The organism is Micromonospora sp. NPDC049139, assembly GCF_055586845.1.
Window position 1 is genome coordinate 283279 of sequence record NZ_JBVJHK010000004.1, and the last position, 55974, is coordinate 339252.

Consider the following 55974-nt stretch of genomic DNA (forward strand, 5'->3'; position numbering starts at 1 on the left):
AGCTGGAGTTCGTTGCCGTACGGGTCGACCTCGCCCCGGTGGTCGCGGATCGCGTCCATGCCGGCGACGCCGAGCGCCACGTCGGTGAGCCCGTTGCGCCAGGGCCGGCCCATCGTGTCGGTGATGATCACCGCGACGTCGACGTGGTAGCGGTCGCGCAGGGCGGCGCGCAGCGCCCGGGCCGAGGCGTCCGGGTCCGCCGGGAGCAGCACCAGCCGGGTCTTGTCGACGTTCGAGGCGTCGATCCCGGCCGAGGCCATCACGAAGCCGTGGTGGGTCTGCACGATCCGGGTCGCGCCCCGGGTCGCCACCACCCGCGCCGTCTCGGCGGCCAGCACCTCGTCCCGCGCGGCGAGCCGCTCCGGCCCGTCCGCCGGAACGTCCACCAGCCGCCCCTCCGACTTCGAGACGATCTTGCTGGTCACCACCAGCACGTCGCCGTCGCGCAGCCACGGCGCGGCGTTCGCGATCAGGGCGGCCAGGTCGTCGCCCTCGGACACGTGACCGATGCCCGGCACCGGCAGGATCTCCAGCCTCATGTCAGCTCCAGTGCGGCGCGGACCATGGCCGCCGTCGCCGTCTCGTCGGTCATCAGCAGCGGCACCGCGCGCGCCGTCACCTCCGGCACCACGACGCCGGCGTCCTCCTCGGCGACCAGCCAGCCGTCGAGCAGCCCGCCGGCCGCCCGGCCGCCGTAGAGCCGGCCCACCCCGGCCGCGCTGCACTCGACCCCGAGCACCTCCAGGCAGCGGTCCGCCATGCCGCGCACCGGCGCGCCGCCGATGATCGGCGAGACGCCGACGACCGGGGCGGGGCCGTCGGCGACCGCCTCGCGCAGCCCGGGCACGGCCAGGATCGGGGCGATGCTCACCACGGGGTTGCTCGGCGCGATCAGCACCACGTCGGCCCCGGCGATCGCCGCCACGACGCCGGGCGCCGGCTTCGCCGTCTCCGCGCCGACGAAGACGAACCGGTGGGTGGGGACGTTCCCGCGGTGGCGCACCCACCACTCCTGGAAGTGGATCGCCCGTTGGCCGCCGTCGGGCCCGTCCGCGCCGGACTCGCCCGCGACCGCCGGCCCGCTCACCACCACGTGCGTCTCCAGGCGGTCGTCGGTCGCCGGCAGCAGGCGTACGCCCGGCTGCCAGCGGGTGGCGAGCGCCTCGGTGACCGCGTGGAGCGGGTAGCCGGCGTTGAGCATGGTCGTGCGCACCAGGTGGGTGGCGACGTCCCGGTCGCCGAGCCCGAACCAGGTCGGCTCGGCGCCGTACGCGGCCAGTTCCTGCTTGACCGTCCAGCTCTCGTCGACGCGGCCCCAGCCCCGCTCGGGGTCGGCGCCGCCACCCAGCGTGTACATGACGCTGTCCAGGTCGGGGCAGACCTTGAGCCCGTGCAGGAACAGGTCGTCGCCGACGTTGACCACGGCGGTCACCTCGGCGCCGACCTCGCGGGCGTACGCCCGGACGCCGAGCAGGAAGCGGGCGCCCCCGATGCCGCCCGTCAGAACCACGATGCGCATGCCGAACATCCTCGCGCACGAGCCGCCTCGGATCCGCCGCTGGCCCGGGAGACTAGGCTCACGTCGGCAACTGTCCGCTTTCGCCCCAAGGGGGATCCCGTGACCAGCCCCGCCGAGCCCGCGTCCACCGACGCGACGCAGGCCAGCCAACTGACCAAGCCGCTGCGGGAACTCGCCGCGTTCGTGCTCCTCGGTGCGAACGCCGTGTTCCTCTTCGTCGGTCTGATCCGGTTGCTGACGCCGGCCGAGTACGTACCCTTCGCGGGCCGGGCGGGCAACGCCTTCCCCGCCTTCGTCGGCATCGAGACGGTGGCCCTGCCGCTGCTGGCCGTGCTGCTCGCCACGCACGTGCGCCCTCCGGCGCCGAAGGCGAAACTGATCACCCAGGTCGCCCTCGGCGAGTACGCGGTCAGCGCGCTGTTCGGCGTGCTGACCTTCCTGGTCTGGACGCTCGACCTGCTCTCCGAGGGCGAGGTCCTCGACGCCTTCCTCGGCCTGCTCTCCCGGGTGGCCTGGCTGGGGCTCCTCGCGCTCGCCGCGTTCGTCGTCTTCAAGATCTGGCGCACCCTGTACTACGTCCCGAAGCCGAAGGCCCAGCCCGGCGTGTACGGCCAGCCGCAGCCCGGTTGGCCGCAGCAGCAGGGCGGCTACCCGGCCCCGGGCCAGCCGGTCCCCGGTCAGCCTGGCCAGCCGATCCCCGGTCAGCCGGGCGCCTGGCCGGCCCCCGGCCCGTACGGCGCCCCGTACGGCCAGCAGCCGGCGCCGTTCGGCGGCCCCCAGGCGACCCCGCCGTTCAACCCGGCGCCGCAGCCGGGCCCGCCGGCCGCCACCGCGCCGCAGTCGGCGCCCCCGTTCGGGCCGTCGCCGACCGCCCCGCCGTTCGGGCCGCCGCCCTCGGCCGAACCGACCCAGGCGATCCCGCGCCAGTCCGTCGAGCCCACCCAGTCGATTCCGCGCCCCACCGACGGGGAGCCGGACCTCACCCAGCGCATCAACCCGGGCGACACCCCCGACGCCCCGCGCTGACCGGACGGCACCACCCGAGCGCCCCGCACGACCACGTGCGGGGCGCTCGCGTTTCCCGACGCCCGACGCCCGACGCCCGACGCCCGACGCCCGGCCCCCGGCCCCCGGCCCCCGGCCCCCGGCCCCCGGCACTCGGCCCCCGGCACTCGGCCCCCGGCCCCCGGCACTCGGCACTCGGCCCCCGGCACTCGGCCCCCGGCCCCCGGCACTCGGCACTCGACCCCCGGCCCCCGGTGCCCGGCACTCGGCACCCGGTGCCCGGCCCCCGGCCCCCGACGCCCGGCCCCCGGCCCCCGGCGTCCGGTACTCGGCACCCGGCGTCCGGTGCCCGACACCCGGCCGGGCGGTCGTGTCCGGCGTCCCGCTGGGCGGCCGGTCCGGCGGTGGGGCGAGGGTGCGTGCCCTTGTTCACGGTGTGGGCCGGGCGGGCGGGGTGCGGCCGGCGAGCGCTTAGGCTGGGCGGATGGTTGATCGCACCGAGCCCGGCCCGAGTGACGCGAGCGTGCGGCGGGCGTTGCGTCGGGCGGCGACCGGGCGGGCGCTCGACGTCGACGAGGCCACCGCGCTGCTGAGCGCCCGGGGCGACGCGCTGGACGAGCTGCTCGACGTCGCCGGCGCCGTCCGCGACGCCGGGCTGCGCGAGGCCGGGCGGCCGGGCGTGGTGACGTACTCGAAGAAGGTCTTCATCCCCCTTACCCGGCTGTGCCGGGACCGCTGCCACTACTGCACGTTCGCCACCGTGCCGCACCGGTTGCCGGCGGCGTTCCTCGACCGCGACGAGGTTCTCGCCATCGCGCGGGCGGGCGCGGCCCAGGGCTGCAAGGAGGCCCTGTTCACGCTCGGCGACCGGCCGGAGGAGCGCTGGCCGGCGGCCCGGCAGTGGCTGGACGAGCGCGGCTACGACTCCACCCTGGACTACCTGCGCGCGTGCGCGGTGGCGGTGCTGGAGGAGACCGGGCTGCTGCCGCACCTGAACCCGGGCGTGCTGTCCTGGTCGGAGTTGCAGCGGCTGAAGCCCGTCGCGCCCAGCATGGGGATGATGCTGGAGACCACGGCGACGCGGCTCTGGTCGGAGCCGGGCGGCCCGCACTTCGGCTCGCCGGACAAGGAGCCGGCGGTCCGGCTCCGGGTGCTCGACGACGCGGGCCGGGTCGGGGTGCCGTTCACCACCGGCATCCTGATCGGCATCGGCGAGACCCCCGCCGAGCGGGTCGACGCGATCTTCGCCATCCGGCGTGCCCACCGGGAGTACGGCCACCTCCAGGAGGTGATCGTGCAGAACTTCCGCGCCAAGCCGGACACGGCGATGCGCGGGATGCCCGACGCGGAGCTGCACGACCTGGCCGCCACGGTGGCGGTGGCCCGGGTGCTGCTCGGGCCGAAGGCCCGCATCCAGGCCCCGCCGAACCTCATCGAGGGCGAGTACGACCTGCTGCTGCGGGCCGGCATCGACGACTGGGGCGGGGTCTCCCCGCTGACCCCGGACCACGTCAACCCCGAGCGCCCCTGGCCCCATCTGGACGAGCTGGCCCGGCAGACGGAGAAGTCCGGGTTCACCCTGCGCGAGCGGCTGACGATCTACCCCGAGTACGTGCGGGCCGGCGACCCGTGGCTCGACCCGCGCCTGCTGCCGCACGTCGGCGCGCTGGCCGACCCGGCGACGGGGCTGGCCGTGGAGGAGGCGCGGCCGGTGGGCCGCCCCTGGCAGGAGCCCGACGAGACGTACGGCGGCCGGACCGACCTGCACGCCACCATCGACACCACCGGGCGCACCGGCGACCGGCGCGGCGACTTCGACCACGTCTACGGCGACTGGTCGGAGGTGGCCGGCAAGGTCACCGCCGGGGGCGGGGGCGGGACCGACCGCGACCTGCGGGCCGGGCTGCGGCTGGCCGCCGACGACCCGGCGGCGCTGCTCGACCCGCGGCACGCCGACGCCGCGCTGGCGCTGTTCGCCGCCGACGGGCCGGCGCTCGACGAGCTGTGCCGGCTCGCCGACGACGCCCGCCGGGCGGCCGTCGGCGACGACGTGACATACGTGGTCAACCGCAACATCAACTTCAGCAACGTCTGCTACGTGGGCTGCCGATTCTGCGCCTTCGCCCAGCGGGAGCGGGACGCCGACGCGTACCGGCTCTCGGTGGAGCAGGTCGCCGACCGGGCCGAGGAGGCGTGGGCGGCCGGCGCCAGCGAGGTCTGCCTCCAGGGCGGCATCGACCCGAAGCTGCCGGTGACCGTCTACGCCGACCTGGTCCGGGCGATCAAGGCGCGGGTGCCGGGGATGCACGTGCACGCGTTCTCCCCGATGGAGATCGTCACCGCCGCCGCGAAGGCCGGCGTGTCCGTGCGGGAGTGGCTGACCGGGCTGCGTGACGCCGGGCTGGACACCATCCCGGGCACCGCCGCCGAGATCCTCGACGACGACGTGCGCTGGGTGCTCACGAAGGGCAAGCTGCCGGCCGCCGCCTGGGTCGAGGTGGTCGGCACGGCCCACGAGCTGGGCATCCGGTCCAGCTCCACCATGATGTACGGCCACGTCGACCACCCCGCGCAGTGGCTCGCGCACTTCCGGGTGCTGGCCGGGTTGCAGGACCGCACCGGCGGCTTCACCGAGTTCGTGGCGCTGCCGTTCGTACACACCAACGCCCCGATCTACCTGGCCGGCATCGCCCGTCCCGGGCCGACCTGGCGGGAGAACCGGGTGGTGCACGCGATGGCCCGGCTGCTGTTGCACGGCCGGATCGACAACATCCAGTGCTCCTGGGTGAAGCTCGGCGACGAGGGCACGGCGGCGATGCTGCGGGGCGGCTGCAACGACCTCGGCGGCACGCTGATGGAGGAGACGATCTCCCGGATGGCCGGTTCCGGCAACGGTTCGGCGCGTACCGAGGAGCAGTTGATCGCCATCGCGGCGGCTGCCGGACGCCCGGCCCGTAAGCGCACGACCGCGTACGGCCGCCCCCGGCCGTAGGGTCTTTCCCTGTTGCCGGCCGGGTGCCCGGCCGAGCCTCGATCCATTTCGCACGGTGGCTTCTTCGAGTTCGGCGACGACGTGCGATACGAGATCCATATCGACAACGACGGCGACGGGCGGGCGACGTCACCTACCGGTTCGAATTCACCACCGGGATCACGAATCCGAACGGCTTCTCTGTCGCCGGGGGCTGAGCGCCGCCGACGTGACGGCACCGTTCCTCCCCGACTTCCCGTAGCTGGGTACGGGTTCACCAACCCGCCGGCGTGGTCCTCGGTCCCGGCGGCATCGGCACCCTGATCATCTACCCGGGACGGAGCCCGCACGGCCGGGAGATCGAGGTCGGTCGGGACGACGAGCCGCGTACGCACCCGAAGGGTCCGGGCGGGGCGTTCCACCGTCCACCCGGAGCTGCCCGCCGGCGTCCATACCGTCTGGTGGGACGATCGGCCGCCGGCCGGCCGGGTCGGCGGCACTGTCGGCGTGATCGCCGATTTCACGTGGCCGACCAGCGTGCCTCCGGCCTCCGACTGAGCCGGCCGGCGCCGCCCGCAGCAGCGCCCCGTCCACATTGTGGACGGGATGCGGTCGGTCGTTTCCGGCTCGGCGGGCGGTCGACGCGAACTCGGGTTAACCTTGTCCCCCACCAAGATCAACGATGTGGTGGGTGGTCTCTCGGGGGTCTCCATCGGCCTGTCCGGTCGGGCCGGCGGGGAAGCGCCACGGGAGAAAACTCGGGCAACTCGCCGGAGAGGGCGTTACTCGGCCGGGGTCTGAATCGATAGGGCAGGTTGCGAGGCCGGGCGGCCGGGTGGTCGTCCGGAGTGTTGTCGGGAGGGCGACTCCATTATCAAGTTCGGCTTGACGGCGCACGCATTACACGCGTGTAATTTGAATGGGGTTGTTCGCACGGTACGCAACAAATCGGGACCGGACGGACACGCGCGCCTTTCGCGTGGGGGGTTGCAGCGGCGATGACGCCGGTGCGCGACAAGGAGGCTTTTGATGGACGGCCAGCTTGAGGTGGCCGACCTGCTCGGAAACGCGCCGGAGTGGCAGGAGCGGGCGCTCTGCTCGCAGACCGATCCGGAGGCGTTCTTCCCCGAGAAGGGCGGCTCGACCCGCGAGGCGAAGCGGATCTGCTCGCGCTGCGAGGTCAAGACGGAATGCCTCGAATACGCTCTCGGGCACGACGAGCGGTTCGGGATCTGGGGTGGGCTCTCGGAGCGGGAGCGGCGCAAGCTCAAGCGGCGGGCCGCCTGAGCGTTGCCGGGCCGGGGCGGTGGGGGCCGCCCGGCTCAGGCGCAGTCGAACCGCTCGCCGTTCGCGGCGGCATCCGGCGGGGCGGCTCAGGCGCAGTCGAACCGGTCGCCGTTCGCGGCGGCATCCGGCGGGGCGGCTCAGGCGCAGTCGAACCGGTCGCCGTTCGCGGCGGCATCCGGCGGGGCGGCTCAGGCCAACTCGTCCGGGTCGACCCCGAGCAGGTTGGCCACCTGCTCGATGATCACGTCGTGCACGAGATCGGCGAGATCCTCGCGGTCCATGGCGCGGAACTCCAGCGGCCGGCGGTAGAGCACGATCCGTGGGGGCACCTCCTGCCGGCCGGGCCGGCCGGGCAGCAGCCGGGCGAGCGGCACCTCGCCGTCCTCCAGCACGTCGGAGTCGTAGACGTTCAGGTCCGGCGGGACGTCCTCCACCGCGAACTCGACCCCGGCCAACTCCTTGGCGAACCGCCGTTCCAGGGTCTCGACGGTGTCCAGCACGAGGTCGTCGAAGATCTCCGCCTTCGTCCGCGCCAGCGGCACCGTCGCCGGCACCAGCCGCCCGCGCAGGCCGCGCCCGTGCCGGTCACGGTGGGCGCGCCGGCCGGGGCCGGGGCGGCGGTGTTCCGGGCTCGTCATGAGGGACAGGTTAGCTCCCGCACCGACCTGGCCTGCGGCAGCGCGGCGGGTGTGGCGCGGCGCGGGTCGCGCCGGGCCGAATTGTGATCACCGTGACGGGCGTGTCGCAACGCGAAGCGGTGCGCCGGACCCGGTAATGGAGATACCCTGCCGCCGTGAGGTCACCACGGCGCTGCTCCCGTAACGGCTGCCCCCGGCAAGCGGTCGCCACGCTGACCTATGTCTACAACGAGTCGACAGCCGTGGTGGGGCCGCTGGCCGCCTTCGCCGAGCCGCACACCTACGACCTCTGCGAGCCGCACGCCCGCAGCCTGACCGCGCCCCGCGGTTGGGACGTGGTCCGGCACGAGGGCGAGTTCGAGCCCCCGCCGCCCACCACCGACGACCTGGTCGCGCTCGCCGAGGCCGTCCGCGAGGCCGCCCGCCCGGTGGCCCCCCGCCCACCAGAGGACGACGACAGCCTCAACACGGCCCCCCAGACGGGCCGCCGAGGCCACCTCCGCGTAATCCCCCCCACCCACTAACCCCACCCACCCCGCCTCCGCGCGCCCCCGCCCCCGCGCGTTGATCATGAAGTTGTTGGCATGCGCTTCGGCGTGTCGCGGCAACAACCTCATGATCAACGGGCTCGTGGGTGGGTGGGGGGGCGAGTGGGGTGGTGGGTTAGTGGGTTAGGAGGCGGGTGAAGAGGGTGGCGCGGCGGGAGGGGCGGTTCGTGCGGTTCTCCGCCGCGTCGGCGGAGAACATCAGCCGCAGGCCCGCGTTCACGGCCAGCCAGCGCAGTGGCTCCGGCTCCCATTTCGGGGAGCGGTGGTTCACCCAGGGCAGGGCGGTCAGGTCCGTCCGCTCGCCCCGGATCAGGTCGGCCAGGGTCCGGCCGGCGAGGTTGCTGGTGCCCACGCCGTCGCCGACGTAGCCGCCGGCCCAGGCCAGCCCGTCGGCCCGGTCGAGACCGACCGAGGCCGCCCAGTCCCGGGCCACCCCGAGCGGGCCGCCCCAGGTGTGGGTCACCGGCACGTCCGGGCCGAGCACCGGGAACAGTTCGCCGAGCGTACGGCGCAGTGCCGCGAAGACTGCCGGCTCCCGGTCGTGGGCGGGGGAGACCCGGGAACCGAAGTGGTAGGGCGCGCCCCGGCCGCCGAAGGCGAGTCGGCCGTCGGCGGTGCGCTGGCCGTAGACGATGACGTGCCGGTGGTCGGAGAAGGTCTCCCGCTCGGCGAGGCCGATCCGCGCCCAGGTCGCGGCGGGCAGCGGCGCGGTCGCGACCATCAGCGAGTAGACCGGCGCGACGGTGCGGCGCTGCCCCGGCAGGCCGGGCGTGTAGCCCTCGGTGGCCCGTACCACCACCGGCGCGCGCACCGTGCCGGCCGGGGTCACCGCCGCACGGGGCCGGATCCGGGTCACCCGCGTGCCCTCGTGGATCGTCACCCCTCGGCGCTCCACCGCCAGGGCCAGGCCCCGCACCAGCCGGGCCGGGTGCACCGCCGCGCAGTGCGGGGTGTACGTGCCGCCGCGTACCCCCTCGGCGGCGCAGCGGGCGGTGGCCTCGTCGGCGTCGAGCAGCGCCAGGTCCTCCGGCCCGAGCCCGTACGCCCGTGCCTCCGCGACGGCTGCGCGCGCCCGGTCGAGCTGGGGGGCGGTGCGGGCGAGCATCACCGTCCCGCCGTACGCCCAGTCGCAGTCGATGCCCTCGGCCGCGACGACCCGGCCGACCTCGGCGACGGTGGCGTGCAGGGCGCGCTGCATGGCGATCGCGGCGTCCCGCCCGTGCCGGCGGGCCAGCGCGGGCAGCGAGGTGGGGAACAGTGCCGAGCACCAGCCCCCGTTGCGGCCGGACGCGCCGTAGCCGGCGACCTGTGCCTCCAGCACGGTGATCCGCAGCGCCGGGTCGGCGACGGCGAGGTAGTACGCCGTCCAGAGCCCGGTGTAGCCGGCCCCGACGATCACCACGTCCGCGTCGGCGTCGCCGGTCAGCGGCGGGCGCGGGGTCAGCGGCTCGTCCACGGTGGACAGCCAGTACGACAGGTCCTGGTAGCGCATCGGCCGCTCCGGGTGCGGAAACGGCCGGGTCGACCACACGCCGCGGGGCGCGCGGCCGGCCCGGCCGGGTGGACGAGGGTTACAGGCGCGCCCACGCCTCGGTGAGCACGGCGCGCAGGATCTGCTCGATCTCGTCGAACTGCTGCTGCTCGGCGATCAGCGGCGGCGCGAGCTGTACGACGGGGTCGCCCCGGTCGTCGGCGCGACAGTAGAGCCCGGCGGAGAACAGCGCGGTGGAGAGGAAGCCGCGCAGCAGCCGCTCGGACTCGGCCTCGTCGAAGGTCGCCCGGGTGGTCTTGTCCTTGACCAGCTCGATGCCGTAGAAGTAGCCGTCGCCGCGTACGTCGCCGACGATCGGCAGGTCGTACAGCTTCTCCAGGGTGGCGCGGAAGGCCGCCTCGTTGGCCCGGACGTGCCCGACCAGGTCCTCGCGGGCGAAGACCTCCAGGTTGGCCAGGGCCACCGCGCAGGAGACGGGGTGGCCGCCGAAGGTCACGCCGTGGGCGAACATGCCGGTCTCGGTCAGGAACGGCTCCATCAGCCGGTCACTGGCGATCATCGCGCCGAGGGGGGCGTAGCCGGACGTGATGCCCTTGGCGGTGGTGATGATGTCGGGCTGGTAGCCGTACCGGACGGCGCCGAAGTATTCGCCGAGCCGGCCCCAGGAGCAGATCACCTCGTCGGAGACGAGCAGCACGTCGTACGCGTCGCAGATCTCCCGGACCCGCTCGAAGTAGCCGGGCGGCGGCGGGAAGCAGCCGCCGGAGTTCTGCACCGGCTCCAGGAACACGGCGGCGACCGTGTCCGGCCCCTCCCGCTCGATGGCCCGGCCGATCTCCTCGGCGGCCCAGCGGCCGAACGCCTCGGGGGAGTCGCCGTGCTCGGGGGCGCGGTAGAAGTTGGTGTTCGGCACCTTGATGCCGCCGGGGACCAGCGGCTCGAAGTCGCTCTTGATGCCGGGCAGGCCGGTGATCGACAGTGCGCCCATCGAGGTGCCGTGGTAGGCGATGTAGCGGCTGACCACCTTGTGCTTGTTCGGCCTGCCGGTGCGCTTGAAGTAGGCGCGGGCGAGCTTCCACGCCGCCTCGACCGCCTCGGAGCCGCCGGTGGTGAAGAAGACCCGGTTCAGGTCTCCGGGGGTGAGCGTGGCGATCCGCTCGGCCAGCTCGACGGCCTTCGGGTGGGCGTACGACCAGAGCGGGAAGTAGGCCAGCTCGCCCGCCTGCTTGGCGGCGGCCTCGGCCAGCTCGGTGCGCCCGTGGCCGGCGTTGACGACGAAGAGCCCCGCGAGGCCGTCCAGGTAGCGGCGGCCCTGGGCATCCCAGACGTACGCGCCCTCGCCGCGCACGATGGTCGGCACCTCGCCGGCGGAGTAGCTCGCCATCCGGGTGAAGTGCATCCAGAGGTGGTCGGTGGCGTTGGCCATGTCAGCCCCATCGGGTCTCGGGCCGGTCAGGGGTGACACCGGCCGCTCTGCCCACGGTTATCCCACAGTCCGGCGGCCAAAAGCAAGTGGGATCGGTGGTGGGTGGCCGATATGGCAACGGAATCAGCGAGTAGCCAGAGCGTGAACGACGGAATCCGTATCGCGAGGTCGTGACGTGAACGGTCGGTGGGTCGCGCCGGACGGGCGCTGTCGAGCTGCCCCGTCGGTGAGACCGCGTCGGGGCGGGTCGCGGTGAGACCGCGTCGAGGGGGGTCGCGGTGAGATCGCGTCGAGGACGTCGCGTTCGGGACACCTTCGGGGCACTTCGGCCGCGCTCGCGGCGCACCTGAGGTGCGCGAAACACATCCCACCGCGACACGCCGGTAGGCGGCGGACGCCGGCACCGAGCGTGGCTATCGTGCGCCGGAGCGTGAACCCGCGTGGAGGGAGGATCCGATGGCCAACGAGGCGCTGCGGGTGGCGATGGCCGCCAAGGGGGAGACCGTCGAGTCGCTCGCGGAGAAGGTGCGCGTCGACCCGAAGACGGCAGGCCGGTGGCTCACGTCGGGCCGGATCCCGCACCCCAGGACCCGGCTGGCGGTGGCCGAGGTGCTCGACCGCGACGCCGCCGAGCTGTGGCCCGAGCCGTTCCGCCGCCGCGACCTGCCCTGGTTCCGCCCCTGGGCCGAGCTGGAACAGGACGCCACCTCGATCCGATCATATGAGCCACTGCTGGTGCCGGGTCTGTTGCAGAGCGAGGGGTACGCCCGCGCGGTGCTGGGGACCGGCGGCCTGCTGTCGGCGGCCGAGGTGGACCAGATCGTGGCCGGCCGGCTGGAGCGCCAAGAAATCCTCTGTCGTGAGGAACCTCCGCAGCTCGTCGTCGTGATCGACGAGGTGGTGCTTCGCCGGCCGGTCGCGGGCCGGGCGGTGATGGCCGAGCAACTGGCCCATCTCGCTGCGATGGCGCAGCGGGAGCACGTGCAGATCCGGGTGATCCCGGCCGAGGGACCGTGGCACACGGGATTGGCCGGGCCGTTCGTGCTGGCCCGACTCCGGGACGGGGTCGAAGTGGCCTATCTGGACAATCAGCTCCGTGGTCAGATGGTGACCGACGGCATCGATGTTGCTAGCCTGGGTCGGAGGTGGGAGAGCGTCACCGGTGAGGCGCTTCCCTGCCGCCGGTCGATCGCACTGATCCGAGAGGTGGCGCAGACATGGACCTGACGGAAGCCCGCTGGCGCACCGCCACCCGCAGCAGCAACAACGGCGGCAACTGTGTCGAGGTGGCCGACAACCTGCCTGGCCGGGTGCTGGTGCGGGACAGCAAGGACCGTGCGGGTGGCGTCCTCGCCTTCTCGCCCGGGGCGTGGCGCACCTTTGTCGGTCGGCTGCGGCAGGGCTGAGATGACCGACGCCTGCTGGCACACCGCCACCCGCAGCACCAACAACGGCGGCGACTGCGTCGAGGTGGCCGACAACCTGCCCGGCCGGGTGCTGGTCCGGGACAGCAAGGACCGTGCCGGCGGCACCCTCAGCTTCGCGCCCGACGCCTGGCGGGCGTTCGTCGCGTCGGTCGGGCGCGGCGGGGGTGCCGGCTGAGGCCGACCGGCGCCTGACGTTGGTCGGCGGCGAGCGGCTTGATCAGGCGGTGCCCCAGGTGTACGTCTGCTTGCGCAGCTTGAGATAGACGAACGCCTCGGTGGCGAGCACGCCCTCGACCGCCCGCAGCCGCTGGAGGATCTCCAGCAGGTGGTCGTCGTTGCGGCAGACCACCTCGGTCAGCAGGTCGAACGAGCCCGCCGTGATCACCACGTAGTCGACCTCGTCCAGCTCGGCGAGGCGGTCGGCCACGGCCTCCAGGTCGCCGTTCGTACGCAGGCCGATCATGGCCTGGCGGGGGAAGCCGAGCTGGAGCGGGTCGGTCACCGCGACGATCTGCATCACCCCGGCGTCGAGCAGCCGCTGCACCCGCTGGCGCACCGCCGCCTCCGACAGCCCGACCGCCTTGCCGATGGTCGCGTACGGTCGGCGGCCGTCCTCCTGGAGCTGTTCGATGATCTGCTTCGCCACGTCGTCGAGCAGTGCGTGGCTGGCACCCTCGCGGACGGTGACCCTGCGTCCGCCGTTGCCGTTGTCGTGCTGCCGGTTCGTCATCGACCGCTCCCCATGTCCGTGCCCGGGCTGAGCCTAGTCCCCCGGGCAGTCTGGCGTATTTCGTCGTGCAGAGCTATTCCGGCAACGGAATCCCTTGTAAGGAAGGTCACCTCATGTCAGGATCAGTCGTCCACCGCACCTGACCCTCCCGTCGGCGCGCCACCCCCGTCCCGCCGCCGACGATGACCCCTAGGAGTCGTCACATGCGTACTCCCTTTCGGCCCCTCACCCGGCGTGGACTCCTGACCGGCACCCTCGGCTCGGCCGCACTGCTCGCCGCCGGTGGCTCGCTGGCCGGCTGCGGCACCAAGGCCGCCACCCAGACGGAGGCCGGCTGCGTCAGCGAGGACCTGTCCGCCACCGAGAAGAAGCTGGCCTTCTCCAACTGGCCGCAGTACATGGACGTGGACGAGAAGGACGAGTCCAAGCGGCCGACCCTCGACGCGTTCGTCGCTCAGAGCGGTATCCAGGTCGCCTACACCGAGGACGTCAACGACAACAACGAGTTCTTCGGCAAGGTGCAGAACCAGCTCGCGGGCTGTCAGGGCACCGGCCGGGACGTCATGGTCCTCACCGACTGGATGGCGGCGCGGATGATCCGCCTCGGCTGGGTCCAGAAGCTCGACAAGTCGAAGCTGCCCAACGTCGAGGCCAACCTGCTGCCGTCGCTGCGCAACCGGTCCTTCGACGCTGAGAACCAGCTCGCCATCCCGTGGCAGTCCGGGCTGGCCGGGCTGGCCTACAACGGCAAGGTGACCAAGGAGATCCGGACGGTCGACGAGCTGCTCACCCGCCCCGACCTCAAGGGCAAGGTGACGGCGCTGTCCGAGATGCGCGACACCATGGGCCTGCTGCTCCAGTCGAACGGCCACGACCCGGCGAACTTCACCGGCCCGCAGTTCGACGACGCGCTCAACAAGCTCAAGAAGGCCGTCGACTCCGGCCAGATCCGCCGGTTCACCGGCAACGACTACGCTCCGGACCTCGCCAAGGGCGACATCGCCGCGTGCATCGGCTGGTCCGGCGACGTCATCCAGCTCGGCTTCGAGGACGACAAGGTCAAGTTCGTGGTGCCCGAGTCGGGCGTGATGCTCTGGTCGGACAACGTCCTCGTGCCGAACAAGGCCACCCACAAGGGCAACGCCGAGCAGATCATCAACTACTACTACGACCCGGCGGTCGCCGCGAAGCTCGCCGCGTTCGTGAACTACATCTGCCCGGTCCAGGGCGCCAAGGCCGAGATGGAGAAGATCGACCCCGAGCTGGCCGCCAACCCGCTGATCTTCCCCGACGACACCATGCTGTCGAAGTCCAAGGTCTTCATGGCGTTGGACGAGAAGCAGGAACGCGAGTACGAGAGCAAGTTCCAGCAGGTCATCGGCGCGTGAGCGGCATGGGCGGGGCGACTGTGGGGCGCGAGACACCGGCCGGCGACCTGCGGCTGGCCAGCCTCACCAAGCGGTTCGGCATCTTCACCGCCGTGGACGACCTCAGCCTGACCATCCCGCAGGGCTCGTTCTTCGCCCTGCTCGGGGCGTCCGGCTGCGGCAAGACCACCACCCTGCGGATGATCGCCGGGCTGGAGGAGCCGACCAGCGGGCAGGTGCTGCTCGGCGACCGGGACATCGCCCGGCTGCGCCCGTACAAGCGGCCGGTGAACACCGTCTTCCAGAGCTACGCGCTCTTCCCGCACCTGAACGTCTTCGAGAACGTGGCCTTCGGGCTGCGCCGGCGCGGCATCCGCTCGGTCGACGACCAGGTCATGGGCATGCTCGCGCTGGTGCAGCTCGACGACTACGGCCACCGTCGTCCCGCCCAGCTCTCCGGCGGGCAGCAGCAGCGGGTCGCCCTGGCCCGCGCCCTGGTCAACCGCCCGCAGGTGCTGCTGCTGGACGAGCCGCTGGGCGCGCTCGACCTGAAGTTGCGCCGGCAGATGCAGATCGAGCTGAAGCGGATCCAGACCGAGGTCGGCATCACGTTCGTGCACGTCACCCACGACCAGGAGGAGGCCATGACGATGGCCGACACGGTCGCGGTGATGAACGCCGGGAGGATCGAGCAGCTCGGCTCACCCGCCGACATCTACGAGTTCCCGGCCACCGCGTTCGTGGCGAACTTCCTCGGCCAGTCCAACCTGCTCGCCGGCGAGGCCGCCGGCCCGGGCGGCGGCGAGGTGGCGGTCTCGGCGCACGGCAACCGCTTCTCGGTGCCCGCCGGCCGGGCCCGGGTCGACCGGGGGCCGGTCCACCTGGGCGTACGCCCGGAGAAGCTGCACCTGGTCGACTCCGTCGACCAGGTCCCCGCCGGGCACCAGCACGTCACCGGGGTGGTCACCGACGCCTCCTACGTCGGGGTCAGCACCCAGTACCTGCTGCGCACCGGCTGGGGCAGTGAGTTGTCGGTCTTCGTGGCCAACAGCGGCGTGACCGGCCCGCTGGCGGTGGGCAGCGAGGCGGTGGCGCACTGGGACCCGCGGCACGCCTTCCTGCTGCCCCGGGCGCCCGGCGAGCACGACCGGACCACGCCGGTCCTGGACGAGCCGGTGGGTGCGTCCTCGTGACAGCCCTCGCGCACATGCCCGGTTCGGGGCGGTCGACGGGGCCCCCGCCGACCCGCCGGTCCGGTCGGCACCGGTTCCTGCCGTACCTCCTCCTGCTGCCCGGCGCGGCGTGGCTGTTCCTCTTCTTCGCGGTGCCGCTGTTCCAGCTCGCCGCCGCCAGCCTCTACGATCCCGCCGGCTCGCTCGCCACCGGGTACACGCTGACCTGGGCGGTCGGCAACTACCCGGACGCGCTCGCGGCGTACTGGCCGCAGTTCACCCGGTCCTTCGTGTACGCCGGCATCGCGCTGGTGCTGGCGCTGCTGATGGGCTACCCGCTGGCGTACGCGATCGCGCAGAAGGCCGGCCGGTGGAAGAACCTGCTGCTGGTCTGCGTGGTCGCGCCGATGTTCACCAGCTTCCTGGTGCGCACGCTGGCCTGGAAGACGATCCTGTCCGACAACGGCTGGGTCGTCGGGCTGCTGCGCGACGTGCACCTGCTCGCCCCCGACGGGCGGCTGCTGGCCACCCCGGTCGCGGTGGTGCTTGGCCTCACGTACAACTTCCTGCCCTTCCTGGTGCTGCCGCTGTACGCGAGCCTGGAGCGGCTGGACCACCGGCTGCTGGAGGCGGCGAGCGACCTCTACGCCAGCCCGCTGCGGGTGTTCCGCCGGGTCACGCTGCCGCTGTCCATGCCGGGCCTGGTCGCCGGCACGCTGCTGTTCTTCATCCCGGCCAGCGGCGACTACATCAACGCCGAGCTGCTCGGCACCCCCAACGAGTACATGATCGGCAACGTCATCGACTCGGCGTTCCTGGTCCGGCTGGACTACCCGCAGGGCGCGGCGCTGTCCTTCCTGCTGATGGCGGCGATCCTCGCGGTCGTCTTCGTCTACCTGCGCCGGGCCGGCACGGAGGAGGTGCTGTGACCGCCCGGGTCCTCCGCTGGCTGGCCGAGCGCTGGGTGATGGGCGTGGCGCTGCTGGTGCTCGGCTACCTCTTCCTGCCGATCGCCGTGGTCGCCGCCCTGTCCTTCAACCGCCCGTCCAGCCGCCTGTCGTACGACTTCCACGAGTTCACCCTCGACAACTGGCGCAACCCGTGCGCCACCTCCGATATGTGCGACGCGGTGGTGCGCAGCGTCCAGATCGGCTTCATCGCCACCGTGGTCGCCACGGTGCTCGGCACCCTGATGGCGTTCGCGCTGGTGCGGCACCGGTTCCGCGGCCGGTCCGGGATCAACGTGCTGATCTTCCTGCCGATGGCCACCCCCGAGCTGGTGATGGGCACCTCGCTGCTCGCCCTCTTCGTCTCCGCCGGGGTGCCGCAGGGCTTCTGGACCATCGTCATCGCGCACGTCATGTTCTGCGTGTCGTTCGTGGTGGTCACCGTCAAGGCGCGGCTGGCCGGGATGGACTCCCGACTGGAGGAGGCCGCGATGGACCTCTACGCCAGCGAGTGGCAGACCTTCCGGCGGATCACCCTGCCGCTGGTGCTGCCCGGCATCGTGGCCGCCGCGCTGCTGGCGTTCTCGCTGTCGTTCGACGACTTCATCGTCACGAACTTCAACGCCGGCACCACCGTCACGTTCCCGATGTACGTCTGGGGCGCCGCCCAGCGGGGCATCCCGCCGCAGGTCAACGTCATCGGCACGGCGATGTTCGTGGTCGCGCTGCTGCTGGTGCTCGCCAGCACCCTGCGCGGCCGGCGGGCGAAGCGGCTGCCATGACGCCCCCGCCCACCGGCCGGGCGCTCGCCGACGCGGCGCCCGTGCCGTACTGGCTGGACCGCCCGGAACGCCCCGACCCGCTGCCGCCGCTGCACGGTGACACCGACACCGACCTGCTGGTCGTCGGCGGCGGCTACAGCGGCCTCTGGGCGGCGCTGCTCGCCAAGCAGGACGATCCCGGCCGGGACGTGCTGCTGGTCGAGGCGGGCACCTGCGGCTGGGCGGCGTCCGGGCGCAACGGCGGGTTCTGCGCCGCCTCGCTCACCCACGGGCTGGCCAACGGCGTCGAGCGCTTCCCCGACGAGATCGACGCGCTGGACCGGCTCGGCCGGGACAACCTGGACGCCATCGCCGACACCGTGGTCGCGTACGGCATCGACTGCGAGTTCGAGCGCACCGGCGAGCTGTCCGTGGCGGTCGAGCCCCACCAGCTCGACGGGCTGGCCGCCGACGTCGACCTGGCCCGCCGGTTCGGCCACCACGTGCGGCTGCTCGACCGCGACGAGGTACGCGCCGAGGTGGACTCGCCGACGTACCTCGGCGGGCTGTGGGACCGCGACCGGGTGGCGATGCTCGACCCGGCGAAGCTGGCCTGGGGCCTGCGCCGCGCCTGCCTCGACCTCGGCGTGCGGATCCACGAGCACACCCGGGTCACCGGGCTGCGCCGCGACGGGGCCGCGCTGCGCGCCACCACCCGCGGTGGACCGTCCGGCGCTCCCGGGGCCGACAACCCGGGACCGGGCGGCCACGGCGCCCCCGGCTCGGTGCGCGCGCGGCGGGTCGTCCTCGCCACCAACGCGTTCCCGCCGCTGCTGCGCCGGCTGCGGGCCTGGCTGGTGCCGGTCTACGACTACGCGCTGACGACCGAGCCGTTGACCGCCGCGCAACGCGAATCGATCGGCTGGCGCAACCGGCAGGGGCTCGCCGACACCGGCAACCAGTTCCACTACTACCGGCTCACCGGCGACGGACGGATCCTCTTCGGCGGCTACGACGCCGTCTACCACTACGGCAACCGGATGGCCCCCGAACTGGCCCAACGGCCGGCCACCTTCACCGCTCTCGCCCAGCACTTCTTCGCCACGTTCCCGCAGCTCGCCGACGTGCGCTTCAGCCACCGCTGGGGCGGCGTCATCGACACCTGCACCCGGTTCTGCCCGTTCTTCGGCACCGCGTACGACGGCCGGCTGGCGTACGCGGCCGGCTACACCGGCCTCGGCGTCGGCGCCACCCGGTTCGGCGCCCGCGTGGTGCTCGACCTGCTGGGCGGCGGGCAGACCCCGCTGACCCGGCTCGACCTGGTGCGCAGCAAGCCGCTGCCGTTCCCGCCGGAGCCGTTGCGAGCCACCGGCATCCACCTCACCCGCTGGTCCCTGGCCCGGGCCGACGCGCGAGCGGGACGGCGCAACCTCTGGCTCCGTACGCTCGATCGTCTTGGTTTGGGGTTTGATTCCTGATGCGGATCCTGCTCGTCGGTGCCGGTGGGGTCGGCTCCGCCGCCGTCGCCATCGCCGCCCGCCGCTCCTTCTTCGAGACCATGGTCGTCGCCGACCGCGACCCCGCCCGCGCGGCGCGGGCCGTGGCCGGCCACGGCGACCGGTTCGTCCCCGCCGCCGTCGACGCCTCCTCGGCGGACGCGGTCGCCGCGCTGTGCCGCGAGCACCGGATCACCCACGTGCTCAACGCGGTCGACCCGCGCTTCGTCCTGCCGATCTTCGAAGGGGCGTTCGCGGCCGGCGCGGACTACCTCGACATGGCCATGTCGCTGTCCCGGCCGCACCCCGACCGGCCGTACGCCGAGACCGGGGTCAAGCTCGGCGACGACCAGTTCGCCGCCGCCGACCGCTGGTCGGCCGCCGGCCGGCTGGCGCTGTGCGGCATCGGCGTCGAGCCGGGCCTGTCGGACGTCTTCGCCCGCTACGCCGCCGACGAACTGTTCGCCGAGATCGACGAGATCGGGGTACGCGACGGCGGCAACCTCACCGTCGACGGCTACGACTTCGCGCCGTCGTTCTCCATCTGGACCACGATCGAGGAGTGCCTCAACCCGCCGGTGATCTGGGAGGCCGGCCGCGGCTGGTACACCACCCCGCCGTTCTCCGAGCCGGAGGTGTTCGACTTCCCCGAGGGCATCGGCCCGGTCGAGTGCGTCAACGTCGAGCACGAGGAGGTGCTGCTGATCCCGCGCTGGGTCGCGGCGAAGCGGGTCACCTTCAAGTACGGCCTCGGCAACGAGTTCATCGAGGTCCTCAGGACCCTGCACAAGCTCGGCCTCGACGCGGCGTCCCCGGTGCGGGTGAGCGGCGTGACGGTCGCGCCCCGCGACGTCGTGGCGGCCTGCCTGCCCGACCCGGCGACCCTGGGCGACCGGATGCGCGGCAAGACCTGCGCCGGCACCTGGGTGCGCGGCACGGCGCGCGGCGGCGGGCCGCGCGAGGTCTACCTCTACCACGTGGTCGACAACGAGTGGTCCATGGCGGAGTACGGTCACCAGGCCGTCGTCTGGCAGACCGCCGTGAACCCGGTCGTCGCACTGGAACTGCTCGCCACCGGCGCGTGGTCCGGGTCGGGGGTGATCGGCCCGGAGGCGCTGCCCCCGCGCCCCTTCCTCGATCTGCTCACCGGTTACGGCTCACCCTGGGGGATGCAGGAGCGATGACCCGCTACGGCCCGATGTTCGGCCCCGACGTCACCTTCCTCGGCGTCGACCGCTGCGTCCTCGACGACCCGTCGTCCTTCGCCGACGCCGACGTCGTGATCGTCGGCGCGCCCTTCGACGGCGGCACCTCGCACCGGCCGGGCACCCGGTTCGGCCCGTCCGCCATCCGGCAGGCCTGCTACCTGCCGCACGACGGCTCCCGCCCATCCCTCGCGCTGCGCGTCGACGCGCTGCGCGACCTGCGGGTGTACGACGCCGGCGACGTCGAGATGTTCTCCGGCGACATCGAGCGGTCCCTGGCCGCCCTGGAGTCGGCGGTCTTCGCGGTCGCCTCGGCCGGGGCGATCCCCGTCGTGCTCGGCGGCGACCACTCCATCGCGCTGCCCGACGCGACCGGCGTCGCCCGCCACCACGGGCTGGGCCGGGTGTCGCTGGTGCACTTCGACGCGCACGCCGACACCGGGGACATCGAGTTCGGCAGCCTGCACGGGCACGGCCAGCCGATGCGCCGGCTCATCGAGTCCGGCGCCGTACGCGGCGACCGGTTCCTCCAGATCGGCCTGCGCGGCTACTGGCCCGGCCCCTCGGTCCTGTCGTGGATGGCCGAGCAGCGGATGCGGTCGTACGAGATGACCGAGCTGGTCGCCCGGGGCCTGGACGACTGCCTGACCGAGGCGTTCACCATCGCCACCGACGAGTGCGAGGGGGTCTTCCTCTCCGTCGACGTGGACGTGGTCGACCCGGGCATGGCACCCGGCACGGGCACCCCGGAGCCCGGCGGGCTGACCTCCCGGCAACTGCTCGACGCGGTGCGGCGCTGCTGCTACGAGCTGCCGGTCGTCGGCGTCGACGTGGTCGAGGTCGCCCCGCCGTACGACCACGCCGACATCACCGCGTACCTGGGCAACCGCGTGGTGCTCGAGGCGCTGTCGGCCATCGCCCGCCGCCGCCGCGACGCCGCCGGCCACCCACCCTGGACCCCGACCCAACCCCTCCTCGACTCCCGCTGATCGGAGATCACCTCGCTCGGGCGCCCGGGAGACTGTTTAGTTCGAGCTATAGTTGCGTCATGAGCGGTGCGACCGGGGGACGTTGGTTCGTGCGGGTCACCGGCGAGGTCCGGCAGTGGCTCCGGGAGCTGCGGCATACCGATCCGGACACGTACCGGAGCGTGAGCGTGGCCGTCGACATGCTCGCGGAGGTCGGGCCCGGGCTGGGGCGTCCGCTGGTCGACACGCTGCGGGGTAGCGCCATCAGTAATCTCAAAGAGTTGCGTCCCAGGTCAGGGCGGGACGTCGCGGTTCGGGTGCTGTTCGTCTTCGATCCCTGGTCCCAGGCCGTCCTGCTCGTGGCAGGTAACAAGGCGCACAACTGGACGCGCTGGTACCACGACAACATTCCACTGGCGGAGGACGCTTACAAGGCTTGGCTCGACCATGAGAGCAGGCGAAGGGGGGAGTCGTGACCGAGTTCTACGACTGGGAAGACGTCCGTGACGAGCTTCGTGACGACGAGACGGAGCACGAGAGGGAGCGGGCGCGTACCGAAGCGTGGGTGAGCGCGTTCCACCTGGCCGAGGAGCGTAAGCGGCTGGGGCTGACCCAGCGCCAGGTGGCCGAACTGATGGGCGTCACCCCGGGACGGGTCAGTCAGATCGAGAACGGTGACCTCGATGTCAACGAGGTCGCCACGTTGAGCCGCTACGCCGCAGCCCTGGGCGCTCGGCTCCGCATCATCTTCGACTACGGCAACGACCTGCGGCAGATCGCCTGACCGCCCGTCTCCCGATCCGACCCGAGTAGGCGAGGCGGGCGGGGCCCTGGTGCTGTGGGTCGACCTGGGGCGGGAGGGTCAGCGGATGGCGGCGGCCTGGTTGTGGGCCCAGGTGGTCGTCCGGTGCACGGCCCCTCGCCGCGACGGCGAGGGGCCCTGCGACGGTGGCGGCCCGTCGGGGCCGTCCGTTCCGGAGACCTACAGGGTCAGGGTCCAGGTGTCGATGTAGCCGGTGTCGCCGGAGGCGGCGTCCTGGACGCGCAGGGTCCAGTTGCCGTTACGGGTCTCCGCGGAGAGGTTGACCGTGTAGGTCTGGTTGATGTTGTCGGCGGAGCTGCCGCTGCGGTTGTGCAGGGTGTAGGCGCTGCCGTCGGGAGCGACGAGGCTGACGACCAGGTCCCCGATGTAGGTGTGCACGATCTGCACCGCGACCTTGCTGCTGGACGAGGCGGTGCCGGTGCAGCCGCTGATCGCGATGGTGCTGGTGGCCGTCGTGTTGTCACCGACGGTCACGTTGGTGCCGTTGGTGCCGGTGCACTCCTGCGTGCCGGAGCCGCCCAGGTTGAGCGTCCAGCTGTTCAGGTAGCCGGTGTCGCCGGCGCCGGCGTCCTGGACGCGCAGCTTCCAGGTGCCGTTGGCGACCCCCGACGACAGGTTGACCGGGTAGGTCTGGTTGATGTTGTCGGCCGAGCCGCCGCTGCGGTTGTGCAGGGTGTAGGCGCTGCCGTCCGGGGCGACGAGGCTGACGACGAGGTCCCCGATGTAGGTGTGCACCAGGTTCACCGCGACCGTGCTGGTGGCGCCGGCGTTGCCCGTGCAGCCCGCGATGGTGATGGTGCTCTCCACCGTGGCGTTGTCCCGGATCGTCACGTCGGTGCCGTTGGTCTGGGTGCAGCCGGTGGTCGGCGGGGGCGTGGTGCCGCCGTCGCCGAGGTTGAGCAGCTTGTTGGGCGAGCCGGTGCCGGGGCTGGTCACCACGTTGCTGGTGGCGTCGGCGACGAGCTTGTCGCGCACCTGCTGCGGCGTGAACGACGGGTTGGCGGCGAGCACGAGCGCGGCGGCGCCGACCACGTGCGGGGTCGCCATCGAGGTGCCGCTGATGGTGTTCGTGGCGGTGTTGCTGGTGTGCCAGGCCGAGGTGATCGAGCTGCCGGGGGCGAAGATGTCCAGGCAGGTGCCGATGTTGGAGAACGACGAGCGGGCGTCGGTGTTGGTGGTCGAGCCGACGGTGATCCCGGCGGGGGTGCTGGCCGGCGAGCTGTCGCAGGCGTCGGCCCCGTAGTCGTTCCCGGCCGCGAGGCCGTAGCTGACGCCGTCGGCGATGGAGCGGGCCACCGCGTCGTTGAGGGCCTGGCTGAAGCCGCCGCCGAGGCTCATGTTGGCCACCGCGAGCTGGCCGGCGGCGTGGTCGCCGGTCACCCAGTCGACGCCCTGGATGACGCCGGCGTCGGTGCCGCTGCCCTGGCAGTCGAGCACCCGGACGCCGACGAGGGTGACGCCCTTGGCCACGCCGTAGGCGCTGCCGCCGACCGTGCCGGCCACGTGGGTCCCGTGCCCGTTGCAGTCGTCGGCGCTGCCGCCGTCGATCGAGTCGAACCCGGTGACGGCCCGACCGCCGAAGTCGCCGTGGCCGAACCGGATGCCGGTGTCGATGATGTACGCCTTCACGCCCGAGCCGGTGTTCGGGTAGGTGAACGAGTTGTTCAGCGGCAGCGCGCGCTGGTCGAGCCGGTCCAGGCCCCAGGACGGCGTGGGGCTCTGCGTACCGCTGATCCGTACGGTGTGGTTCTGCTGGACGTAGCTGATCGACGGGTCGGCGGCGAGCCGCTTGGCCTCGGCCTCGGACATCCGGGCCTCGAACCCGCGCAGCGCGTTCTGGTACGTCCGGTTGACCGCGCCGCCGTGCCGGCCGGCGAGGTCGCGCGCCCGCTTCGTGACGTCGGCCCGCCTCACGGTCGCGTCCTTGAAGACGACGATGTACGACCCGTCGACGGCGGTGGGGCCGCCTGCCAGGAGGATCTGCCCCTCGGCGGGGGCGGCCGTCGCGGGTGCGCCGAACGACACGGCGGTGGCAACGGCGGCGGTCAGCACGCCGAGACGCCAGCGGCGCGCGGCAAGGTGGGGAGGTGTCATCCCTCGGGTGTTCCTCTCGCTCCACGACGGCGGGTCCCGCCATCGATCGCAATTGATCAAATTGAGCAAGAGCGTAGAGTGTCCGCGGCGCGATGTGTAGATCGATCGATGTTTGGTTACTCGGGGGAAACAAAGATAGGGGTGGGTGCGGTGCCGCCCCGCGCCCGCGCCGCTACGCGCCGAAAGCCTCGTCCAGGATGTCCAGCCCTCGACGCAGCTCGGTGTCGGAGATCACCAGCGGTGGCAGGAAGCGCAGCACGTTGCCGTACGTGCCGCAGGTCAGGGTGAGCAGGCCGGCGGCGTGACAGACCGTCGAGACCGCCGCCGTGGCGACCGGGTCGGGCGTCAGGGTGCCGGGCCGGACGATCTCCACGGCGAGCATCGCGCCCCGGCCACGTACCTCGGCGATGCGGGGATCACGGTCCGCCACGGCTCGCAGGCGCGCCGTCATCGCCGCGCCGATCCGGCGGGCCGCCCCCGCCAGGTCCAGCTCGTGCATGGTCGCGATCGACGCGAGCGCCGCCGCGCAGGCGATCGGATTCCCGCCGTACGTCCCGCCGAGCCCGCCGACGTGCACCGCGTCCATCAGGTCGGCCCGGCCGGTGACCGCGGCCAGCGGCAGGCCGCCGGCGATGCCCTTGGCGAGGGTGACCAGGTCCGGCTCCACGCCCTCGTGCTGGCAGGCGAACCAGTCGCCGGTGCGGCAGAACCCGGTCTGGATCTCGTCTGCCACGAACACCACCCCGGCCGCCGTCGCCCACTCCCGCAGCGCCGGCAGGAACCCCGGCGCCGGTACGACGAACCCGCCCTCGCCCTGGATCGGCTCGATCAGCAGCGCGGCGACGTTCTCCGCGCCGACCTGCTTCTCGATCGTCTCGATCGCGCGGGCCGCGGCGGTCGACCCGGCCAGCCCGCCGTCGCGCAGCGGGTACGACATCGGCACCCGGTAGACCTCCCCGGCGAACGGCCCGAACCGGTGCTTGTACGGCATGTTCTTCGCGGTCAGCGCCATGGTCAGGTTGGTCCGGCCGTGGTACGCGTGGTCGAACACCACCACCGCCGGCCGCCCGGTGGCGTGCCGGGCGATCTTCACGGCGTTCTCCACCGCCTCGGCACCCGAGTTGAACAGCGCGGACCGCTTGTCGAACGTGCCCGGGGTGAGCGCGTTGAGCTGCTCGCAGACCGCCACGTACGACTCGTAGGGGGCGACCATGAAGCAGGTGTGCGTGAAGCGCTCGACCTGCGCCCGTACCGCCTCGACCACACGCGGCGCGGAGTTGCCGACGTTGGTGACGGCGATGCCGGCCGCGAAGTCGATCCACTCCCGGCCGTCGACGTCGACGATGGTGCCGCCCGACGCGTGGTCCACGTAAGACGCGACGGTGCTGCCGACGCCACGGGCAACGGCCGCGCCGCGCCGCTTGTGCAACTCGTCCGAGGAGGCCATCGCGCTCAGCCCTCGATGTTGTGCATGACGTGCTTGACCCGGGTGTAGTCCTCCAGGCTGTAGACCGAGAGGTCCTTGCCGTGGCCGGAGTGCTTGAAGCCGCCGTGCGGCATCTCCGAGACGAACGGGATGTGCGTGTTCACCCAGACGCAGCCGAAGTCGAGCCGGCGGGTCATCCGCATCGCCCGGCCGTGGTCCTTCGTCCAGACCGAGGCCGACAGGCCGTAGTCGACGCCGTTGGCCCAGCGCACCGCCTCGTCCTCGTCGGAGAACCGCTGCACCGTGATGACCGGCCCGAACACCTCGTCCTGGATGATCTCGTCGGACTGGCGCAGCCCGCTGACGACGGTCGGCGCGTAGAAGTAGCCGCGCTCGCCGAGGCGCGAGCCGCCGGTCCGGAGGTCGGCGTGGTCGGGGAGCCGGTCGACGAAGCCGCTGACCCGGGAGAGCTGGTTGGCGTTGTTGAGCGGGCCGTAGAGCACGTCCGCGTCGTCCGGCGCGCCGGTCTTCGTGTTGCGGGCCTGCTCGGCCAGCGCCGCCACGAAGTCGTCGTGGACGCCGGGGCCGGCGAGCACCCGCGTCGCCGCCGTGCAGTCCTGCCCGGCGTTGAAGTAGCCGCCGACCGCGATCGCCTCGGCCGCCGCCGCCACGTCCGCGTCGTCGAAGACCACCACCGGGGCCTTGCCGCCCAGCTCCAGGTGGGTCCGCTTGAGGTCGGGGGCCGCGGCGGAGGCGACCTCCATGCCCGCGCGGGTCGAGCCGGTGATCGACACGAGCTGCGGGGTCGGGTGCGACACGAGCGTACGACCGGTGTCCCGGTCGCCGCAGACCACGTTGAACACCCCCGGCGGGAAGAACTCCGACGCGATCTCGGCCAGCAGCAGCGTCGACACCGGCGTGGTGTCCGACGGCTTGAGCACCACCGTGTTGCCGGCGGCCAGGGCCGGGGCGATCTTCCAGACCGCCATCATCAGCGGGTAGTTCCACGGGGTGACCTGCGCGCAGACGCCGATCGGCTCGCGCCGCACGTACGACGTGTGCCCCGCCATGTACTCGCCGGCCGAGCGCCCCTCCAGCATCCGGGCCGCCCCGGCGAAGAAGCGGAACTGGTCGACCGCCGGCGGCAGCTCCTCCTCGGCGGTGAGCTGACGCGGCTTGCCGGTGTTGCGCACCTCGGCGTCGACCAGCTCGGCGGCGCGGGCCTCGACCGCGTCGGCGAGCCGGAGCAGCGCCCTCTGCCGCTCGGCCGGGGTCGTGTCCCGCCAGGTCTCGAAGGCGTCGGCGGCGGCCCGCATCGCCGCGTTCACGTCGCCGGGCCCGGACACCGGGGCCTGCGCGAAGACCTCTCCGGTGCACGGGTCGACCAGGTCGGCGTAGCCGCCGTCGGTCGGCTCGACGTAGTCGCCGTTGACGAAGTTGCGCAGCTGCTGCTGGTCACTCATGACGGGCTCACTCCCAGAGGGGGCGGTCTGCGGCGGTTATCGCAATCTGACTGCCATCTTGGCCACTGAATTCGCGGCAGACAAGGGTTGACGCGACTGTTTCCGTGGAAGGGTTGGTCGTCTACGCTGCTCCACGTGGAGTCCGCAGCCTTCTATGTCGCCTCCCGCCCCGCCCACGGCGAGGGCGAGCTGACCGTCCACCACCCTTACGACGGGCGCGCCGTCGGTCGTACCACCCTCGCCACCGCCGCCCAGGTCGAAGCGGCCGTCGCGGCAGCCGCCGGGGTGGCCGCGACGGCCGCGGCCCTGCCCGCGCACGCCCGCGCGGCGGCCCTGGACCACGTGTCCCGGCGGCTCGCCGAGCGGGCCGACGAGATCGCGCGGCTCATCACCGCCGAGAACGGCAAGCCGCTCAAGTGGGCGCGGGCCGAGGTGGGCCGGGCCGTCTCCACCTTCCGCTGGGCGGCCGAAGAGGTCCGACGCTTCTCCGGCGAGCTGCAACGCCTCGACACCGACCCCGCCGCCACCGGGCGGATCGCCCTGGTCCGGCGGGTGCCGAAGGGGCCGGTGCTCGGCATCGCGCCGTTCAACTTTCCGCTCAACCTCGTCGCGCACAAGGTCGCCCCGGCCATCGCGGTCGGCGCCCCGATCGTCGTCAAGCCCGCCCCCGCCACCCCGCTGTCCGCGCTGCTGCTGGGCGAGCTGCTCGCCGAGACCGACCTGCCGGAGGGCATGTTCTCGGTGCTGCCGCTGCCCAACGAACGCGCCGCCGAGCTGGTCGCCGACCCCCGGCTGCCGGTGGTGTCGTTCACCGGCTCCGGGCCGGTCGGCGCGGCGATCCGCCGGTCCGTGCCCGACAAGCACGTCACCCTGGAGCTGGGCGGCAACGCCGCCGCCGTGATCTGCGAGGACTGGAACACCGACGAGGACCTGACCTTCGCCGCGCACCGCATAGCGACGTTCTCCAACTACCAGGCCGGGCAGTCGTGCATCGCCGTGCAGCGGGTCTACGTGCACGAATGGCTCTACGACGCGTTCCTGCCCCGGCTGGTCGCGGCCGTGCAGGAGCTGCGCACCGGCGACCCGTCCGACGAACTGACCGACGTGGGCCCGCTGGTGTCCGAGGAGGCCGCCCGCCGCGTCGAGGCGTGGGTGGACGAGGCGGCCACAGCCGGCGCCACCATCGAGGTGGGCGGCCGGCGCGAGGGCGCCACCTACCCGCCGACCGTGCTCACCGGGGTGCCGGCGGACGCCAAGGTCTGCGCCGAGGAGGTCTTCGGGCCGGTGCTGGTGGTCGCCCCCGTCGAGCACGACCAGGCCGCGTTCGCCGCCGTCAACGACTCGGCGTACGGGTTGCAGGCGGGCGTCTTCACCCATCGCCTGGATGTCGCCTTCGCCGCGCATCGCTCCCTGGAGGTCGGCGGGGTCATCGTCGGCGACGTGCCGTCGTACCGGGCCGACCAGATGCCGTACGGCGGGGTCAAGGGCAGCGGCGTCGGGCGCGAGGGACTGCGCAGCGCGATGGAGGACTACACCGACCCGCGCGTCATGGTGCTGACCGGGATGGCGTTGTAGCTCACCAGGTGCCGTCGTCCCAGGTGCCGTCGTCGCGGACGCGGGCCGGGGCGCGGCCGAGCAGCAGGGTGGTCAGCGCGGCGTCGACGTCCGCGCCGAGGAACCACTCGCCGGCCTGGTCCAACGCGAACACCCGACCCCGCTCGTCGACAGCGAGGATGCTGTCCTGCCGCTCGGTGCCGATGGGGAAGAGCCGCGCTCCGAGGACGGCGGCGAAGTCGGCCAGGGTGTCGGCGGTGTGGGCGACCTGACGTGGGCGGATGTCGAACCGGGAAATCCACACCTGCTCGCCAGGACCGCGCCGAGCGCCCACCAGGCTGGGGAATGCGGTGAGCGTAGCGAGGGCCGCCGGGAAGCTGGCGTGGGTGGACGTCCTGCCCCGAACAGCGCTCACGTCCCTGATGGCGGACATGGCGACGACCTCGTCCCCGAAGTGAGGCCGCCAACCGGCCGCGACGAGTGCCTGCGCGACCTCGGGCGGGAATCGGCCGGGGTCGGGATCCGGCTGCGGATCCGGCTGCCACGGCATCGTGAAGGCCCGGTCGGACCAGGGCAGGAGGTTGAACTCCACGAGCAGATCCACGCAGGAATCGCAGGGGCGGTCCGCAGGGCCGCCGTTCGGATCCCCCGGCTCGCGCACCCGGAAAACCTCGAATCGCGCGCTCTGCAGGAGATCCTTCGCGTCGGCCATGCCCAGTGGGGCGATGCCCTCGGCGGCGCGGCGGTGGTCGTAGTCGTGCAGGGCGTCCGAGACGACGATCAGCTCGGCGTGCCGGTCGCCGCCGCGCGCCAGGTGGCCGGCGGGCAACTCGTCCAGGTAGGCCCGGACCAGCGGGTGGTGGCGCAGCTCGACATCGCCCTTGGCCCCCTGCGCGCGGAACAGCCGGCCCTCCACGGTCAGGTGCGCCGCCGTGCCGGGGGTGGGTAGCCGGCGGATCTCGCGGAGCAGTTGGCTCGCCGGATCGACCGTGCGCGGCGCGCCCGGACCCTCCGCCCGGCTCGTGCGGTACATCTGCTCGACGATCTCCACCGGCACGCGCGGCCAGGTGGTCACCTCGCCGGTCTGCTTGTCCACCACGGTGGTCGGCAGCTCGCCCGGCACCGTCCTCGCGTCGATGGACACAGTGGACGTGATCACGTAACCGAGGTCGAACTCGTCGACCGTCGGGCGGCAGTCGTGTCCCAGGCGCTGCGACTCGCGGCGGGCCCACACGGCGGCGAGTTGCTCGGCCTGCTGGCGATCGATCACGGGCTCGAAACTACCGGACCCCACGGAATCGTGGCGGCCGGTATGGTTCGCCCTACCGACGGTGACCGGGGAGGGTGGCGTTGGGCGAGAGCGTGGACCGGGACGCCAATCGCGCGCTGCGGGCGCGGTTCGACGAGGTGTACGGGGACTACCGGCGACTTCGGTCCGGTTTGGACGAGCTGCAGGCCCGGCTCGCCGAGCTGCGGGTGACGGAGCGCTCCGACGACGGTCAGGTGACCGCCACCGTCGGGGCCCGGGGCGACCTGATCTCGGTGGAGCTGCACCCCTCCGTATACAACGACCGGGACGCGAAGGCGTTGAGCCGGAAGATCACCACCACGATCCACCGGGCCGGTACGACCGCCGCCTCCGCCACCCAGGAACTGGTGGCCGGCTACCTGCCCGCCAGCTCTGGAGCGGTCGACTTCCTGCGTACGGGTGACTTCGGGTCGTTGCTGGGCCGGGCGGACTCGGCCCTGCGCCGGGGCGAGTGATGGACGGGCAGCTCTGGCTCGACCCGCAGCGTGCCCGGCGCGGCGGCACGGACCTCTCGCTCGCCGGCGAGGCCGTCGGCGCACGGCGCCGCGAGGTCGGCGGGGCCGTCGCGGCGGCGAGCGCATCCCGGCCGTGGGGCAGGGACGACATCGGCGCGGCCTTCGAGCAGAAGTACCGGGGCTTCGAAGAGCTGGTGCTGCGCGTGTGGGAGGGCGTGGGGCGGCATCTGGAGGGCCTCGGCGCCGACGTGGTCCGGTCCGTCGACGCCAACCTCCGCACGGACGCGTCGAGCGCCGGCCGGCTCGACCGCGCCGGCGACCGGCACCAGCAGCGCTGATCCGCGGAGGAGACCCGGATGAGTCTGTTGCCGAGCCCCATCCCGCACCCGCTCGACTACTCGCCCTGGGACCTGCCGGGCTGGGTCTACGAGGCTCTCGACTGGGTGATCGGCGTCGAGTGGCCGGAGGGGAATGAGCGGGCGGTCTGGGAGCTGGCCGACCAGTGGTACGCGGTGGCCGCGGCGCTGGCCGGGCCGCACGCCGACGCCGTCACGGCCGCCGCTGAGGTGCGCGGCGGGTACGGCGGCGTCGGGGCGGTCGCCGCCGCCTTCGACACCGCCTGGCGCCGGGTCGCCGAGGGCGACGAGGCACCGCTGCCTGTGCTGCTCGCCGTCAGCACCGAGCTGGGCCGGCTGGTGGAGGAGTGCGGCTGCGACATCGAGGGCGCCAAGCTCGAGGTCTGGATCGAGCTGGGCATCCTGGTGATCGAGCTGCTGTCGCTGGCGGTCGCCACGGTGCTCACCGCCGGCGCGGCCTCGCCCGCCGCCGGGGCGGCGATCACCGCCACCCGGCTGATCGTGCAGCAGATCTTCAAGCGGCTGATGGCGCAACTGGCCCGCAAGTCCCTCAAGCAGGGGCTCAAGGAGGCCGGCGAGCGGGCGGCGAAGGAGGTCACCAAGGGCGGCGTGCGGGGCCTCGCTCGGCGTGCGGCGCTGGGTGGGGTGTCCGAGGCGGCCGAGGAGAGCGGCATCAACCTCGCCACGCAGGCGTACCAGAACTCGACCGGCCGACGGCACGGGCTGGACATGACGGAGCTGGGCACGACGGCGGTCGGCGGCCTGGCCGGCGGAGCGGTGGCGCCCCTGGCCGGCCTCGGCCGCCACGCCACCGGGCGGGGCGCCCGCATCGGGGAGCACCTGGGCCGCGAGATGACCGGCGAGGTGATGGCCGAGCAGGCCGCGAGCCTCGCCACCGGCCAGGGACTCACCTCCGTGGAGGATGCGGCCCGGGCGGCCGTGTCCGGTGCCCGTGGCTCCGCCGCCGCCCAGGCCGACGCCGCGCTGCAGGCCCGGCTCGACGGCCAGATGAGCGCCCTGGCCGGCATGTCGCCGCCATCGACGGCACCCGGCGGGCTCTCAACCCCGCCGGGTGTGCCGGCAGTGGCTGAGTTCCCCGCTGCCCTGCCCGGCGTGGGGGTGGAGTCGTCGGCGCATGGGTCAGGGGCGGCGACCAGCGCGACAGGTGAGAGCCAACGAGGTGCGACCGTTGCCGAGGTGGTGCCGGCACCTCGGTCATCGCCCGAGAGCCACACAGCACCGGCCGAGCCCGCGACCACGGTCGCCGCCCTTGCCGGAGACATGACCGAGCCTGTGGCTACCGTCGGAACCGACCAGGCCGACGGAACCCTCGCCGGTAGGTCGTCCGCGTCGGAGTCCGCACTCAGTCCGACGCTCTCGTCGGTCACGACCGCGGCGCCGACCCTTGTCAGTGGGGGCGGCACGACCGGCGTGGAGGTTCCATCGGCCGGTTCCGGGAACGTCCCCACCGGCGGTGGGCCGTCGAACGCACCGGCGGCGACCTCGGCAGGCGGGCCCAGCGCAGGTGTGGGCACCGCAACCGTGGCACCCGGCCCCGCCTCGCCGCCTGAGTTGAGAGCACCCGGTGCGCCCGCCCCTGGTGCGGGCCACGTTCCGCCGGTCGGCAACCCCGAGGTCGCCGCCCCACGAGGAACCGCCGGAGGGGCGCCCACACATCCGCAACCGGCACCGCCAACCCGGCTACCCCTGCCCGACGCGCCGGCGCCCACGCAGAATCCACATGTCCACGCCGAGACGCCCGCAGCGGCCCGCCGGGATGACGCGGCCTTTCCCCCTGTCAGGACCCCAGAGTGGTACGCGGCCAAGTGGGCCCTCGACCGGGAGGCGTTCGAGAGACGCCGCTATCGCGGCTACTACGAGTCGCAGCGGGCGTGGTTCGAGGACAACCGCCGCTTCGACGAGGCTGCGAGACTCAGGGCTCGCGCCGAGGAGCACGACCAGAGGGCGCGGGACTTCGTCGCTCACGCGCGTCATCTGCGCCAGGCGGGCCAGGCGCGTCAGGCTGACGCGTGGCAGTGGGCGGCTGATGACGAAACGCGTGCATACGGGCAGTGCCTCGATTACGCGGATGCCGTACTGGCCGGCAGTCTCGTACCGTCGGTCGTTGGCGTCGTCGACCCTGCGGACTTCCGGCGGATCAACGACGATGTCGGCGACCTGGCACTCGGTGCCGTGGAGACCACGGACCGCTCGGCGCTGACGAGGGACGACTACCCGCCGCCGATCGACCGGTCGCGGAACTACGGCCAGCCCGGCGGTCTGCGTCCGCCGCTGGCGCTGCACCAGACCGACATCGAGCGGCAGGTGCCCCGCGAGCCCGACGGGAGCGTCAAGCGGACCGCCGATCCGCGACGCGGCGGCTGGTTCGGCTTGGTGAACGACGGCGGGCCGCGAGCCGACCCGACCCGCGCCATCAACTGCATCGACTGCACACTCTCGCTGTTCGACACCTGGATGCACGGCCGGCCCCGGGTGGCCGCGCCCCGCACCTTCGACGCCTACCTGGCCGGTGACGTCACGCGCCCCATCGACGGTGAATTGGGCGGCATGGGGCGGATCGAGGACGTGACCGGGGGGCGTTTCCAGCGCCTCTGCCAGCCGACGGAGGACGTTCAGGGTGCCGAGCGGCGGAGGGCCGTCGACACCGGCTACGACAACCTCCATTACCAGCTCCGCATCGGCGGCCACGGCAGCTTCGCCTTCGTCGTCAACAGCTGGGAGCAGGGCGGCTCCCACATCTGGGTCGCCCTCAACCAGCACGGCACGGTGCTCTACCTCGACCCGCAGACCGGAGCCGTGTCGGACGCGCCGCTGTACCGGCACCAGGGCACCCCGCACCCGTACAACGCCGTCGACACCGAGGTGCTGGTGCTGGGCCCGGACGCCCGACCGATGCCGCTCGGCGGGCTGCGGCGCGGACGGTTCAGCGAGCGTCCGGACCTGCCGGACCACCCGCCCGCCGAGACCGACCAGGGGTACGGCGAGCCGTACCTCAACCGCATGTACCTGCTCGACGGCCCCGGGTCGGCCGCCCCGTCTGATGGGCTGCCATCAGCCCGGCCCGAACAGCCGGGACCGGCACTCGATCGAGGCGACGCCCCGCCGGAAGAGCTGCGGGCCGCACGGGAACGCGCACAGGCGGAACGGGTGGTGAACGGCAAACCCGTGAGCGCCGTCCTGGCCGACGAGCCGGACCTGGAGCGGGTGTTCGCCGCCGGTGTGACCCCGGTCGAGGTGGCCGCCGGGCTCGATGCGCCGAACCTCCGGCGACTCGTACCGCACCTGGACGAGCCGGCCGCCCGGGACGTGGCACGGCTGTTCGCGGAGCCGCGCGTACAGCGAATGCTGGACGAGACGTGGCGGACGCCGCCGAAGGACGAGCCGATGCTCGCCGAGACCCTCGTCCGGCAGTTGGCGGAACGGCCTGACCTGGCACGGATGATCCTCGCTACGCCGGAACTGGCGAACTCGCTGACGGCGCGTCCGGTGACACTGCATCACCTGGCCGTTCACCAACAGGCGATCGACGTCCTCGGCTCCGTCCTTGATGAGATTACCGAAAGAGGCGCCGAGGCAGTTGCGCGCAGACCGTTGCCTACGCCTCAGCAGACGCCTCTCACCGACAGCCAACGAAGGATCAGCGCACTTTTTCCCGCAGGCCGGGACCGGGCGACCCAGGCCGGGTTTGACGTAGCTCGCAAGAACGATGCCGAGTATCAGACGAAGTACCTTGACCGGTTGTACGTCGATGCGGTCGAGGCGCAGAGGGAGATTGTCGCTCTCGCGCAGCGCCTGGCTGCTGATTTATCCGGGCCAGCCGTGCCTGACGGCCGCCCAGGGCCAAAGGACAGGAAGCGGGCTGAGGACAAGGTTGCTAAGTATCGGGGGGACGTTTCGATGCTGACCGACCTCGCTGCTGCAAAGGTCGCCTTTCGTGAACTCTCAGATCTCTATGCAGGGCTCAAGGTGCTTCGTGGTTACGCCGACGTGGAAATCGTTGAATTTGAAGACCGCTTCATTGCCCCTCAATCAAGTGGCTATCGGGATGTTCAGATGTCGCTGCGAACGTCAAACGGACACATTGCGGAATTCCGCCTGCACCTCCAGGCATTGGACGACGTGGCCTCCTGGGAGCATGCCCTGTACGAAGTGCGGCGGGACCTCAAGGCGGTGGCCAAGGATCAGGGCCGTACGATGTCGCAGGTGGAGCGCGCCGTCTGGAACGGCGTCCTCAAGGAGGAGCAGCGATATTTCTGGCAGGCGCTGCAGACAACATTGGGCGGAGGGAGGTAGGGTGGCCGAGATGCCTGGGTTGGTGCTGCCGGCCTACTTCAGCTATTACAAGTCGCCAGTCAAAATGGTCGGCACGCCTGATGGTGGTATCAGGGCTTGGCGGCTGTCCCACGCCACGGGCGGATGGGAACCCGCCGATGACCTGATTGAGGAGATTCTGTTCGCTGTCGGTGGAGAGATCAGTTCCCTGACGGTGGACTCCTTCGTTGAGTGGACGGAACATGACCGCAGTCGCTACCTGCGGGGGGAGGGGCCCGTTTTCGCGTTGTACGAAACGATCAGGGCCATCGTGGAGAATGCTCAGACCGAGGGGCGTCAGTTGACCACAACGGAGCTGGCGTTGGTTCGGGGCATCAGGCGCAGGACTTTCATGATGTTCGAGGAGGAGCTCCAGCGAGCGGGCGATCCTGCTGCCGATCCTTCGCTGGCTGAGCAAAGTAGCTGAGTCCTCCGCCACTGAGCCTGGTGCCCCGCGCTGGAAACCTGTTGCGACTCCGGCTCGGCGTCGATCAAGGTCGCTCGTATGGCTGAATCCCCCGCAGACCGCCCCACGCAGAACTTCGCCTGGTCGAACATGTTCGTCCACCCGGACGACGACCCCCGCTCCGACGGCAACCACCACGACGAGCAGACGATCCTCGTCGAGTACCTGCGCGACCAGCGGCTCACCCTGGAACTCAAGTGCGCCGACCTGGACGCCGAGGCGCTGGCCCGGCGGGCCGTACCGCCATCGAAGTTGTCGCTGCTCGGCCTGGTCCGCCACCTGGCCGAGGTGGAGCGGGGCTGGTTCCGGCGGACGATGGCCGGTCAGGACGCGCCGAAGCTCTACTGCTCGGAGGCCGACCCGGACGGCGACTTCGACGGCGCGGTCGGCGACCCGGAGGTGGTGGCCGAGGCGTGGCGCACCTGGCGGGCGGAGGTGGAGTTCGCCGAGCGCTTCGTCGCCGAGTCCGACGACCTGGGGGTCACGGGCCGGCACGGCGGCGGGGAGGTCTCGCTGCGGGAGCTGCTGGTGCACATGATCGAGGAGTACGCCCGGCACAACGGCCACGCCGACCTGCTCCGCGAGCTGATCGACGGCCGCGTCGGCCAGTAGGAGCGTCCGCCGTTCACCGTGGACGGGGTGGCTTGTGACGGCCGGAATAGCATGGCGAAATGGCTGAATCAGACACCGACCAGCGGTCCGCTGGCCAGCAGAGTGCCGGCAGGCAGGCCACCGGCCGGTCGTCGTGACGACGGACGGATCGGGGATCGCGCAGGTCGGCATGTCTGAGGTGTCCGGTGCGCCCATTGTGGCGCCGGGCAGCGTGGCGGAGGCGTTGGCCGTGCAGGAGCGGTTGCGGCCGCTGGTGGACCTGGTCGGGCCGGGGCCGGTCGAGCCGGCGACGGTTGCCGGCCTGGACGTCGCGTACGCGGAGAGCGCCGACCGTCTCGCGGCGGCCGTGACGGTGCTGGACGCCCGGACGCTCGCGGTGGTCGACTCGGCGGTCAGCGTGGGCCGACCCGCCTTCGACTACGTCCCGGGGCTGTTCGCGTTCCGCGAGCTGCCCGCGTTGCTCGACGCGCTCGACCGGCTGACCGTGCGGCCGGAGGTGCTGGTCTGCGACGGGCACGGGCTGGCCCACCCGCGCCGGTTCGGGCTGGCCTGCCACCTGGGCGTGGTGACCGGCCTGCCGGCGATCGGGGTGGGAAAGACGCCGCTGCTCGGCGAGTGGGCCCCGCCGGCCGGCGAGCGCGGCGCGTGGGCGCCGCTGCGCGACGGGGACGAGGTCGTGGGCCGGGTGCTGCGTACCCGGGACGGCGTGAAGCCGGTCTTCGTCAGCGTCGGCCACCGGATGAGCCTCGACAACGCGACGGCCCGGGTGCTCGCGTTGACGCCGCGCTACCGGCTGCCCGAAACCACCCGCACCGCCGACCGGCTCTGTCGCGACGCGCTGGCGGCGGCCGAAGCGGGCTGACGCCCGCACCCGCCCGCCCGAGACGCCCACAGGCACCCGCCGGCCCGGGGACGTCCGCAGGCACCCCGCCCGAGACCCCCAGTCGCCCGGCCCGCCAGGCGCGGAGGGCGCCACCGGGAGTGTCGACGCCGAGAGGCCGGCCCGCCCCGCTGATGGAGGTCAGGTGCAGGGACCGGATGGCAGGTGCAGCGACGCGACCACCGGGGTAATACGGCGCACATCCGGCGCGCTCTATGACCCGGCCCCACCCGGCGGCGGTAGTAGCCTACCGGCGGACCCCCGTCGGGGGAGGAACGGCGAGGTGATCATGGCGGTACGTCGGCACGCGGCGCGGCTCGCGACGGTCTGTGCGTTGCTGGGTGGCCTGGTGGCGCTCGGCGCGACGCCGGCGCTCGCCGACGGCGACTCGGTCCGGGTGCGGTCGGCCGGCAGCTTCACGGCCGGCGGTTCCGCCGAGGGCGTCTCGATCGAGGTGCGCAAGCGCAGCGACGGCTGCGTGCTGCTGCGTACCACTTTGGGGCTGCGCCTGGGCGGCCTGCGCGCCGACCAGGTCAGGGCGCAGGTCAACGTGGGCGGCCACTGGTTCCCGGTGTCGCTCTCCGGGGGCGGGGGCAGCGTGGCCACGCCGGCCACCTCGCCGGCGAACCCGCGGCTGTGCAAGGGCAAGAGCATCACGGTGCGCTACCGGGTGGCGTTCGTCCAGGGTGCGCCGGGCGGCCGGCTGACGGTCACCGGCGCGGCCAGCAACGCGCTCGGGCAGCTGCTGGGCCGGGGCGCCGAGGCGTCCCGGGTGGTCGGTGGCCGGGCCTCCGCGTCGCCGACGCCCTCGAAGAAGCCGTCGCCCACCCCGAGCGCGGTCGCCTCGCAGGCGGCGACCGCCGAGGAGTCGCCGGCCCTGGTGGCCGTCGCCGGGCAGGGCGCCGGCGCCACCGTCAACGCCGCCGAGGAGGAGTCCGGCGGCGGCTCGGTGGTCATGTTCTTCGGCATCGCCATGGTGGCCGTCGGGGTCCTGCTCATTCTCCTGATCTTCCGCCGCTCCCGGGCGGACAAGGAGCCCGCCGACGACCTGCCGCCCGTCCCGCTGCCCCGCGGCAACCCCGGCGGCACCACCTACCGCTCCGCGCAGGGCCCGGCCGCCGCCCCCGTGCCGCCCGGCCAGGTGTACGGCCAGCAGCCGCCCGTCCCCGGCGTGTACGGGGGCACCCCCGCCCCGCGTCCGGCCGGCGGCGTGTACGGCAGCCGCCCGGCCCCGGAGGCCACCCAGGTGGTGCCCGGCGGGTCCACCCCGCCGCCGGTGTCCGCCCCACCCGGGAACCCGCCGTCGCCGCCGCCCGCCCCGGGGCAGTACGGCCGGCCGACGTCGGCTCCGCCCGTCACCGGGCGACCCGGTGACCCGCCCCCGGAGGCCGACGGTGGCGACCACACCAGGTTCATGCCCCGGCTCCCTGGCTGAGCCGGGGCGCCCCGCGCCCCTCCGATACGCTCAGGCCGTTGACGACCTGCGGCGCGAGGAGCGATACCGGTGTCTGATCTGTCCCAGATCGTGAAGGCCTACGACGTCCGTGGGACGGTGCCGGACCAGTGGGACGAGCGGGCCGCCGAGGCCCTCGGCGCGGCCTTCGCGCAGGTGCTGGACGCCTACGGCGAGGGCGGCGACGCGGTGCTCATCGCGCACGACATGCGTGCCACCGGCCCCGGTCTGGCCGCCGCCTTCGCCGCCGGGGTGCGTGCCGAGGGGCGCTCGGTGATCGAGCTGGGGCTCGGCTCGACGGACATGCTCTACTACGCCTCCGGCGCGTTGGGGCTGCCCGGCGCGATGTTCACCGCCAGCCACAACCCGGCGCAGTACAACGGCATCAAGATGTGCCGCTCCGGCGCCCGGCCGATCGGGCAGGACAGCGGGCTGGCCGAGATCCGCCAGCGGGCGCAGGCCCTGCTGGACAAGGACGAGCCCCGCCCGGCCGGCGAGCCGACCGCGCCGGCCGAGCGCCGCGACCTGCTGGCCGGCTACGCGGCGTACCTGCGCGAGCTGGTGGACCTCTCCACCATCCGCCCGCTGAAGGTCGTCGTCGACGCCGGCAACGGCATGGGCGGCTACACCGTCCCGGCCGTGCTCGGCGACGCCGTCCTGCCGGCGCTGCCGCTGGAGATCGTGCCGCTCTACTTCGAGCTGGACGGCACGTTCCCCAACCACGAGGCCAATCCGCTGGACCCGGCCAACCTGGTCGACCTCCAGCGCGCGGTGCTCGAGCACGGCGCCGAGATCGGCCTGGCGTTCGACGGCGACGCCGACCGCTGCTTCGTGGTCGACGAGCGCGGCGAGCCGGTCTCCCCGTCGGCGATCACCGCCCTGGTGGCGGCCCGGGAGCTGGCCAAGCACCCCGGCTCGACGGTGATCCACAACCTGATCACCTCCAGCGCCGTGCCGGAGATCATCCGCGAGCACGGCGGCGAGCCGGTCGTCGCCCGGGTCGGGCACTCCTTCATCAAGGCGGAGATGGCCCGCACCAACGCGATCTTCGGCGGCGAGCACTCCGCCCACTACTACTTCCGGGACTTCTGGTTCGCCGACACCGGCATGCTCGCCGCGTTGCACACCCTGGCCGCCCTGGGCGAGCAGTCGCTGCCGATGTCCGTGCTGGCCGGCGAGTACGAGCGGTACGTCGCCTCCGGCGAGATCAACTCGACCGTGGCCGACCAGGCCGCCAAGGTGGCCGAGGTGCGGGCCGCGTACCCGCAGGCCGAGGCCGACGAGCTGGACGGGCTCACGCTGCGCTTCCCGGACGGCGCGTGGTTCAACCTCCGCGCCTCCAACACCGAGCCGTTGCTGCGGCTCAACGTCGAGGCCCCGAGCCGGGAGCGGATGACCTCGCTCCGCGACGAGGTGCTCGACCGGGTTCGCCGATAAGATCGCCTGCGCCGGTCGGCACCGCCGATCGGTGAAACCGCATACGTGGAAGGAGCCGCGCCGTGGCCCTGGACCCGCAGTTGCTGGAAATCCTCGCCTGTCCGGACACGCATCACGCCCCGCTCGACTACGACGCGGAGGCGCAGACGCTGACCTGCACCGAGTGCGGTCGGATCTTCGAGGTCCGCGACGACGTGCCCGTGCTGCTGCTGGACGAGGCGCGCGGCGGCCCCGCGGAGCGGTCGTGATCGAGGGTACGGCCGGGGTCAGCGGCCGCCGCGATCCCGACGAGGCCCTGCTCGACGACCAGGACGCGCTCGCCGAGCACGACCCGGGCGGCATGCTGCGGCACACCGCCTCCGCAGGGGCGCAGGTCCGCGAGTCGGCTGCCCTGGCCGCCGAGGCGAACCTCCAGGTGCTCGCCGACGAGGGTCGGCCCCGCGCGGTCGTCATCGCCGGCATCGGCACCGCCGGCCGTACGGGTGACGTGCTGGCCACCGTCGCCGGGCCGCGCTGCCCGGTGCCGGTCATCCCGCACCGCAGCGCCGGCGTGCCCGGCTGGGTGGGGGCCGCCGACGTGGTCATCGCCGTGAGCGCCTCCGGCCGCAGCCCCGAGGCGCTGGGCGCCGCCGAGGCCGCGCACCGGCGGGGCGCCCGGCTGGTCGCCGTCGGCGCGCCCGACTCGCAGTTGCAGTCGGTGGCCGAGCGGGCCCGGGCGCCGTTCATCCCGGTGCCCCGGCGCGCCCCGGCCCGGGCCAGCCTCTGGGCGCTCACCGTGCCGGTCCTGCTCGCCGCCCGTACGCTCGGCCTGGTGAAGGTCAACGAGGCGGACCTGGCGGAGACCGCGGCCCGGCTCGACGCGGACGCCGACCGGTGCCGCCCGACGGCCGAGTCCTTCGTCAACCCGGCGAAGTCGCTCGCCCTGGGCCTGGCCGGCTCGGTGCCGATCGTCTGGGGCTCGTCGCCGCTCGCCACCGTGGCGGCCCGCCGGTTCGGCGACACCCTGTCCGCCAACGCCCGCTACCCGGTGGTCAGCGGGGCGCTCGGCGAGGCCGGGCGGGGGCGGGTCGGGCTGCTCGACGGCGTCTTCGGCGGCCTGGCGGAGGGGGAGCGGGACATCTTCGCCGACCCCGACGACGAGGCGCCGGCCGGCACCCGGCTGCGGCTGGTGCTGCTGCGCGACGGCGGGCTGAACCCCGAGGACGACGCCGACGAGCCGCTCGATGTCGAGGAGCGCCGCGCGGACGCGGTGCAGACCCTCGCCGAGCGGCGCGGTGTGCGCTGTGACGTGGTGACCGCCGAGGGCGGCTCCGCGCTGGAGCGGCTCGCCTCGCTGGTCGCCGTGCCGGACTTCGCCTCGGTCTACCTCGCCCTGGCACACGGACTGGATCCGATGGCCGTTCCGGCCATCACCGAGATGAAGGAGCTGGCGAACCAGTGAGCGATAGCAGGGTGCGGGTCGAGCGGCGTGGCGCGCCGGTGCCCGGCGGCGCCGCGCGACGGAACGGGGCGGTGGCGTGAGCGCCAACGGTGGGACGAAGGCGATCGTCGCCGCGCTGCTGGCCAACGTCGGCATCGCCGTCACCAAGTTCGTCGCGTTCGTGCTGACCGGGTCGTCGTCGATGTTGGCCGAGTCGATCCACTCGGTCGCCGACTCCGGCAACCAGGGGCTGCTGCTGCTCGGTGGCCGGCGGGCCAAGCGGGCGGCCACCCCGCAGCACCCCTTCGGCTACGGCCGCGAGCGCTACATCTACGCGTTCATCGTGTCCATCGTGCTGTTCAGCGTCGGTGGTCTGTTCGCCCTGTACGAGGCGTACCACAAGTGGTCCGACCCGCACCCGATCGACAAGTGGCAGTGGGTGCCGGTCACCGTGCTGGTCGTCGCGATCGTCATGGAGTCGTTCTCCTTCCGCACCGCCATCAAGGAGTCCAACCTCGTCCGGGGCAACCAGTCCTGGGTGAAGTTCGTGCGCCGGGCCAAGGCCCCGGAGCTGCCGGTGGTGCTGCTGGAGGACCTGGGCGCCCTGGTCGGTCTGGTCCTCGCGCTCCTTGGCGTCGGCATGACTCTGGCCACCGGCAACGGCGAGTGGGACGCCGCAGGTACGGCGGCGATCGGCGTGCTGCTGGTGGCCATCGCCATCATCCTGGCCGTCGAGACCAAGAGCCTGCTGCTCGGTGAGGGCGCCGAGGCGCACGACGTCGCCGCCATCGAGAAGGCGGTCACGGACGGCCCGGAGGTGGAGCGGATCATCCACATGAAGACGCTCTACCTGGGCCCCGAGGAGCTGCTGGTCGCCGCGAAGATCGGCGTGCCGGCCTGCGACAACGCCGAGGAGCTGGCCCGTGGCATCAACGTCGTCGAGGCCCGGATCCGGGCCGCCGTGCCGGCCGCCCGGGTGATCTACCTGGAGCCGGACATCTACAGCGCCGCCGCCGAGCGGGCGGGCAGCGGAAGCGCGGCGCACACCGCCGTGCCGGGATCCGAGCCGGGTGAGGCCACCGGGCGGCCCGGGAGCTGACCGGTGGAACTGCTGTACGGACCGATCAGGGACTACGCGTGGGGGTCCCGCTCGGCGATCGCCCAGTTGCAGGGCAGGCCGGTGCCGAGCGACGGCCCGGAGGCCGAGCTGTGGCTGGGCGCCCACCCGGGCGGCCCGGCCACGGTCGACCGCGACGGCGGCCGGGTCGACCTGACCGACCTGCTGCTTGCCGAGCCGGACCACTGGCTCGGCGAGCGGGTCGTCGGCCGGTTCGGCACCCGGCTGCCGTTCCTGCTCAAGGTGCTCGCCGCGGACGCCCCGCTGAGTCTGCAGGCGCACCCGGACGCGGAGCAGGCCCGTGCCGGGCACGCCGCCGACGCCGGCCGCCCCGACGGGCAGCGCAACTACGTCGACCCGTACCACAAGCCGGAGTTGCTGGTCGCGCTCTCGCCGATGGAGGCGCTCTGCGGGTTCCGTGACCCGGTCGCCTCGGCGGAGGCGCTCGCCGGGTTCGGCGTACCCGCGCTGGAGCCCGTGCTGGCGGCGCTGCGCACCGGCCCGTCGGGGCTGCGCGACGCCGTACGGCTGCTGCTGACCTGGCCCGCCGACGAGCGCGACGCGCTGGTGCGGGCCGCGTCGTCGGCGGCGGTCGCGGGGCCCGACGCGGAGCTGGCCCGGGAGCTGGCCGCCGCCTACCCGGGTGACCCGGGGGTGCTCGTGGCGATGCTGCTCAACCGGGTGCGGTTGGCGCCCGGGGAGGCGATCTGGATGCCGGCCGGCAACCTGCACGCCTACCTGCGGGGCACCGGCGTGGAGATCATGGCGGCCAGCGACAACGTGCTGCGCGGCGGTCTGACGCCGAAGCGGGTGGACGTCGACGAGCTGCTCCGGGTGCTGCGCTTCGAGGTGCTCCGGGACCCGGTGGTGCCGGCGCTGGAGGTCGACCCGGGGGTGGTCACCTGGCCGGTGCCGGTGGACGACTTCGCGCTGCACCGGGTGACGGTGGGCGCGGCGCTGCCGGCGGTGACGCTGTCGGTGCCCGGGCCGCGCGTGGTGCTCTGCGGCGCGGGGGAGCTCTCGGTCGACGACGGGACGGGCGCGGTGACGCTCGGACGGGGACAGGCCGCGGTCGGTACGGCCGCCGCCGGGCCGCTGCGCGTGGCGGGCGGGGGCGAGGCGTACGTGGCGAGCTGCGGCCTGCGCTGAGCCGTCGCCCGCCCAGCGGTCGTCGGGCAGGGCAAGTCCGACTTTCCCGGAATAGCTTGACGCGACCACTGCGCAGTGTGACTCTATGGGTACGCAGCGTTATCGCGACGACGGTCCGAGAACGCGCGCGAGGGATCCAAACCGGGGGGATGCACGGGGCGGGCGGCTGGTGGACGGAGAGTCCGTCCACGACCGACCGCCCCGTGCGCTGCCCGCTTCTGTCTTCCTGCTCTCTTCACCGGCCGGTCCCTTCCGCGGCGGCCCGCGCGCGTAAGGTGGAGGGTCGCGCAGCACATCGTCCGACAGGAGCTTCCATGACCAGCACCCTCCCGGCGTCCGCAAGTGGAACGCCGTCCGAGGCCCGGCCGAGCACCCTCGCCGAGGGCGACTACAAGGTGGCGGATCTGTCGCTCGCCGAGTTCGGGCGCAAGGAGATCCAGCTCGCCGAGCACGAGATGCCCGGCCTGATGGCGATCCGTCGTGAGTTCGCCGACGCCCAGCCGCTCGCTGGCGCCCGGATCACCGGGTCGCTGCACATGACCATCCAGACCGCCGTCCTGATCGAGACCCTGGTCGCGCTCGGCGCGCAGGTCCGCTGGGCGTCCTGCAACATCTTCTCCACCCAGGACCACGCCGCCGCCGCGATGGTGGTCGGTCCGGAGGGCACCCCGGAGGCCCCGGCCGGCGTCCCGGTCTACGCCTGGAAGGGCGAGAGCCTCGAGGAGTACTGGTGGTGCACCGAGCAGGTGCTCGCCTGGCCCGACGGGCAGGGCCCGAACATGATCCTCGACGACGGCGGCGACGCCACCCTGCTGGTGCACAAGGGCGTCGAGTTCGAGAAGGCCGGGGCCGTCCCGCCGGTCGAGTCCGCCGACTCCGAGGAGTACGCGGTCATCCTCGGCGTGCTGCACCGCTCGCTCGCCGAGGACGGCCAGCGGTGGACCCGGATCGCCGCCGGCATCAAGGGCGTGACCGAGGAGACCACCACCGGCGTGCACCGGCTCTACGAGATGCACCGCGCCGGCACCCTGCTCTTCCCCGCCATCAACGTCAACGACTCGGTGACGAAGAGCAAGTTCGACAACAAGTACGGCTGCCGCCACTCGCTCATCGACGGCATCAACCGCGCCACCGACGTGCTGATCGGCGGCAAGATGGCGGTCGTGCTCGGCTACGGCGACGTCGGCAAGGGCTGCGCCGAGTCGCTGCGCGGCCAGGGTGCCCGGGTCGTGGTCACCGAGGTCGACCCGATCTGCGCCCTCCAGGCGGCGATGGACGGCTACCAGGTCGCCACCCTGGACGACGTGGTCGAGCAGGCGGACATCTTCATCACCGCCACCGGCTGCTTCGACGTCATCACCAACGAGCACATGGCCCGGATGAAGCACCAGGCCATCGTCGGCAACATCGGCCACTTCGACAACGAGATCGACATGGCCGGTCTGGCGAAGCGGTCCGACGTGGAGCGGGTCAACATCAAGCCGCAGGTCGACCTCTGGAAGTTCGCCGACGGGCACGCGATCATCGTGCTGTCGGAGGGCCGCCTGCTGAACCTGGGCAACGCCACCGGCCACCCGAGCTTCGTGATGTCGAACTCGTTCGCCAACCAGACGATCGCCCAGATCGAGCTGTTCACGAAGACCGAGGAATACCCGGTCGGCGTCTACGTGCTGCCGAAGCACCTGGACGAGAAGGTCGCCCGGCTGCACCTGGAGGCGCTCGGCGCCAAGCTGAGCACCCTGACCAAGGAGCAGGCCGCCTACCTCGGCGTCTCCGTCGAGGGCCCGTTCAAGCCGGAGCACTACCGGTACTGAGCCGCCCCGCACCGACCGGGCCGGCCCGCGCCAGCGGGCCGGCCCGTCGGCGTCTCCGGCGACCGCGGGCCGCCGGCCCGTCGGCGTGCCGCGGCGGGCGCGGGCCAGTCGGGGCGGATCAGTCGGCGCGGGTCAGTCGGGGCCGGGGAGCCCTCGGGGCCGGGGCCAGCCGGGGCGGGAGCGGGGTCAGTCCGGGCGGGAGCGGCGGCGGGCGGGGCGGACCCAGGTCCACACGCACCAGGCGAGCCAGGCCAGCGAGACCACCGCGGCCAGGGCGCGCAGGCGCAGCGCGCTGAGCAGCAGCACCACCGCCAGGACGGCCAGCCACGGCCCGAACGCCCTCACGACCGCCACCGGCCGAGGACCATGCGGCGGACCAGCGGCGGGGCGATCCACGACCAGACGCAGAAGAGCGCCCACGCCAGGCCGAACAGGCCCGCGAGCAGGTCCAGCCCGGCGAGGTTGAGCAGCACCACCACGCCGATCGCGAGCAGCCAGGTGCGGAGGATCCCCAGCCGGTAGAGCGGCCGCAGCGGCAGCAGCAGCGGGTGGGTGTACACCCGGGTCTCCCAGGCGGCCTCGGCGTAGTCGGCGTCGGTCGGGTCGTGCGCCACCGCCTGACCGAAGGCGCGGTGCGCGGTGCCCACCCGGCCGCGCCGGGCCGCGGCGACGCCGTGCAGGGCGAGCGCCACGGGGCTGGCCGGCCACGCCCCGAGGAACTCGCGGGAGATGCGCTCGGCGGCCCGGTCGTCGCCCCGGGCGTACGCGAGCTGGAAGCGGGAGGCGAAGACGGCCGGCGCGTCCGGGACGATCGCGGCGGCGCGGGCGACCAGGCGTTCCGCCTTGTCGGTCTGGCCCACGGACGAGCAGAGGTCGGCGTACTGGCAGAGCAGCCACGGGTTCTCGGGCTCGATGGCCAGCGCGTCGAGCAGCGCCCGCTCGGCGGGGGCGAACTCGCGGCGGTGGCGCAGCGCGAGACCCAGCCGGCCGAGCAGCTCCGCGTCCGGGCCGGTCTCGGCCAGGCCCTGACGGGCGACGGCGACCACCTCGTCCCAGCGGTCCAGCCCGGTCAGTGTCGCCGCCCGCAGCCGGAACGCGGCGGGGCTGGCGGCCAGCGCGGCGGGGAGCCGGTTCACCTCGTCCAGGGCCTGTTCCAGCCGGTTCAGCTCCAGGAGTTGGGCCACCCGGGCGAGCTGGGTCTCCGGGGCGGTCACGCGGCGGCCACCAGCATGATCAGCGCGGCCTCGGCGAAGCCGAACAGGAGCACCGCCCCGACGCCGGGCAGCCACAGCGACGCCGGCTCGCCGCCGCGCAGCTCGTACGCCCGGAACCGGCGCTTCTGCGTGGCGGAGGCAGCAAGCCAGACCAGCGCGCCGGCCAGCGCCCCGATCAGCCGGACGGGCCGGTCGGCCCCGTCGTCGAAGACCACGAGCGTGACCACCAGCCGGGCCACCAGCCCGGCCAGCCCGACGCCGAGCACCGCCAGGTGCGTCCGGCGGGGCAGGCCCAGCCGGTGCCCGTTGACCAGGGCCAGCACGGTGGCCGCCGTCGGGCCGCCGAACACGGCGGGGAAGAGCAGCGACTGCGGTCGCCACGGCGGGCGACGCGCCTCGTACGCCGCCGGCGCGATGGTGGGGGTGAACAGGTCGTCGGCCACGGTGTTCCCGTCTCGGTAGGGGCGAGCGAGCCGGATCCTGCCACAGCCGGGCGACGGCCGGCGCTCCCGCGCCCGCCGCTCGGGTGTCCCGCGCCCGCCGCTCGGGTGCCCGCGCCCGCCGCTCAAGTGTTCCGCGCCCGCCGCTCGGGTGCCCGCGCCCGTCGGTCAGGTGCGGGCGTCGGGCGTGGACATGGCACCCGCCGGCGCCGACGGGGCGACCGCCGGTCGTACCGCCGCGACGGGCTGCGCCGGCACGGCGACCGGCGCGCCGCCGGGCGCCGCCGGACGGATCGTGCCGGGTGGCGCGGCGACCTCGGGCGGGGCGGCGGCCGGGACCGCGCGGGGCGGCGCGGGCGGGCCGGGCATCAGCTCCGGCCAGAGCGTCGCGGCGACCGCGCGACCGCGGCCCAGCCGGTGCCAGGCCCGCCGGTGCCGCTCGCCGAGGACCGCGGCCAGGTAGACCGACTCCGGCATGCCCGGCGGCGGGGGCGGCGTGATCACCGCCGAGATCTCGGCCCACAGGCCGCGGCCCAGCCGCCCGCGGGCCGGCTCCGCCAGGTGGCGCACCCGGGCCAGGTACTGCCGGGCGGCCAGCGCCAGGCCGTCGTCGAGCCGGCTCAGGTCCAGCGTGTACGCCCAGCCGACCAGCACGGGCACCGCCGTCGGGACCGGCCGCCAGGCGGTCGCCGCCCGGGTGTGCACGACGAGGGTGCCCGCCACCAGGTCGCCCAGCCGGCGCCCCCGCCGGTCGGTCAGCATCACGGTCACGCCGGCGACCCAGCTCAGCAGCGGCAGCACCAGGCCCGGCCACTCCACCGCCACGCCCACCAGCGCCCGGGTCAGCGACTGCCGCAGCCCCACCGGGGCGCCGTCGGCGCTGACCACCCGCAGCCCGACCGCCAGCTTGCCCAGCGTCCGGCCGTGGTTGAACCGCTCGCAGAGCACCGGGTAGCCGACCAGCACCAGGACCAGCCCCACCGTCGCGAGGGCACCGGTCAGCGCCTCGTCGACCAGCCCGGTCGGCAGGTTGGCGAGCACCATGCCGGCGGCGATCGACAGCACCAGCACGAGGACCAGCTGGGCCAGGATGTCGAGCATCAGCGCGAGCACCCGGGAGCCGATCCGGGCGGCCCGGACGTCCAGCTCCACGGCCTCCCCGCTGACCAGCCCGGCGTCGCCCCACGGGGCGGGTCGGGCCGGCGGTCGTGGTTGCGCTCTCACCCCGACAGTGAACACTATGATCGCCGGACGGGGGTGACGGTGGATCTCGACGCGTACGTCGCGGAACACGGCGGGGAGTGGCGGCGGCTGGAGGAACTCTCCCGGCGCGGCCGGCTCGACGCCGCCGAGGTCGACGAACTCGTCGCCCTCTACCAGCGGGCGACCACCCAGCTCTCGGTGCTGCGCAGCCGCTCACCCGACCCGGCGCTGGTCAGCCAGCTCTCCCAGGTGGTGCTGCGGGCCCGGGCCCGGCTCACCGGCCGCCCGCGGCCGTCCTGGGCGGCGGTCGGCAGGTTCCTGCTGGTCGGCTTCCCCGGCGCGGTCTACCGCGCCTGGCCCTGGTGGTGCGGGGTGGCGACCGGCTTCACCCTGCTCAGCTTCTTCCTCATCTGGTACGTGGCGGGCAACCCGGAGACGGCGGGCGCGTTCATCGGCGAGGAGGCGGCCGCCGACCTCGTCGAGTCCGGCTTCGCCGGCTACTACACCGAGTTCGCCGCGCCGACCTTCGCCTTCCACCTGTGGACGCACAACGCCTGGCTCGCCGCCCAGTGCCTCGCCGCCGGGGTGCTCATCGTCCCCGTGCTCTACCTGCTCTGGCAGAACGCGCTCAACATCGGCGTGGTCGGCGGGGTGATGGTCGCCTACGGCCGGGCGGACGTCTTCTTCGGACTGATCACCCCGCACGGGCTGCTGGAGCTGACCGGCGTCTTCGTGGCCGCCGGGGTGGGCCTGCGCGTCGGGTGGGCGTGGATCGCGCCGCCCGCCCAGATCACCCGGGGGCAGGCGGTCGCCCGGGCGGGCCGCGAGGGCGTCCTGGTCGCCGTCGGCCTGGTGGGGCTCTTCGCGGTCTCCGCCGTCATCGAAGCGTTCGTGACGCCCGCGCCCGTGCCGGTCCCGCTCCGCGTCCTCGCGGGCGCCGCCGTCTGGCTCGCCTTCCTGGCGTACGTCGTGCTGCTCGGCCGCCGGGCGACCGCCGCGCCCGAGGGCGACGACGTCCTCGACCCGCACGCCCGCCGCTGACCGCCTCGCCCCGACCGGCCCAGACCGGCCCGGGGATCAGAGCTGGCCGAGGGACTTGAGGCGCAGGTAGGTGTCGGCCAGGGTGGGGGCCAGACGGCCCGCCGGGGCGTCGACGACCGTCACCCCGTGCCGGCCCAGCGCGGCGCGGACCCGGTCGCGTTCGGCCAGCGCCCGCCAGGCCGCCGCAGCCGCGTAGGCGTCGCCGAGGCGCTGCGGGACGGCCGTGGTGAGCGCGGTCAGCACCGGGTCGTGCGTCGCGGCGATCACCACCTTGTGCCGGGCGGCGAGCCGGGGCAGCACCGGCAGCAGCCCCTCGCCGAGGGCGCCCGCCTCCAGCGCGGTGAAGAGCACCACCAGGCTGCGCTGGCGCTGCCGGCGCAGCAGCTCACCGGCGATCAGGTCGAAGTCCGTCTCCGCCAGCGCCGGTTGGAGCGGGGCGAGGGCGTGCACCAGCCGGGAGAGCAGGGCCGGCCGGCCGGTGCCCGTCACCGTGGCCCGGACCGCCGTGTCGGCGGCGAGCAGGTCGACCCGGTCACCGGCGCGGGCGGCGAGGGCGGCGAGCAGCAGCGCGGCGTCGATCGCGGTGTCCAGCCGGGGCTCGTCGCCGACGCGCACCGCCGACGTGCGGCCCGTGTCCAGCACGCACACCAGCCGGCGGTCCCGCTCCGGCCGCCACGTCCGCACCAGCACGTCGGCCCGGCGCGCGCTCGCCCGCCAGTCGATCGACCGCACGTCGTCGCCCACCACGTACTCGCGGAGGGTGTCGAACTCGGTGCCCTGGCCGCGCCCCCGGCTGACCTGGGTGCCGTCGATCACGCGCAGCCGGGCCAGCTTCTCCGGCAGGTGCCGGCGGGAGTCGAAGCGGGGCAGCACGCGCAGCGTCCAGGGCGGGGTGGCCGGGCGGCCGGAGCGCTGGCGGAAGCCCAGCCCCATCGGCCCGAACGAGCGCACGGTCAGCGCCACCGCCGGCCGGTCGCCCCGCCGGAGCGGGGTGAGCCGGCTGGGCAGCGCCACCGTCCCGCCCGGCCCGACGCGCACGAGCTGCGCCGGGGGCACGTCGGGGCGGGCGCCGGCCGAGGGCACCCAGGCGTCGCGGACCCGGGCACGCAGCGTACGGCCGGTGGGGTTGTGCAGCAGCAGCGCGACGGTGGCGGTGCCGCCGAGCCGCACCGCGCGGTCGCCCTCCCGGGTCGCCGCGAGCGCCCCCGGCGACGCGGCCAGTGCCCGGTCGACCAGCACGAGCAGCAGCACCGCGCCGGTCATCACCAGCAGGCCGACGAACGGCGCCGGCCAGGCCGGCAGGGTCAGCGCGCCCGCCGCCAGCAGGAGCGCCGCCCGCCAGGTCATCGCGGCGTCGGCACGGTGGCCAGCACCGTGTCCAGCACCGCGTCCACGCCGACGCCCTCCAGTTCGACCTCGGGGCGCAGCCGCAGTCGGTGCCGCAGCGTCGGCCGGGCGACCGCCTTCACGTCGTCCGGGACGACGTGGTCGCGGCCGGCCAGCCAGGCCCACGCCTTGGCGGTGGTGAGCAGCGCGGTCGCGCCCCGGGGCGAGGCGCCCAGCTCCAGCGCCGGCGTGCTGCGGGTGGCCCGGCACAGGTCGACGATGTAGCCGAACAGCGGCTCGGCCATGTGCACCCGGCCGACCGCCGCCCGGGCGGCAGCCAGGTCGGCCGCGCTGGCCACCGGCCGTACGCCGGCGGCCGTCAGGTCGCGCGGGTCGAAGCCGGCGTGGTGCGCGCGGAGCACCCCCAGCTCCTCCTCCCGGCTGGGCAGCGGCACGGTGAGCTTGAGCAGGAACCGGTCGAGCTGCGCCTCCGGCAGCGGGTAGGTGCCCTCGTACTCGATGGGGTTCTGGGTGGCGGCGACGATGAACGGGTCGGGCAGCGGACGCCGGTCGCCCTCGACCGAGACCTGCCGCTCCTCCATGACCTCCAGCAGCGCCGACTGGGTCTTCGGGGGCGTCCGGTTGATCTCGTCGGCGAGCAGCAGGTTGGTGAACACCGGCCCCTCGCGGAAGGTGAAGGCGGCGGTGCGCGGGTCGAAGATCAGCGAGCCGGTCACGTCTCCCGGCATCAGGTCCGGGGTGAACTGCACCCGCTTGGACCGCAGGTCGAGCGCGGTGGCCACGGTGCGGATCAGCAGGGTCTTGGCCACGCCCGGCACGCCCTCCAGCAGCACGTGTCCACGGCAGAGGAGGGCGATCACCAGGCCGGTGACGACCGCGTCCTGCCCCACGACCGCCTTGGCGACCTCGGCGCGCAGCCGGTGCAGGGCGGCCCGGGGATCGGCGGGGCCGGCGGTCAGCGGATCGGCGGTTCCGGCGGGTCGGGTCACCGAGGATCTCCTTCGGGTCGGTGCGGGTGCGGTGCGGCTGCCGGGGGCGGCCCGTCGGCGGGGTGGGACACGGCGTGCGCGTCGGCCTGGTGCGCGGTGTGCGCCTCGGTCGGGCGCGCGGGGTGCGTCGCGGCGTGCGCCTCGGTCGGCGGCCCGTCGGCCGGGTGCGGGGCGACCGTGCGGGTCAGCCGGTCCAGCGCGCGGGCCAGCTCCAACAGGTCCTGGTCGGTGTCGGGCGCGCCGCCGTAGAGCAGTTCCTCGGTCCGCCCGGGGCCGTCGCCGGTGCGGGCGGCGACCGCGGCGGCCACCTCGGCGGGCGGGGCGGTCGGCGGCAGGTTCAGCCGGGGCAGCAGGCGGTCCCGGGCGGCGGTGCGCAGCGTCCGCGCGGCCGCGTCCCGGGCGCCGGCCTTCTCGTAGAGCCGGGCCCGGCCGAGCACCGTCTCCGTCGAGCGGACCGTCACCGGCAGCGGCTCCGGCGTCGGCGGGCCGAGGCGGCGGGCCCGCCAGAGCGCGGCCAGCAGGGCGGCGACGGCGAGCTGCACCAACAGCGCCCAGAACCAGCCGGGGAAGGCGGACCAGAGCGGGTTCGGCGGGTCGGAGCCGTCGGCGCGGGAGTCGTCACCGTCGTCGTCGGAGCCGCCGCCCGGGCCGCCGGGCCGCCCGTCGCCGTCGCCCGGACCGCCGGGGCGACCGCCGCCCGGCCCGCCGTACTCGGCGGAGCCGCCCGGGGTGGGCGACCAGGCCGGGCTGCCGCTGCTGCCGGAGCCGAAGGTCGGCGGGGGCGCCTGGCCGTCCAGGTCGAGCCACACCACCCGGCCGGTCCCGCCGAGCAGGGCGGTGGCGAACGCCCGGTTGTCCCACTCGTCGATCCGGTCGTTGCGGAACGGGTCGCTGGCGCCGACCACCACCACGCTCTCGGGGACCCGGAGCAGCCGGGCGAGCCCGCCGTCGAAGCAGAACTGCACGGGCGCCGACCGGCCCGGGGTGACCGCGTAGCGTTGCAGCCCGACCGCCGCCCGCCCGAGCTGGCGCAGCTCGGGCATCGGGCAGGGCAGGCCCGCCGCGTCGGGCTCCACCGCCTGCGCGGCCCACCGCCGGCCGGCCGGCTCCACCGGCAGCGGGACCGCGTCCAGCACCCGCCGCGGCGGATCCACCAGCACCAGCCGGGTGGCCGAGGGAAGCGAGCTCAGCGCACCGACCGTGTCCGGGTGCAGCAGCGCCGGCGCGGGCACGAAGAGCGTGGCCGGCCCGCTGCTGGCGGCCAGCAGCGCGCGCAGCGTGTCCGTCTCGCGCTGCACCGTGACGCCCCGCTCGCGCAGCGCCTCGGCGAGCCGGCTGCCGCCGTCGTCCCCGGTCGCGACGGGGGAGAGGAACCCCCGGTCGGTGGGATCGGGCTGGTCGACCGTGTGGGTGACCAGGGTGGTGGTCAGCAGCAGCGCGGCCAGGCCCAACGGGATCAGCAGCCGGTGCCGGCGGCGACGTCGCCGGGGGGCGTCGCCGGCCTTCGGGGCCGGCTGGGCGGCGATGGTCTGTGCGCTCATGGTCGTGGCCCGTCCTCGGGTCGGCCGGTCAGCAGCCGGTCCAGGTCGGCGGCGTGCTCCCGCATCCGCCGGTCGTGCTCGGCCGAGGCGGGGCGCTGGCCGTACCAGAGTTCGGAGAAGATCGCCCCGGCGGCGCCCAGCGGCGGGCCGACCTGCGGACGGCTGGCCGTCGCGGCCCGCACCACCTCGACGACGGTCATGCCGGGCTGCGGCTGGAGCAACCCCCGGGCGACCAGCTCGCGGATCATCGCGCGCAGCCGTTCCCGGACGGCCTCGGCGTACCGGCCCTCGGCGGCCAGCCGGTCGGCGAGGGAGACGTACGCGGCGGCCGGCAACTCCGGCTCCGGCTCGCGCGGCCCGGGTACGACCGGCGCGGGGACGTCCACCGGCCCGGGCTGCCGGCGGCGTCGACGCAGCCGGGGCAGCCGGGGCAGCCGGCGGGGCACCCAGGCGGGGTACGTGTACCAGCCGACCGCCACCAGCCCCGCGGCGAGCACCAGCAGCAGCGCGGCCAGGGGCAGCGGCACCCGGTCGCCGAGCGCGGCCGTGGTCTCGGTCCACCACCGGCTGAAGCTCATCGGTCGGCCGCCAGCAGAACGGTCTCCGGCGTGCCCGTCCGGGCTCGGGAGAGCCGGATGTCCAGCCCCTCGGTGCGCATCCGGGTCTCCAGGTGCAGCACCGCGTCGAGGCAGGCCAGCGCCGGGTACGCGACGCTGTTGACGCCCGCCCACACGGCCAGCGACAGCCAGGGGGCCCAGGCCCGGTCGACCAGGTCGAGCGCGTTCAGCCCGTAGTAGACGCCGATGCCGATGCCGAGGCGGACGATCCACCAGGACAGGTAGCCGAGCAGCCGGATTCCGCCGGCCCGGCCGCCGCCGCGTACGGCCAGGGTGGCGGCGCGCAGCGGGGCCCGCAGCGGGTGCACCCGGTCGACGACCAGCGCCGGCGCCACGGCGCCGAGCAGGGCGAAACCGATGAACCAGGCTGGCCCGAACAGCGCGGCCACCCACATCACCAGCCCGACCAGAGCGGTGAGCAGCACCGTGGCGCCCCAGCGGGCGCCGGCGGGACGGAGCACCTCGCGCGGCCCGACCGTACGGCCGAACAGCGCGCCGCCGGCGGACCGGGCGGCCGGGTTGCCCAGCAGCGTGATGATCATCGCCTCGGTCGCCGCGCCGACGGCCAGCAGCAGCCAGTACATGCCGAAGTGATCGAACTCCACGAACCAGACGGGGGGCTTGACGTCGGCGGCGAGCCGCAGCGGGTAGAGCAGGAGTTGCTCGCCGACGGTCAGGGCGAGGGCGAGTGGGACCAGCACCCGGGCCTGGCCGCGCAGCAGCAGGACCGCGGAGTCGAGCAGCTCGCCGACCGTGAGCGGGCGGCGCGGGAGCACGGCGGTCGGGCCGGCGTCGGGCACGCGTACTCCTGGGGACGGGCGGCGGTGGCGCGTGACGGCGCACGCGGGGATCATGGTGACACGCGCGGTCCGATCGGGTGGACCCGCACGCCGGGGCGGCGACGCCGGCGTCGGTTGCTGGGCGGCGGCGTCCCACGGCAGTACCGTGCCGGGTGACGCGGATCCCACCGAAACTGAACGGGATGGAAACATTAACCCCATGAGAGCCCGGGTACTGGTGGTCGACGACGACCCCGCGCTCGCCGAGATGCTCGGCATCGTCCTGCGCAGCGAGGGGTTCCTGCCCTCCTTCGTCGCCGACGGGGAGCGGGCCCTGGCCGCGTTCCGCGAGAACCGGCCGGACATCGTCCTGCTCGACCTCATGCTCCCCGGCATGAGCGGCATCGACGTGGCGCGGTCGATCCGGGCCGAGTCGGGCGTGCCGATCGTCATGCTGACCGCCAAGAGCGACACCGTCGACGTGGTCCTCGGCCTGGAGTCCGGGGCCGACGACTACGTGGTCAAGCCGTTCAAGCCCAAGGAACTGGTCGCCCGGATGCGGGCGCGGCTGCGGCGCGGCGAGGACGTGGCCCCCGAGATGCTGACCATCGGGCCGCCCGGCAACCAGATCACCATCGACGTGCCGGCGCACACCGTCAGCCGCAACGGCGAGGAGGTGAAGCTGACGCCGCTGGAGTTCGACCTGCTGGTCGCGCTCGCCCGCAAGCCGCGCCAGGTGTTCACCCGCGAGGTGCTGCTGGAGCAGGTCTGGGGCTACCGGCACGCGGCGGACACCCGGCTGGTCAACGTGCACGTGCAGCGGCTGCGCGCCAAGATCGAGCCGGATCCGGAGCGACCGGAAATCATCCTCACCGTGCGGGGCGTGGGCTACAAGGCGGGCACCGGATAGCCTGGTCACACTGTGGCCACCTCCCCGATCCCGGACCCCCAGCCGACAGCTCCCCACCGGCGTGTCGCCGCCGCGCGGAAGCTGTGGCGCGGCGTGAGCGGCCGGTCCGCGCGCCTGCTGGCCGGGTTGCACCAGACCTGGCGACGGTCGCTGCAGCTGCGGGTGGTGACCATCACCCTGGTCGCGTCCAGCCTGCTGGTGGGCGGTTTCGCCTACCTGATCGCCGACAAGATCACCAACATCCTGGTGGAGAACGCCGAGACCGACGTGCGGGTGCGGCTGGAGAGCGGCGCGACGTACGCGGTGCGGCAGTTCGGCCTCTACAACCAGCCCCAGGACGCGCAGTTCCAGGAGACCGTCGACGGCACGGTCAACTACCTCGCCGGTGGTGACCCGCAGCAGACCACCGGCGTGATCGTGGCGCTCACCGCCGACAACCACGCCGGCCTCATCCAGCCGCGTTCCTCGCCCGCGGTCAACGTCCGGCCGCTGATCAGCCGTGAGTTGCGCGCCACTGTCGCCGGAGGCAAGGTCGCCAGCCAGATCCGCACCGGCCGGCTGGGCGGGGAGCGCACGAAATACCTGGTCTACGGCTCGCCCGTGCCCACCAAGTTCGGCCAGGTGGAGCTCTACTACCTCGTGCCACTGACGCGGCAGGACGACACGGCCGGCGACGCCCGCGCGACGGTGGTCGCCACCGGCGCGGCCCTGGTGATCCTGCTCGGCCTGCTCGCGGGCCTGGTCACCCGGCTGGTGGTGACCCCGGTGCGGGTG

The 55974-nt window shown here is 73.6% G+C and carries 52 protein-coding genes and 1 pseudogene (2 of these 53 cut by a window edge); 34 read left to right on the plus strand and 19 right to left on the minus strand.

Features of this window, described 5'->3' with window-relative positions; all coding sequences use genetic code 11:
* Positions 1–539 carry the beginning of a coenzyme F420-0:L-glutamate ligase gene (locus ACZ6Q9_RS10405; protein WP_393455656.1) on the minus strand. The gene continues 550 nt to the left of window position 1, outside the view, so the window shows 539 of its 1089 coding nt (coding positions 1–539); it begins with the start codon at positions 537–539; the stop codon falls past the left edge of the window.
* On the minus strand, positions 536–1519 hold the full coding sequence (gene cofD / locus ACZ6Q9_RS10410) for a 2-phospho-L-lactate transferase (protein WP_396828963.1): 984 nt from the start codon (positions 1517–1519) through the stop codon (positions 536–538). Before cofD ends, ACZ6Q9_RS10405 begins: the two co-directional genes overlap by 4 nt.
* Before the next feature lie 99 nt (positions 1520–1618).
* On the opposite strand from cofD, the gene ACZ6Q9_RS10415 reads away from it, so the two are divergent.
* The 4 genes and pseudogenes from ACZ6Q9_RS10415 to ACZ6Q9_RS10430 all read left to right on the plus strand — a co-directional run bounded on the left by ACZ6Q9_RS10415 (position 1619) and on the right by ACZ6Q9_RS10430 (position 6782).
* The gene (locus ACZ6Q9_RS10415) at positions 1619–2545 is read left to right on the plus strand and encodes a hypothetical protein (RefSeq protein ID WP_396828962.1); all 927 of its coding nucleotides are present in this window, start codon (positions 1619–1621) and stop codon (positions 2543–2545) included.
* A 463-nt stretch (positions 2546–3008) separates the two neighbouring features.
* Complete coding sequence (locus tag ACZ6Q9_RS10420; protein ID WP_393455665.1) at positions 3009–5516, plus strand: bifunctional FO biosynthesis protein CofGH; 2508 nt, start codon at positions 3009–3011, stop codon at positions 5514–5516.
* 54 nt (positions 5517–5570) lie between these two features.
* Positions 5571–5695: pseudogene (locus ACZ6Q9_RS10425) on the plus strand (DUF4331 family protein); the annotation flags it as partial.
* A gap of 829 nt (positions 5696–6524) precedes the next feature.
* Positions 6525–6782, plus strand: coding sequence for a WhiB family transcriptional regulator (locus ACZ6Q9_RS10430; protein ID WP_007455784.1), 258 nt, complete (start codon positions 6525–6527; stop codon positions 6780–6782).
* Between the two features lie 188 nt (positions 6783–6970).
* Here the strand turns inward: ACZ6Q9_RS10430 and ACZ6Q9_RS10435 are convergent, their stop codons facing one another.
* Entirely contained in the window at positions 6971–7420 is a 450-nt protein-coding gene (locus ACZ6Q9_RS10435; protein WP_089001916.1) for a metallopeptidase family protein, read from the minus strand.
* Positions 7421–7575: 155 nt separating this feature from the next.
* Here ACZ6Q9_RS10435 and ACZ6Q9_RS10440 point away from each other — a divergent pair, with 155 nt between their 5' ends.
* The gene (locus ACZ6Q9_RS10440; protein WP_393258717.1) at positions 7576–7944 is read left to right on the plus strand and encodes a DUF3499 domain-containing protein; all 369 of its coding nucleotides are present in this window, start codon (positions 7576–7578) and stop codon (positions 7942–7944) included.
* Between the two features lie 139 nt (positions 7945–8083).
* Here the strand turns inward: ACZ6Q9_RS10440 and ACZ6Q9_RS10445 are convergent, their stop codons facing one another.
* Together ACZ6Q9_RS10445 and ACZ6Q9_RS10450 are read right to left on the minus strand one after the other, a co-directional pair.
* Positions 8084–9460 carry an NAD(P)/FAD-dependent oxidoreductase gene (locus tag ACZ6Q9_RS10445; RefSeq protein WP_396828961.1) on the minus strand — a complete coding sequence of 459 codons (1377 nt, stop codon included), beginning with the start codon at positions 9458–9460 and terminating at the stop codon, positions 8084–8086.
* A gap of 79 nt (positions 9461–9539) precedes the next feature.
* On the minus strand, positions 9540–10886 hold the full coding sequence (locus ACZ6Q9_RS10450; protein ID WP_396828960.1) for an aspartate aminotransferase family protein: 1347 nt from the start codon (positions 10884–10886) through the stop codon (positions 9540–9542).
* Positions 10887–11342: 456 nt separating this feature from the next.
* On the opposite strand from ACZ6Q9_RS10450, the gene ACZ6Q9_RS10455 reads away from it, so the two are divergent.
* Genes ACZ6Q9_RS10455 through ACZ6Q9_RS10465 form a run of 3 tightly spaced genes read left to right on the plus strand, consistent with a single transcriptional unit; the run spans position 11343 to position 12488 of the window.
* The gene (locus ACZ6Q9_RS10455) at positions 11343–12113 is read left to right on the plus strand and encodes a Scr1 family TA system antitoxin-like transcriptional regulator (protein WP_396828959.1); all 771 of its coding nucleotides are present in this window, start codon (positions 11343–11345) and stop codon (positions 12111–12113) included.
* Complete coding sequence (locus ACZ6Q9_RS10460; protein ID WP_393455674.1) at positions 12104–12292, plus strand: DUF397 domain-containing protein; 189 nt, start codon at positions 12104–12106, stop codon at positions 12290–12292. The genes ACZ6Q9_RS10455 and ACZ6Q9_RS10460 overlap by 10 nt, the downstream gene beginning before the upstream one ends.
* A gap of 1 nt (position 12293) precedes the next feature.
* Complete coding sequence (locus tag ACZ6Q9_RS10465; RefSeq protein ID WP_396828958.1) at positions 12294–12488, plus strand: DUF397 domain-containing protein; 195 nt, start codon at positions 12294–12296, stop codon at positions 12486–12488.
* Positions 12489–12530: 42 nt separating this feature from the next.
* On the opposite strand, the gene ACZ6Q9_RS10470 is transcribed toward ACZ6Q9_RS10465, so the two are convergent.
* Complete coding sequence (locus ACZ6Q9_RS10470; RefSeq protein WP_393258729.1) at positions 12531–13043, minus strand: Lrp/AsnC family transcriptional regulator; 513 nt, start codon at positions 13041–13043, stop codon at positions 12531–12533.
* 203 nt (positions 13044–13246) lie between these two features.
* Here ACZ6Q9_RS10470 and ACZ6Q9_RS10475 point away from each other — a divergent pair, with 203 nt between their 5' ends.
* The 9 genes from ACZ6Q9_RS10475 to ACZ6Q9_RS10515 are packed head-to-tail and all read left to right on the plus strand — an operon-like array spanning position 13247 to position 21743.
* Entirely contained in the window at positions 13247–14431 is a 1185-nt protein-coding gene (locus tag ACZ6Q9_RS10475) for a polyamine ABC transporter substrate-binding protein (protein WP_396828957.1), read from the plus strand.
* A 5-nt stretch (positions 14432–14436) separates the two neighbouring features.
* Complete coding sequence (locus ACZ6Q9_RS10480; protein ID WP_396828956.1) at positions 14437–15603, plus strand: ABC transporter ATP-binding protein; 1167 nt, start codon at positions 14437–14439, stop codon at positions 15601–15603.
* Positions 15600–16511 carry an ABC transporter permease gene (locus tag ACZ6Q9_RS10485; protein WP_396828955.1) on the plus strand — a complete coding sequence of 304 codons (912 nt, stop codon included), beginning with the start codon at positions 15600–15602 and terminating at the stop codon, positions 16509–16511. Before ACZ6Q9_RS10480 ends, ACZ6Q9_RS10485 begins: the two co-directional genes overlap by 4 nt.
* Complete coding sequence (locus ACZ6Q9_RS10490) at positions 16508–17311, plus strand: ABC transporter permease (protein WP_396828954.1); 804 nt, start codon at positions 16508–16510, stop codon at positions 17309–17311. The genes ACZ6Q9_RS10485 and ACZ6Q9_RS10490 overlap by 4 nt, the downstream gene beginning before the upstream one ends.
* The gene (locus ACZ6Q9_RS10495; RefSeq protein WP_396828953.1) at positions 17308–18768 is read left to right on the plus strand and encodes an NAD(P)/FAD-dependent oxidoreductase; all 1461 of its coding nucleotides are present in this window, start codon (positions 17308–17310) and stop codon (positions 18766–18768) included. Before ACZ6Q9_RS10490 ends, ACZ6Q9_RS10495 begins: the two co-directional genes overlap by 4 nt.
* Entirely contained in the window at positions 18768–19970 is a 1203-nt protein-coding gene (locus ACZ6Q9_RS10500) for a saccharopine dehydrogenase C-terminal domain-containing protein (RefSeq protein WP_396828952.1), read from the plus strand. Before ACZ6Q9_RS10495 ends, ACZ6Q9_RS10500 begins: the two co-directional genes overlap by 1 nt.
* The gene (gene speB / locus ACZ6Q9_RS10505) at positions 19967–20980 is read left to right on the plus strand and encodes an agmatinase (protein WP_396828951.1); all 1014 of its coding nucleotides are present in this window, start codon (positions 19967–19969) and stop codon (positions 20978–20980) included. The genes ACZ6Q9_RS10500 and speB overlap by 4 nt, the downstream gene beginning before the upstream one ends.
* A gap of 59 nt (positions 20981–21039) precedes the next feature.
* Positions 21040–21435: a type II toxin-antitoxin system RelE/ParE family toxin gene (locus ACZ6Q9_RS10510; protein ID WP_396828950.1), complete on the plus strand. Its 396-nt coding sequence runs from the start codon at positions 21040–21042 to the stop codon at positions 21433–21435.
* Positions 21432–21743, plus strand: a complete 312-nt coding sequence (locus tag ACZ6Q9_RS10515) for a helix-turn-helix domain-containing protein (RefSeq protein WP_393297176.1) — start codon at positions 21432–21434, stop codon at positions 21741–21743. Before ACZ6Q9_RS10510 ends, ACZ6Q9_RS10515 begins: the two co-directional genes overlap by 4 nt.
* A gap of 198 nt (positions 21744–21941) precedes the next feature.
* Here ACZ6Q9_RS10515 and ACZ6Q9_RS10520 read toward each other — a convergent pair whose 3' ends face one another.
* The 3 genes from ACZ6Q9_RS10520 to ACZ6Q9_RS10530 form a co-directional block, all read right to left on the minus strand.
* Positions 21942–23876, minus strand: coding sequence for a proprotein convertase P-domain-containing protein (locus ACZ6Q9_RS10520; RefSeq protein WP_396828949.1), 1935 nt, complete (start codon positions 23874–23876; stop codon positions 21942–21944).
* A gap of 172 nt (positions 23877–24048) precedes the next feature.
* On the minus strand, positions 24049–25323 hold the full coding sequence (gene gabT, locus ACZ6Q9_RS10525) for a 4-aminobutyrate--2-oxoglutarate transaminase (RefSeq protein WP_396828948.1): 1275 nt from the start codon (positions 25321–25323) through the stop codon (positions 24049–24051).
* 5 nt (positions 25324–25328) lie between these two features.
* Positions 25329–26765, minus strand: a complete 1437-nt coding sequence (locus ACZ6Q9_RS10530; protein WP_396828947.1) for a gamma-aminobutyraldehyde dehydrogenase — start codon at positions 26763–26765, stop codon at positions 25329–25331.
* Between the two features lie 135 nt (positions 26766–26900).
* Here ACZ6Q9_RS10530 and ACZ6Q9_RS10535 point away from each other — a divergent pair, with 135 nt between their 5' ends.
* Complete coding sequence (locus ACZ6Q9_RS10535) at positions 26901–28340, plus strand: aldehyde dehydrogenase family protein (protein WP_396828946.1); 1440 nt, start codon at positions 26901–26903, stop codon at positions 28338–28340.
* A 1-nt stretch (position 28341) separates the two neighbouring features.
* On the opposite strand, the gene ACZ6Q9_RS10540 is transcribed toward ACZ6Q9_RS10535, so the two are convergent.
* Positions 28342–29589, minus strand: coding sequence for an SUKH-3 domain-containing protein (locus ACZ6Q9_RS10540; protein ID WP_396828945.1), 1248 nt, complete (start codon positions 29587–29589; stop codon positions 28342–28344).
* Positions 29590–29663: 74 nt separating this feature from the next.
* Between ACZ6Q9_RS10540 and ACZ6Q9_RS10545 the strand changes: the two genes are divergently transcribed.
* The 13 genes from ACZ6Q9_RS10545 (at position 29664) to ahcY (ending at position 45119) form a co-directional block, all read left to right on the plus strand.
* Positions 29664–30083 (plus strand): YbaB/EbfC family nucleoid-associated protein, encoded by a 420-nt coding sequence (locus ACZ6Q9_RS10545; protein ID WP_396828944.1) that lies wholly within the window; start codon positions 29664–29666, stop codon positions 30081–30083.
* On the plus strand, positions 30083–30421 hold the full coding sequence (locus ACZ6Q9_RS10550) for a hypothetical protein (protein WP_396828943.1): 339 nt from the start codon (positions 30083–30085) through the stop codon (positions 30419–30421). The genes ACZ6Q9_RS10545 and ACZ6Q9_RS10550 overlap by 1 nt, the downstream gene beginning before the upstream one ends.
* Positions 30422–30439: 18 nt before the next feature.
* Entirely contained in the window at positions 30440–34753 is a 4314-nt protein-coding gene (locus tag ACZ6Q9_RS10555) for a toxin glutamine deamidase domain-containing protein (protein WP_396828942.1), read from the plus strand.
* 10 nt (positions 34754–34763) lie between these two features.
* The gene (locus ACZ6Q9_RS10560; RefSeq protein ID WP_396829065.1) at positions 34764–35198 is read left to right on the plus strand and encodes a hypothetical protein; all 435 of its coding nucleotides are present in this window, start codon (positions 34764–34766) and stop codon (positions 35196–35198) included.
* A 78-nt stretch (positions 35199–35276) separates the two neighbouring features.
* Positions 35277–35849: a DinB family protein gene (locus ACZ6Q9_RS10565; RefSeq protein WP_396828941.1), complete on the plus strand. Its 573-nt coding sequence runs from the start codon at positions 35277–35279 to the stop codon at positions 35847–35849.
* A gap of 169 nt (positions 35850–36018) precedes the next feature.
* A complete protein-coding gene (locus tag ACZ6Q9_RS10570; RefSeq protein ID WP_396828940.1) occupies positions 36019–36711 on the plus strand; it encodes an endonuclease V in 693 nt (230 codons plus the stop codon).
* Between the two features lie 307 nt (positions 36712–37018).
* Positions 37019–38164 (plus strand): hypothetical protein, encoded by a 1146-nt coding sequence (locus ACZ6Q9_RS10575; RefSeq protein WP_396828939.1) that lies wholly within the window; start codon positions 37019–37021, stop codon positions 38162–38164.
* A 69-nt stretch (positions 38165–38233) separates the two neighbouring features.
* Positions 38234–39619 (plus strand): phosphomannomutase/phosphoglucomutase, encoded by a 1386-nt coding sequence (locus ACZ6Q9_RS10580; protein ID WP_393258768.1) that lies wholly within the window; start codon positions 38234–38236, stop codon positions 39617–39619.
* 62 nt (positions 39620–39681) lie between these two features.
* Positions 39682–39867 carry a Trm112 family protein gene (locus tag ACZ6Q9_RS10585; protein ID WP_350682673.1) on the plus strand — a complete coding sequence of 62 codons (186 nt, stop codon included), beginning with the start codon at positions 39682–39684 and terminating at the stop codon, positions 39865–39867.
* Positions 39864–41060, plus strand: coding sequence for an SIS domain-containing protein (locus ACZ6Q9_RS10590; RefSeq protein ID WP_350703202.1), 1197 nt, complete (start codon positions 39864–39866; stop codon positions 41058–41060). The genes ACZ6Q9_RS10585 and ACZ6Q9_RS10590 overlap by 4 nt, the downstream gene beginning before the upstream one ends.
* Positions 41061–41136: 76 nt before the next feature.
* A complete protein-coding gene (locus ACZ6Q9_RS10595; protein ID WP_393258770.1) occupies positions 41137–42138 on the plus strand; it encodes a cation diffusion facilitator family transporter in 1002 nt (333 codons plus the stop codon).
* Positions 42139–42141: 3 nt separating this feature from the next.
* Positions 42142–43305, plus strand: coding sequence for a mannose-6-phosphate isomerase, class I (manA, locus tag ACZ6Q9_RS10600; RefSeq protein ID WP_396828938.1), 1164 nt, complete (start codon positions 42142–42144; stop codon positions 43303–43305).
* A 314-nt stretch (positions 43306–43619) separates the two neighbouring features.
* Entirely contained in the window at positions 43620–45119 is a 1500-nt protein-coding gene (gene ahcY / locus ACZ6Q9_RS10605; protein ID WP_357455177.1) for an adenosylhomocysteinase, read from the plus strand.
* Between the two features lie 186 nt (positions 45120–45305).
* On the opposite strand, the gene ACZ6Q9_RS10610 is transcribed toward ahcY, so the two are convergent.
* The 4 genes from ACZ6Q9_RS10610 to ACZ6Q9_RS10625 all read right to left on the minus strand — a co-directional run bounded on the left by ACZ6Q9_RS10610 (position 45306) and on the right by ACZ6Q9_RS10625 (position 47997).
* Positions 45306–45473: a hypothetical protein gene (locus ACZ6Q9_RS10610; protein ID WP_393258774.1), complete on the minus strand. Its 168-nt coding sequence runs from the start codon at positions 45471–45473 to the stop codon at positions 45306–45308.
* Positions 45461–46333: a tetratricopeptide repeat protein gene (locus ACZ6Q9_RS10615; RefSeq protein WP_396828937.1), complete on the minus strand. Its 873-nt coding sequence runs from the start codon at positions 46331–46333 to the stop codon at positions 45461–45463. Before ACZ6Q9_RS10615 ends, ACZ6Q9_RS10610 begins: the two co-directional genes overlap by 13 nt.
* Positions 46330–46776, minus strand: a complete 447-nt coding sequence (locus ACZ6Q9_RS10620; protein WP_393258778.1) for a hypothetical protein — start codon at positions 46774–46776, stop codon at positions 46330–46332. The genes ACZ6Q9_RS10615 and ACZ6Q9_RS10620 overlap by 4 nt, the downstream gene beginning before the upstream one ends.
* 165 nt (positions 46777–46941) lie before the next feature.
* Positions 46942–47997, minus strand: coding sequence for an RDD family protein (locus tag ACZ6Q9_RS10625; protein ID WP_396828936.1), 1056 nt, complete (start codon positions 47995–47997; stop codon positions 46942–46944).
* 33 nt (positions 47998–48030) lie between these two features.
* On the opposite strand from ACZ6Q9_RS10625, the gene ACZ6Q9_RS10630 reads away from it, so the two are divergent.
* Complete coding sequence (locus ACZ6Q9_RS10630) at positions 48031–49017, plus strand: stage II sporulation protein M (protein ID WP_393455736.1); 987 nt, start codon at positions 48031–48033, stop codon at positions 49015–49017.
* Positions 49018–49053: 36 nt separating this feature from the next.
* Here ACZ6Q9_RS10630 and ACZ6Q9_RS10635 read toward each other — a convergent pair whose 3' ends face one another.
* From ACZ6Q9_RS10635 to ACZ6Q9_RS10655, 5 genes are read right to left on the minus strand one after another with little or no spacing between them, the layout of a single operon-like run.
* Positions 49054–50364: a DUF58 domain-containing protein gene (locus ACZ6Q9_RS10635; RefSeq protein ID WP_393455739.1), complete on the minus strand. Its 1311-nt coding sequence runs from the start codon at positions 50362–50364 to the stop codon at positions 49054–49056.
* Positions 50361–51353 (minus strand): AAA family ATPase, encoded by a 993-nt coding sequence (locus ACZ6Q9_RS10640; protein ID WP_393455741.1) that lies wholly within the window; start codon positions 51351–51353, stop codon positions 50361–50363. Before ACZ6Q9_RS10640 ends, ACZ6Q9_RS10635 begins: the two co-directional genes overlap by 4 nt.
* Positions 51350–52894 carry a DUF4350 domain-containing protein gene (locus tag ACZ6Q9_RS10645; RefSeq protein ID WP_396828935.1) on the minus strand — a complete coding sequence of 515 codons (1545 nt, stop codon included), beginning with the start codon at positions 52892–52894 and terminating at the stop codon, positions 51350–51352. The genes ACZ6Q9_RS10640 and ACZ6Q9_RS10645 overlap by 4 nt, the downstream gene beginning before the upstream one ends.
* On the minus strand, positions 52891–53472 hold the full coding sequence (locus ACZ6Q9_RS10650) for a DUF4129 domain-containing protein (RefSeq protein WP_396828934.1): 582 nt from the start codon (positions 53470–53472) through the stop codon (positions 52891–52893). The genes ACZ6Q9_RS10645 and ACZ6Q9_RS10650 overlap by 4 nt, the downstream gene beginning before the upstream one ends.
* On the minus strand, positions 53469–54311 hold the full coding sequence (locus ACZ6Q9_RS10655) for a hypothetical protein (protein ID WP_396828933.1): 843 nt from the start codon (positions 54309–54311) through the stop codon (positions 53469–53471). The genes ACZ6Q9_RS10650 and ACZ6Q9_RS10655 overlap by 4 nt, the downstream gene beginning before the upstream one ends.
* Positions 54312–54510: 199 nt before the next feature.
* On the opposite strand from ACZ6Q9_RS10655, the gene mtrA reads away from it, so the two are divergent.
* Both mtrA and mtrB read left to right on the plus strand, forming a co-directional pair.
* On the plus strand, positions 54511–55200 hold the full coding sequence (gene mtrA, locus ACZ6Q9_RS10660; RefSeq protein ID WP_089001893.1) for an MtrAB system response regulator MtrA: 690 nt from the start codon (positions 54511–54513) through the stop codon (positions 55198–55200).
* A 12-nt stretch (positions 55201–55212) separates the two neighbouring features.
* Positions 55213–55974, plus strand: the start of a protein-coding gene (gene mtrB / locus ACZ6Q9_RS10665) for an MtrAB system histidine kinase MtrB (protein WP_393258792.1). The gene runs 1026 nt beyond the window's last position; the window shows 762 of its 1788 coding nt (coding positions 1–762); its start codon is at positions 55213–55215; its stop codon lies off the right edge, out of view.

Bases quoted from the DNA above. Each gene is read 5' to 3' on its own strand.
- ACZ6Q9_RS10650 (WP_396828934.1), bottom strand. From the start codon at position 53,472: ATGAGCTTCAGCCGGTGGTGGACCGAGACCACGGCCGCGCTCGGCGAC.
- speB (WP_396828951.1), top strand. From the start codon at position 19,967: ATGACCCGCTACGGCCCGATGTTCGGCCCCGACGTCACCTTCCTCGGC.
- ACZ6Q9_RS10420 (WP_393455665.1), top strand. From the start codon at position 3,009: ATGGTTGATCGCACCGAGCCCGGCCCGAGTGACGCGAGCGTGCGGCGG.
- ACZ6Q9_RS10510 (WP_396828950.1), top strand. From the start codon at position 21,040: ATGAGCGGTGCGACCGGGGGACGTTGGTTCGTGCGGGTCACCGGCGAG.
- mtrA (WP_089001893.1), top strand. From the start codon at position 54,511: ATGAGAGCCCGGGTACTGGTGGTCGACGACGACCCCGCGCTCGCCGAG.
- ACZ6Q9_RS10480 (WP_396828956.1), top strand. From the start codon at position 14,437: ATGGGCGGGGCGACTGTGGGGCGCGAGACACCGGCCGGCGACCTGCGG.
- ahcY (WP_357455177.1), top strand. From the start codon at position 43,620: ATGACCAGCACCCTCCCGGCGTCCGCAAGTGGAACGCCGTCCGAGGCC.
- ACZ6Q9_RS10530 (WP_396828947.1), bottom strand. From the start codon at position 26,765: ATGAGTGACCAGCAGCAGCTGCGCAACTTCGTCAACGGCGACTACGTC.
- ACZ6Q9_RS10565 (WP_396828941.1), top strand. From the start codon at position 35,277: ATGGCTGAATCCCCCGCAGACCGCCCCACGCAGAACTTCGCCTGGTCG.
- ACZ6Q9_RS10570 (WP_396828940.1), top strand. From the start codon at position 36,019: ATGTCTGAGGTGTCCGGTGCGCCCATTGTGGCGCCGGGCAGCGTGGCG.
- ACZ6Q9_RS10500 (WP_396828952.1), top strand. From the start codon at position 18,768: ATGCGGATCCTGCTCGTCGGTGCCGGTGGGGTCGGCTCCGCCGCCGTC.
- ACZ6Q9_RS10460 (WP_393455674.1), top strand. From the start codon at position 12,104: ATGGACCTGACGGAAGCCCGCTGGCGCACCGCCACCCGCAGCAGCAAC.
- gabT (WP_396828948.1), bottom strand. From the start codon at position 25,323: ATGGCCTCCTCGGACGAGTTGCACAAGCGGCGCGGCGCGGCCGTTGCC.
- ACZ6Q9_RS10470 (WP_393258729.1), bottom strand. From the start codon at position 13,043: ATGACGAACCGGCAGCACGACAACGGCAACGGCGGACGCAGGGTCACC.
- ACZ6Q9_RS10645 (WP_396828935.1), bottom strand. From the start codon at position 52,894: ATGAGCGCACAGACCATCGCCGCCCAGCCGGCCCCGAAGGCCGGCGAC.
- ACZ6Q9_RS10475 (WP_396828957.1), top strand. From the start codon at position 13,247: ATGCGTACTCCCTTTCGGCCCCTCACCCGGCGTGGACTCCTGACCGGC.
- ACZ6Q9_RS10455 (WP_396828959.1), top strand. From the start codon at position 11,343: ATGGCCAACGAGGCGCTGCGGGTGGCGATGGCCGCCAAGGGGGAGACC.
- ACZ6Q9_RS10435 (WP_089001916.1), bottom strand. From the start codon at position 7,420: ATGACGAGCCCGGAACACCGCCGCCCCGGCCCCGGCCGGCGCGCCCAC.
- ACZ6Q9_RS10495 (WP_396828953.1), top strand. From the start codon at position 17,308: ATGACGCCCCCGCCCACCGGCCGGGCGCTCGCCGACGCGGCGCCCGTG.
- ACZ6Q9_RS10520 (WP_396828949.1), bottom strand. From the start codon at position 23,876: ATGACACCTCCCCACCTTGCCGCGCGCCGCTGGCGTCTCGGCGTGCTG.
- ACZ6Q9_RS10575 (WP_396828939.1), top strand. From the start codon at position 37,019: ATGGCGGTACGTCGGCACGCGGCGCGGCTCGCGACGGTCTGTGCGTTG.
- ACZ6Q9_RS10555 (WP_396828942.1), top strand. From the start codon at position 30,440: ATGAGTCTGTTGCCGAGCCCCATCCCGCACCCGCTCGACTACTCGCCC.
- ACZ6Q9_RS10465 (WP_396828958.1), top strand. From the start codon at position 12,294: ATGACCGACGCCTGCTGGCACACCGCCACCCGCAGCACCAACAACGGC.
- ACZ6Q9_RS10445 (WP_396828961.1), bottom strand. From the start codon at position 9,460: ATGCGCTACCAGGACCTGTCGTACTGGCTGTCCACCGTGGACGAGCCG.
- ACZ6Q9_RS10560 (WP_396829065.1), top strand. From the start codon at position 34,764: ATGCCTGGGTTGGTGCTGCCGGCCTACTTCAGCTATTACAAGTCGCCA.
- ACZ6Q9_RS10550 (WP_396828943.1), top strand. From the start codon at position 30,083: ATGGACGGGCAGCTCTGGCTCGACCCGCAGCGTGCCCGGCGCGGCGGC.
- ACZ6Q9_RS10450 (WP_396828960.1), bottom strand. From the start codon at position 10,886: ATGGCCAACGCCACCGACCACCTCTGGATGCACTTCACCCGGATGGCG.
- ACZ6Q9_RS10430 (WP_007455784.1), top strand. From the start codon at position 6,525: ATGGACGGCCAGCTTGAGGTGGCCGACCTGCTCGGAAACGCGCCGGAG.
- ACZ6Q9_RS10635 (WP_393455739.1), bottom strand. From the start codon at position 50,364: ATGACCTGGCGGGCGGCGCTCCTGCTGGCGGCGGGCGCGCTGACCCTG.
- cofD (WP_396828963.1), bottom strand. From the start codon at position 1,519: ATGCGCATCGTGGTTCTGACGGGCGGCATCGGGGGCGCCCGCTTCCTG.